General features: G+C 61.7%; 60 protein-coding genes (2 of these 60 only partly in view). 31 read left to right on the forward strand and 29 right to left on the reverse strand.

The window, feature by feature from the left end; translation table 11 throughout:
- On the forward strand, nt 1–668 hold the 3' portion of the coding sequence (locus K3555_RS03495) for a 4-(cytidine 5'-diphospho)-2-C-methyl-D-erythritol kinase (protein WP_260007406.1). 154 nt of this gene lie to the left of the window's left edge; only the last 668 of its 822 coding nucleotides appear in the window; the start codon falls outside the window, past its left edge; its stop codon occupies nt 666–668.
- 183 nt (nt 669–851) lie between these two features.
- Here the strand turns inward: K3555_RS03495 and K3555_RS03500 are convergent, their stop codons facing one another.
- On the reverse strand, nt 852–1,850 hold the full coding sequence (locus K3555_RS03500) for a polyprenyl synthetase family protein (RefSeq protein ID WP_260007407.1): 999 nt from the start codon (nt 1,848–1,850) through the stop codon (nt 852–854).
- 57 nt (nt 1,851–1,907) lie between these two features.
- On the opposite strand from K3555_RS03500, the gene K3555_RS03505 reads away from it, so the two are divergent.
- The 3 genes from K3555_RS03505 to K3555_RS03515 all read left to right on the forward strand — a co-directional run bounded on the left by K3555_RS03505 (nt 1,908) and on the right by K3555_RS03515 (nt 3,296).
- Nucleotides 1,908–2,123 carry a DUF2007 domain-containing protein gene (locus K3555_RS03505; protein WP_134830625.1) on the forward strand — a complete coding sequence of 72 codons (216 nt, stop codon included), beginning with the start codon at nt 1,908–1,910 and terminating at the stop codon, nt 2,121–2,123.
- Nucleotides 2,120–2,887, forward strand: coding sequence for a tRNA1(Val) (adenine(37)-N6)-methyltransferase (locus tag K3555_RS03510; RefSeq protein ID WP_260007408.1), 768 nt, complete (start codon nt 2,120–2,122; stop codon nt 2,885–2,887). The genes K3555_RS03505 and K3555_RS03510 overlap by 4 nt, the downstream gene beginning before the upstream one ends.
- Nucleotides 2,888–3,122: 235 nt before the next feature.
- The gene (locus tag K3555_RS03515) at nt 3,123–3,296 is read left to right on the forward strand and encodes a YdcH family protein (protein ID WP_259990128.1); all 174 of its coding nucleotides are present in this window, start codon (nt 3,123–3,125) and stop codon (nt 3,294–3,296) included.
- A 94-nt stretch (nt 3,297–3,390) separates the two neighbouring features.
- Here K3555_RS03515 and K3555_RS03520 read toward each other — a convergent pair whose 3' ends face one another.
- Both K3555_RS03520 and K3555_RS03525 read right to left on the reverse strand, forming a co-directional pair.
- Complete coding sequence (locus tag K3555_RS03520) at nt 3,391–4,254, reverse strand: DMT family transporter (protein ID WP_260007409.1); 864 nt, start codon at nt 4,252–4,254, stop codon at nt 3,391–3,393.
- Complete coding sequence (locus tag K3555_RS03525; protein ID WP_259994693.1) at nt 4,251–5,198, reverse strand: transcriptional regulator GcvA; 948 nt, start codon at nt 5,196–5,198, stop codon at nt 4,251–4,253. Before K3555_RS03525 ends, K3555_RS03520 begins: the two co-directional genes overlap by 4 nt.
- A gap of 112 nt (nt 5,199–5,310) precedes the next feature.
- Here K3555_RS03525 and K3555_RS03530 point away from each other — a divergent pair, with 112 nt between their 5' ends.
- Nucleotides 5,311–5,472: a hypothetical protein gene (locus K3555_RS03530; protein WP_259990134.1), complete on the forward strand. Its 162-nt coding sequence runs from the start codon at nt 5,311–5,313 to the stop codon at nt 5,470–5,472.
- Nucleotides 5,473–5,563: 91 nt separating this feature from the next.
- On the opposite strand, the gene phbB is transcribed toward K3555_RS03530, so the two are convergent.
- The 8 genes from phbB to K3555_RS03570 all read right to left on the reverse strand — a co-directional run bounded on the left by phbB (nt 5,564) and on the right by K3555_RS03570 (nt 12,276).
- The gene (gene phbB, locus K3555_RS03535; protein ID WP_259990136.1) at nt 5,564–6,286 is read right to left on the reverse strand and encodes an acetoacetyl-CoA reductase; all 723 of its coding nucleotides are present in this window, start codon (nt 6,284–6,286) and stop codon (nt 5,564–5,566) included.
- A gap of 188 nt (nt 6,287–6,474) precedes the next feature.
- A complete protein-coding gene (locus K3555_RS03540; RefSeq protein WP_129369853.1) occupies nt 6,475–7,650 on the reverse strand; it encodes an acetyl-CoA C-acetyltransferase in 1,176 nt (391 codons plus the stop codon).
- A 525-nt stretch (nt 7,651–8,175) separates the two neighbouring features.
- A complete protein-coding gene (locus tag K3555_RS03545; protein ID WP_260007410.1) occupies nt 8,176–9,015 on the reverse strand; it encodes an EAL domain-containing protein in 840 nt (279 codons plus the stop codon).
- Between the two features lie 128 nt (nt 9,016–9,143).
- Nucleotides 9,144–10,076: a sterol desaturase family protein gene (locus K3555_RS03550; RefSeq protein WP_260007411.1), complete on the reverse strand. Its 933-nt coding sequence runs from the start codon at nt 10,074–10,076 to the stop codon at nt 9,144–9,146.
- Nucleotides 10,073–10,471, reverse strand: a complete 399-nt coding sequence (locus K3555_RS03555) for a hypothetical protein (RefSeq protein WP_260007412.1) — start codon at nt 10,469–10,471, stop codon at nt 10,073–10,075. The genes K3555_RS03550 and K3555_RS03555 overlap by 4 nt, the downstream gene beginning before the upstream one ends.
- A 120-nt stretch (nt 10,472–10,591) precedes the next feature.
- Nucleotides 10,592–10,933, reverse strand: a complete 342-nt coding sequence (locus tag K3555_RS03560) for a hypothetical protein (protein WP_259994690.1) — start codon at nt 10,931–10,933, stop codon at nt 10,592–10,594.
- Nucleotides 10,934–11,022: 89 nt separating this feature from the next.
- Nucleotides 11,023–11,652 (reverse strand): hypothetical protein, encoded by a 630-nt coding sequence (locus K3555_RS03565; RefSeq protein ID WP_259994689.1) that lies wholly within the window; start codon nt 11,650–11,652, stop codon nt 11,023–11,025.
- Between the two features lie 60 nt (nt 11,653–11,712).
- Complete coding sequence (locus K3555_RS03570) at nt 11,713–12,276, reverse strand: TlpA disulfide reductase family protein (protein WP_259990149.1); 564 nt, start codon at nt 12,274–12,276, stop codon at nt 11,713–11,715.
- Between the two features lie 22 nt (nt 12,277–12,298).
- Between K3555_RS03570 and argH the strand changes: the two genes are divergently transcribed.
- The 4 genes from argH (at nt 12,299) to K3555_RS03590 (ending at nt 18,640) form a co-directional block, all read left to right on the forward strand.
- Nucleotides 12,299–13,693 carry an argininosuccinate lyase gene (argH, locus tag K3555_RS03575; RefSeq protein ID WP_260007413.1) on the forward strand — a complete coding sequence of 465 codons (1,395 nt, stop codon included), beginning with the start codon at nt 12,299–12,301 and terminating at the stop codon, nt 13,691–13,693.
- A gap of 36 nt (nt 13,694–13,729) precedes the next feature.
- A complete protein-coding gene (locus K3555_RS03580) occupies nt 13,730–13,906 on the forward strand; it encodes a hypothetical protein (protein WP_259990152.1) in 177 nt (58 codons plus the stop codon).
- Between the two features lie 812 nt (nt 13,907–14,718).
- Nucleotides 14,719–15,984, forward strand: a complete 1,266-nt coding sequence (lysA, locus tag K3555_RS03585; protein ID WP_260007414.1) for a diaminopimelate decarboxylase — start codon at nt 14,719–14,721, stop codon at nt 15,982–15,984.
- A gap of 37 nt (nt 15,985–16,021) precedes the next feature.
- Nucleotides 16,022–18,640 (forward strand): TIGR02302 family protein, encoded by a 2,619-nt coding sequence (locus tag K3555_RS03590; RefSeq protein ID WP_260007415.1) that lies wholly within the window; start codon nt 16,022–16,024, stop codon nt 18,638–18,640.
- Nucleotides 18,641–18,718: 78 nt separating this feature from the next.
- On the opposite strand, the gene K3555_RS03595 is transcribed toward K3555_RS03590, so the two are convergent.
- Nucleotides 18,719–19,684, reverse strand: coding sequence for a zinc-ribbon domain-containing protein (locus K3555_RS03595; protein ID WP_260007416.1), 966 nt, complete (start codon nt 19,682–19,684; stop codon nt 18,719–18,721).
- 217 nt (nt 19,685–19,901) lie between these two features.
- Here K3555_RS03595 and K3555_RS03600 point away from each other — a divergent pair, with 217 nt between their 5' ends.
- From K3555_RS03600 to K3555_RS03610, 3 genes are read left to right on the forward strand one after another with little or no spacing between them, the layout of a single operon-like run.
- Entirely contained in the window at nt 19,902–20,579 is a 678-nt protein-coding gene (locus K3555_RS03600; RefSeq protein ID WP_259990158.1) for a cell division ATP-binding protein FtsE, read from the forward strand.
- On the forward strand, nt 20,576–21,475 hold the full coding sequence (locus tag K3555_RS03605; RefSeq protein WP_259994683.1) for an ABC transporter permease: 900 nt from the start codon (nt 20,576–20,578) through the stop codon (nt 21,473–21,475). Before K3555_RS03600 ends, K3555_RS03605 begins: the two co-directional genes overlap by 4 nt.
- On the forward strand, nt 21,472–22,221 hold the full coding sequence (locus K3555_RS03610) for a 1-acyl-sn-glycerol-3-phosphate acyltransferase (protein WP_260007417.1): 750 nt from the start codon (nt 21,472–21,474) through the stop codon (nt 22,219–22,221). Before K3555_RS03605 ends, K3555_RS03610 begins: the two co-directional genes overlap by 4 nt.
- Nucleotides 22,222–22,321: 100 nt before the next feature.
- Here K3555_RS03610 and K3555_RS03615 read toward each other — a convergent pair whose 3' ends face one another.
- From K3555_RS03615 to mdh, 13 genes are all read right to left on the reverse strand, one after another.
- Nucleotides 22,322–22,630, reverse strand: a complete 309-nt coding sequence (locus tag K3555_RS03615) for an EthD family reductase (RefSeq protein ID WP_259990163.1) — start codon at nt 22,628–22,630, stop codon at nt 22,322–22,324.
- A gap of 119 nt (nt 22,631–22,749) precedes the next feature.
- Nucleotides 22,750–24,141 carry a dihydrolipoyl dehydrogenase gene (gene lpdA / locus K3555_RS03620; RefSeq protein ID WP_260007419.1) on the reverse strand — a complete coding sequence of 464 codons (1,392 nt, stop codon included), beginning with the start codon at nt 24,139–24,141 and terminating at the stop codon, nt 22,750–22,752.
- A gap of 70 nt (nt 24,142–24,211) precedes the next feature.
- Nucleotides 24,212–24,481 (reverse strand): hypothetical protein, encoded by a 270-nt coding sequence (locus tag K3555_RS03625; RefSeq protein WP_260007420.1) that lies wholly within the window; start codon nt 24,479–24,481, stop codon nt 24,212–24,214.
- Nucleotides 24,482–24,647: 166 nt separating this feature from the next.
- Nucleotides 24,648–25,040, reverse strand: coding sequence for an MAPEG family protein (locus K3555_RS03630; protein ID WP_260007421.1), 393 nt, complete (start codon nt 25,038–25,040; stop codon nt 24,648–24,650).
- The gene (locus tag K3555_RS03635; RefSeq protein WP_260007422.1) at nt 25,037–25,336 is read right to left on the reverse strand and encodes a hypothetical protein; all 300 of its coding nucleotides are present in this window, start codon (nt 25,334–25,336) and stop codon (nt 25,037–25,039) included. Before K3555_RS03635 ends, K3555_RS03630 begins: the two co-directional genes overlap by 4 nt.
- A gap of 157 nt (nt 25,337–25,493) precedes the next feature.
- Complete coding sequence (gene odhB / locus K3555_RS03640) at nt 25,494–27,017, reverse strand: 2-oxoglutarate dehydrogenase complex dihydrolipoyllysine-residue succinyltransferase (protein ID WP_260007423.1); 1,524 nt, start codon at nt 27,015–27,017, stop codon at nt 25,494–25,496.
- A gap of 12 nt (nt 27,018–27,029) precedes the next feature.
- Nucleotides 27,030–29,981, reverse strand: a complete 2,952-nt coding sequence (locus K3555_RS03645) for a 2-oxoglutarate dehydrogenase E1 component (RefSeq protein ID WP_260007424.1) — start codon at nt 29,979–29,981, stop codon at nt 27,030–27,032.
- 7 nt (nt 29,982–29,988) lie between these two features.
- On the reverse strand, nt 29,989–30,744 hold the full coding sequence (locus K3555_RS03650) for a hypothetical protein (RefSeq protein ID WP_260007425.1): 756 nt from the start codon (nt 30,742–30,744) through the stop codon (nt 29,989–29,991).
- 119 nt (nt 30,745–30,863) lie between these two features.
- The gene (gene sucD / locus K3555_RS03655) at nt 30,864–31,748 is read right to left on the reverse strand and encodes a succinate--CoA ligase subunit alpha (RefSeq protein WP_129369873.1); all 885 of its coding nucleotides are present in this window, start codon (nt 31,746–31,748) and stop codon (nt 30,864–30,866) included.
- A gap of 13 nt (nt 31,749–31,761) precedes the next feature.
- Complete coding sequence (locus K3555_RS03660) at nt 31,762–32,589, reverse strand: glycosyltransferase family 25 protein (RefSeq protein WP_260007426.1); 828 nt, start codon at nt 32,587–32,589, stop codon at nt 31,762–31,764.
- 76 nt (nt 32,590–32,665) lie between these two features.
- A complete protein-coding gene (locus tag K3555_RS03665; protein ID WP_260007427.1) occupies nt 32,666–33,217 on the reverse strand; it encodes a hypothetical protein in 552 nt (183 codons plus the stop codon).
- Between the two features lie 4 nt (nt 33,218–33,221).
- Nucleotides 33,222–34,415: an ADP-forming succinate--CoA ligase subunit beta gene (gene sucC / locus K3555_RS03670; RefSeq protein ID WP_259990182.1), complete on the reverse strand. Its 1,194-nt coding sequence runs from the start codon at nt 34,413–34,415 to the stop codon at nt 33,222–33,224.
- Between the two features lie 302 nt (nt 34,416–34,717).
- Nucleotides 34,718–35,680, reverse strand: coding sequence for a malate dehydrogenase (gene mdh / locus K3555_RS03675; RefSeq protein WP_129369877.1), 963 nt, complete (start codon nt 35,678–35,680; stop codon nt 34,718–34,720).
- Between the two features lie 157 nt (nt 35,681–35,837).
- On the opposite strand from mdh, the gene K3555_RS03680 reads away from it, so the two are divergent.
- On the forward strand, nt 35,838–36,593 hold the full coding sequence (locus tag K3555_RS03680) for a sulfite exporter TauE/SafE family protein (protein WP_260007428.1): 756 nt from the start codon (nt 35,838–35,840) through the stop codon (nt 36,591–36,593).
- Nucleotides 36,594–36,670: 77 nt separating this feature from the next.
- On the opposite strand, the gene K3555_RS03685 is transcribed toward K3555_RS03680, so the two are convergent.
- Nucleotides 36,671–36,985 (reverse strand): hypothetical protein, encoded by a 315-nt coding sequence (locus K3555_RS03685; protein WP_259994671.1) that lies wholly within the window; start codon nt 36,983–36,985, stop codon nt 36,671–36,673.
- 350 nt (nt 36,986–37,335) lie between these two features.
- Between K3555_RS03685 and K3555_RS03690 the strand changes: the two genes are divergently transcribed.
- Genes K3555_RS03690 through K3555_RS03705 form a run of 4 tightly spaced genes read left to right on the forward strand, consistent with a single transcriptional unit; the run spans nt 37,336 to nt 40,045 of the window.
- Nucleotides 37,336–38,190: a CoA ester lyase gene (locus K3555_RS03690; RefSeq protein ID WP_260007429.1), complete on the forward strand. Its 855-nt coding sequence runs from the start codon at nt 37,336–37,338 to the stop codon at nt 38,188–38,190.
- 34 nt (nt 38,191–38,224) lie between these two features.
- Nucleotides 38,225–38,773, forward strand: coding sequence for an NnrU family protein (locus tag K3555_RS03695; protein WP_259990192.1), 549 nt, complete (start codon nt 38,225–38,227; stop codon nt 38,771–38,773).
- Nucleotides 38,774–38,795: 22 nt separating this feature from the next.
- On the forward strand, nt 38,796–38,999 hold the full coding sequence (locus tag K3555_RS03700) for a DUF1737 domain-containing protein (RefSeq protein WP_129369882.1): 204 nt from the start codon (nt 38,796–38,798) through the stop codon (nt 38,997–38,999).
- Entirely contained in the window at nt 38,999–40,045 is a 1,047-nt protein-coding gene (locus tag K3555_RS03705; protein WP_259990195.1) for a MaoC family dehydratase, read from the forward strand. The genes K3555_RS03700 and K3555_RS03705 overlap by 1 nt, the downstream gene beginning before the upstream one ends.
- Before the next feature lie 761 nt (nt 40,046–40,806).
- Here K3555_RS03705 and K3555_RS03710 read toward each other — a convergent pair.
- Genes K3555_RS03710 through K3555_RS03720 form a run of 3 tightly spaced genes read right to left on the reverse strand, consistent with a single transcriptional unit; the run spans nt 40,807 to nt 43,818 of the window.
- Entirely contained in the window at nt 40,807–41,814 is a 1,008-nt protein-coding gene (locus K3555_RS03710; protein ID WP_260007430.1) for an ABC transporter substrate-binding protein, read from the reverse strand.
- The gene (locus K3555_RS03715; protein ID WP_260007431.1) at nt 41,793–43,160 is read right to left on the reverse strand and encodes a sensor histidine kinase; all 1,368 of its coding nucleotides are present in this window, start codon (nt 43,158–43,160) and stop codon (nt 41,793–41,795) included. Before K3555_RS03715 ends, K3555_RS03710 begins: the two co-directional genes overlap by 22 nt.
- On the reverse strand, nt 43,153–43,818 hold the full coding sequence (locus K3555_RS03720; RefSeq protein WP_260007432.1) for a response regulator transcription factor: 666 nt from the start codon (nt 43,816–43,818) through the stop codon (nt 43,153–43,155). Before K3555_RS03720 ends, K3555_RS03715 begins: the two co-directional genes overlap by 8 nt.
- A 106-nt stretch (nt 43,819–43,924) precedes the next feature.
- On the opposite strand from K3555_RS03720, the gene K3555_RS03725 reads away from it, so the two are divergent.
- From K3555_RS03725 to K3555_RS03790, 14 genes are all read left to right on the forward strand, one after another.
- Nucleotides 43,925–44,911, forward strand: coding sequence for a tripartite tricarboxylate transporter substrate binding protein (locus K3555_RS03725; RefSeq protein WP_259994665.1), 987 nt, complete (start codon nt 43,925–43,927; stop codon nt 44,909–44,911).
- 54 nt (nt 44,912–44,965) lie between these two features.
- Nucleotides 44,966–45,448: a tripartite tricarboxylate transporter TctB family protein gene (locus K3555_RS03730; RefSeq protein ID WP_260007433.1), complete on the forward strand. Its 483-nt coding sequence runs from the start codon at nt 44,966–44,968 to the stop codon at nt 45,446–45,448.
- Nucleotide 45,449: 1 nt separating this feature from the next.
- On the forward strand, nt 45,450–46,964 hold the full coding sequence (locus K3555_RS03735; RefSeq protein ID WP_259990206.1) for a tripartite tricarboxylate transporter permease: 1,515 nt from the start codon (nt 45,450–45,452) through the stop codon (nt 46,962–46,964).
- A gap of 304 nt (nt 46,965–47,268) precedes the next feature.
- On the forward strand, nt 47,269–47,970 hold the full coding sequence (locus tag K3555_RS03740) for a DUF1194 domain-containing protein (RefSeq protein WP_260007434.1): 702 nt from the start codon (nt 47,269–47,271) through the stop codon (nt 47,968–47,970).
- A gap of 194 nt (nt 47,971–48,164) precedes the next feature.
- Nucleotides 48,165–48,548, forward strand: a complete 384-nt coding sequence (gene sdhC / locus K3555_RS03745; RefSeq protein WP_259990210.1) for a succinate dehydrogenase, cytochrome b556 subunit — start codon at nt 48,165–48,167, stop codon at nt 48,546–48,548.
- A 17-nt stretch (nt 48,549–48,565) separates the two neighbouring features.
- A complete protein-coding gene (sdhD, locus tag K3555_RS03750; RefSeq protein WP_259994659.1) occupies nt 48,566–48,937 on the forward strand; it encodes a succinate dehydrogenase, hydrophobic membrane anchor protein in 372 nt (123 codons plus the stop codon).
- 18 nt (nt 48,938–48,955) lie between these two features.
- Nucleotides 48,956–50,761 carry a succinate dehydrogenase flavoprotein subunit gene (gene sdhA, locus K3555_RS03755; RefSeq protein ID WP_260007435.1) on the forward strand — a complete coding sequence of 602 codons (1,806 nt, stop codon included), beginning with the start codon at nt 48,956–48,958 and terminating at the stop codon, nt 50,759–50,761.
- 11 nt (nt 50,762–50,772) lie between these two features.
- The gene (locus tag K3555_RS03760; RefSeq protein ID WP_260007436.1) at nt 50,773–51,552 is read left to right on the forward strand and encodes a succinate dehydrogenase iron-sulfur subunit; all 780 of its coding nucleotides are present in this window, start codon (nt 50,773–50,775) and stop codon (nt 51,550–51,552) included.
- A gap of 119 nt (nt 51,553–51,671) precedes the next feature.
- On the forward strand, nt 51,672–51,941 hold the full coding sequence (locus K3555_RS03765) for a hypothetical protein (protein ID WP_260007437.1): 270 nt from the start codon (nt 51,672–51,674) through the stop codon (nt 51,939–51,941).
- Nucleotides 51,942–51,986: 45 nt separating this feature from the next.
- Entirely contained in the window at nt 51,987–52,697 is a 711-nt protein-coding gene (locus K3555_RS03770) for a ZIP family metal transporter (RefSeq protein WP_260007438.1), read from the forward strand.
- A gap of 129 nt (nt 52,698–52,826) precedes the next feature.
- Nucleotides 52,827–52,997, forward strand: a complete 171-nt coding sequence (locus tag K3555_RS03775; RefSeq protein ID WP_260007439.1) for a hypothetical protein — start codon at nt 52,827–52,829, stop codon at nt 52,995–52,997.
- Between the two features lie 47 nt (nt 52,998–53,044).
- A complete protein-coding gene (locus tag K3555_RS03780) occupies nt 53,045–53,242 on the forward strand; it encodes a hypothetical protein (RefSeq protein WP_259990223.1) in 198 nt (65 codons plus the stop codon).
- Between the two features lie 337 nt (nt 53,243–53,579).
- Nucleotides 53,580–54,749 carry a type III PLP-dependent enzyme gene (locus K3555_RS03785; protein ID WP_409201673.1) on the forward strand — a complete coding sequence of 390 codons (1,170 nt, stop codon included), beginning with the start codon at nt 53,580–53,582 and terminating at the stop codon, nt 54,747–54,749.
- 99 nt (nt 54,750–54,848) lie between these two features.
- Nucleotides 54,849–55,100, forward strand: the start of a protein-coding gene (locus K3555_RS03790; protein ID WP_260007441.1) for a DUF1989 domain-containing protein. Its footprint extends 603 nt past the window's final position; only the first 252 of its 855 coding nucleotides appear in the window; it begins with the start codon at nt 54,849–54,851; its stop codon lies beyond the right edge, outside the window.

Raw genomic sequence — 55,100 nt, forward strand, 5'->3', positions numbered from 1 at the left:
AGGTCTCCGGCCTGTTTGCGGAAGGCGTGCCGGCGGATGAGCGCAACCTGGTTTGGAAAGCCGCCGCGGGAGCAGGCTGGACCGGCCGGATCAGCCTCAATAAGCATTTGCCCCATGGTGCGGGCATCGGAGGCGGTTCGTCAGACGCCGCTGCCGTTCTGCGGGCACTTACTAGGCAGGGCTGCGGTATTTCCGATGAATTGCCGCTGTCGCTTGGTGCTGATGTGCCGGTCTGCATGGCGGCCCGCGCGGCCCGGATGCAAGGGATCGGCGAACAAGTCGCGCCGGTGGACCTGCCAGAGCTGCACGCGCTTCTGGTCAATTCCGGCGCACATGTCCCGACCGGGCCGGTGTTTTCCGAACTTGCCTCCCGCAACAATCCGCCGATGCCGCAGGACATTCCGGCTTTCGCCTCTGTCGAAGATTGCGCCGCGTGGCTTGGCGAACAGCGCAACGACCTGGAGGCCCCGGCCATCAGTGTTGCGCCGGAAATTGAACGGGTGCTCGCGGACCTGCGCTGCTCCCGCAACGCGCTGCTGGCCCGTATGTCCGGTTCCGGCGCCACCTGTTTTGGGCTCTACCCATCAAGGAAAGCCGCTCATTTTGCGGCCTATGAGATCGGGGCGGAGCATCCCGATTGGTGGTGCAGTGCAGTCACTTTGACCTGAAGCACTGCGCGCGGCGGAACACGGGCACTCCCGCCCGCGGCCCGGCGCATCAAAGATGCTTGTCCGCCGTTGGGCCGGGCGCCGCGCTCACGCACGGCGCTGCAGCGCTGAACAGCTTCTTTCTGGTCAAAATACCCCGGGGGTGAGGCCGTAAGGCCGAGGGGGCAGCGCCCCTTTGCCCCGTCAGTTCAACCGCGAAACCACGTAACCGGCCAGATCGCGCAGCATGCTGCGGATCTCGTGATCGGGCAGGGCGTCAAGTGCCGCTTTCGCTTTTGCCGCCCAGGCATTGGCATCTTCACGGGTGGCCTCCAGCGTGCCGTACTTTGCCATCAGTGCCAGTGCTTGCTCCAGGTCGCCGTCTTCCTGCTTGCCCTTCTCGATGGTGCGGGTCCAGAACGCGCGTTCTTCGTCTGTCGCCTGCGCCACCGCTTTGATCACCGGCAGTGTCAGCTTGCGTTCGCGGAAGTCGTCGCCGACATTCTTGCCAGTGGCCTTGCTGTCGCCCTGATAGTCCAAAAGGTCATCCGCGATCTGGAAGGCAATCCCCAGGGCGTCGCCATAGTCAAACAGCGCCTTTACCTGCGCCTCGGATGCCCCGGCGATCACGCCGCCCACTTCCGTCGCCGCCGAGAACAGCGCAGCGGTCTTGCCGCGCACCACCTGCAGATAGATGTCTTCACCGGTTTTCAGGTTCGAGGCTGCGGTCATCTGCAGCACTTCGCCCTCGGCAATGGTGGCCGAAGCATTGGCCAGGATATCCAGAACCCGCAAGGAGCCGGTCTCAACCATCAGCTGGAAGCTGCGGGCAAACAGGTAGTCGCCGACCAGAACCGAGCTTTTGTTGTCCCAGAGCAGGTTCGCTGTAGGCCGCCCGCGCCGTTGGGCGCTTTCATCAACCACGTCGTCGTGCAGCAGAGTGGCGGTGTGGATGAATTCCACCGTGGCGGCCAGTTTCAGATGGTGATCGCCCTGATAGCCGCACATCTTTGCCGCCGCCAGTGTCAGCATCGGCCGCAGGCGCTTGCCGCCGGCCTCAACCAGATGCGCGGTCACCTCGGGGATGCGTGGCGCATGTTGCGAGGCCATCCGCTTGCGGATCAGCACATTCACTGCGTCCAGTTCCTGGCTTAGCGTGGCGGCCAGCATTTCATGCGGCTTCCTGGTCATCACTTGGTCCATCACTTTCCCGCTCGCAAGGCTCGACAAGGGTGGGGCCTTGCCCTTAGATCCAATCCTATGAAAGAGCTTCTGCGCAGCACCGATCCGACGATCATGGCCTTTGCCTCCGCCCTTCTTGAGGGTGAGGATATAGACTGCTTTCAAATGGACGTAAATATGAGCATCCTGGAAGGCGGGATCGGAATTTTCCCGCGCCGCCTGATGGTGCGCGCGGATGATTACGACGATGCGCTGGTGGTGATGCGCGACAATGAAATCCCGCTGGGCCGATGACCGCGTTTGCGGAAGACGCGCTGAGCTGCAACGGCTTTCTTGGCGGCAGGGTGCGGCTGTGGCAGCCCGTCAAGGGATACCGTGCGGGGGTGGATCCTGTGCTGTTGGCAGCGGCAGTCCCGGCAAGGCCAGGCGAGGCGGTTCTGGAACTGGGCTGCGGTGCCGGTCAGGCTTTGCTGTGTCTTGCAGCGCGGGTGCCGGATCTGCAGCTGGCGGGGGTTGAGCTGCAGCCGCCTTACGCGGAACTGGCCCGGTGCAATGCTGCGGAAAACGGTCAGGAGATCGAGGTATTCGAGGCTGATTTATCAGCGTTGCCGGAGGTTCTGAAACAGCGCCAGTTCCATCACGTCTTTGCTAATCCGCCTTATTACAAACCGGGTGCCCATAGTCTGGCGCGCGATGCCGGCAGGCAGGTCGCGCTGGGAGAGGGCACGCCGCTGGCAGACTGGATCACAACCGCCGCCCGCCGTTTGGCGCCGAAGGGATACCTGCACATGATCCAGCGCGCCGACCGGCTGCCGGATATGCTGGCGGCCTGCAGCGGCGGCCTTGGCTCGGTCGAGGTGCTGCCGCTGGCGCCGCGCCAGGGGCGGGGGGCCGAGCTGGTGATCCTGCGCGCGCGCAAGGGCGGCCGGGCGGAGTTCCGGCTGCATGCGCCGCTGATTCTGCATGAAGGCACCCGGCATGAGCGGGACGGAGACAGTTATCAGCCGCAAATCCGGGCCGTTCTGCGCGAGGCAGCGGCCTTGCCCTGGCCGGTTTAACGGGGGTTTTCGAGCGCTGCGAATATAGGGGCCGGGCGGCTCGCATTCAACTTATGCGACTTTTTGACAGGCGGGTTTCTGCCATAGTGCGCCTTTACCTGCGGCAAAATGCGCGGCGCATGGCCGATATGAAAATTTCATGACAAAAATACTGCGGCTGCGGCGTGACAGACGTAAAAACTTATGGTCCACTCCTGGGTGTCAAACACATCTAGCTCAATGAAGGAGGGTTGCCATGAGCCTTAGCTCGCATCTGACCGAACTTAAGAAGAAGCACGAGCATCTGAGCATGGAAGTGGAACAGGCCCAACGATCGCCCAGTACCGATGGTCTGGAAATCGCATCAATGAAAAAGCAAAAGCTCAAGCTGAAGGAAGAGATTGAGCGGTTGGCTGCTGAAGTAGCCTGAAGAGTTCCCGCCGGGACAGATCCCGGCAACACGGTTCGGAGGGCCTGCCCGGAGCGGCGGCCCTCTTTTCATTTTGGGCGTCAGTCCCCTGCGGTCAGCTTGCCGAACCGGCCCTGGCCGCAATCAGCGCCCCGCCTGTGATCAGCGCAGCCGCCAGCGCCAGCCCCCAGGAGGCGGCGGCAATGCCCGCCAGCACCAGGATCAGCGTCGACAAGAGCGGCGCAGCATAGCTGCTGGTGCCAAGCATCTGAATGTCGCTCTGTTTGACGCCGATGTCCCAGACATAAAACGCCAGCCCAACTGGACCAAGGCCCAGCAGCAGGGTTGAGACCCAGCCCAGCGTGCCCGCAGGCCAAACCGTCTCCTCCAGCGCGAAATGCAGCCCCCAGGAGGCGGCCGCGGTGGCCAGACAGAACACCGCAACCGAACTGGTCGGCGCCTTGCCCAACAGCCGCGACAGCACCGAATACCCGGACCAGGTCAGCGCACAAAGCAGCGCCAGCCCATAGCCGGGCAGATACTGCGCCTGAAACCCCTCGCCACCGCCTGAGATGATGGTGGCAGCCCCGGCAAAGCCCAAGCCGGCCCCGGCCAGATGCCCTGCCTTCAGATGTTCGCCGGGCAGCAGGCCGGAAAACAGCACAATCAGAAGCGGCCATAAATAGGCGATCAGCCCGGCCTCCGCCGCAGGGGCCAGCCGCAGCGCCGAAAAGTAAAGCAAGTGATAGCCAAAGAGACCGAGGGTGCCAAAGGCATAGACTTTGAACGGCACCTGCCGCAGCTGACCCAGTTTGCCGGTGGCCGCGGTCCAGATCATCCCCAGCGTACCGCCGATGGTGAAGCACAGCGCATTCAGCAGCAAGGGCGGGACGGGCTCGGTTCCGACGGTCAGCAACGCCAGAAGCGACCACAGCAAAACAGCGATAAAGCCGATGGCAGTCGCGCGGGGTCTGGTCATGGCGGCGGGATGTCCTCGACAGGAATGATCTCAAAAGCCTCTGAGACGTAGGCGGTTTTTTCAATCTCGGCAACAAACCAGTCCCGGAACGCCGCGATCTGCGGCCGCGTCTCGGTGCCGGGTGCACAAAGAAAGCGGAAATGCGCTTTGGTTTCAATTGCGGTCTTGAAAGGCGCCACCAGCCGGCCGGCATGCAGATCGGTGACCGCCATGCCGCGCCGGCCCAGGGCCACGCCGGCCCCCGCGGCAGCGGCGTCGATTGCATGGTCGGCTTGCGAGAAATGCGATCCATGGGTCGGTTTAAAGTCGATGCCTTGGGTGCGGAACCAGGCCGGCCAATCGCAGGGTGGGTCCAGAAAATCGATGGATTCGTCAAAGATCAGCGGCGCCTCCATCAGGCTTTCCGGTGTGGTATAGCGTTCCGCCAGCTCCGGCGACATAACCGGCGTCACCCATTCCGGCGGCACCCGCAGTACGTAGTACCCCTCATCCGGGCCATAGCCGAACCGGATTGCCACATCGACGTCATCGCGGACAAAATCCAGCATCCGCAACGTGGCCGAAAACCGCAGGTCGATCTCGGGATGAGCACGGGCAAATTCATACAGCCGCGGTGCCAGCCATTTTGCCGTCAGTCCCGGCCCGGCGGTCACCGTCAGCGTGGTGTTGTCCTGCAGGCGGCGCACGGTGCGCCAGGCGGCGGTCAGCGCCTCGAACCCTTCCGCCGCTCCGGGGGCCAGTGTCTTTCCCGCCTCAGTCAGCTCTACAGCGCGGTTCAGGCGGCGGAACAGCGGCTGGCCCAGATGCTCTTCCAGTGATTTGATCTGAAACGACAGTGCTGCGGGGGTCACGTTCAGCTCCTCCGCCGCCTTGGCAAAGGACATGTGGCGGGCAGCGGCATCAAAGGCGCGCAGGGCGGTGAGGGGCGGCAGGCGGTCAGACATCTCACACAAGTAAAACTTAATTGAACCTCTGCAAAGTCTCGTTTGTGTGTTTGACGGAACGTCTTCATATTGGGTGCAGGTAAAGGATACTGATCCGAAAAGGAGGCCGAAGATGCTGGAATACTCTGCTGATGCCGCCGTGAAGTCTGCCATGGCCCGTGCCCATACCGAGCGCGGTCAGGTGCTGAAAAATGGGCTGAAACTGGCCTGGACCCGGCTGTTTGGCGCACGGTCTGTACCAGCCCTCCGCCCTAAGATTTCCCGCTGGGCCTGAGCGCGCTCTGTTTCGAGATAAGGCACTTACGGGATAGGAAAAGGGCCGGTCCATCAGGACCGGCCCTTGCCGTTTCAACTGCCGGAACAGTTTAGACGAAGAACTGCGCGCCGTTGGCGGAGATAGTCGAGCCATTGATGAAGCCCGATTCGTCAGACGCCAGGAAGGCGACACAGCGGGCGATCTCTTCCGGCTCACCCAGACGGCCGGCCGGAATTTGGCCGATGATCGACTCGCGTACCTTTTCCGGGACCGCCATCACCATCTCAGTCGCGATATAGCCGGGGCAGATCGCATTGGCGGTGATGCCTGCGCGCGCGCCTTCCTGCGCCAGCGATTTCACGATGCCCAGATCGCCCGCTTTGGTCGCGGCATAGTTCACCTGGGCGAACTGGCCCTTCTGGCCGTTGATCGAGGAGATCACGACAACGCGGCCGAACTTGCGCTCGCGCATGCCGGGCCAGATCGGGTGAACGGTGTTGAACACGCCGGTCAGGTTGGTGTCGATCACTTCCTGCCATTGCTGCGGCGTCATCTTGTGGAACGGCGCGTCGCGGGTGATGCCGGCATTGGCGACCACGATGTCGATCGGACCCAAATCCGCTTCGACCTTGGCAATGCCGGCGGCGCTGTCTTCGTAGTTGCCAACATTCCACTTATAGGTCTTGATGCCGGTTTCGTCGGTGAATTTTGCCGCGGCTTCGTCATTGCCGGCATAAGTGGCGGCGACATTGCAGCCCTGCGCCTTCAGCGCTTGGGAAATTGCTGCGCCGATGCCGCGGGAGCCGCCGGTGACGAGTGCAGTACGTGCCATTCAAGAATCCTCCAGTATTAGTCTCTTGGTAATCTTGCTACAGTTTTCATTTTGCGGGCGCAACAATATTGCGTGATGATTTTTCTGCGGTGCCGCAAGAAAATTGTCGCACCCACAGTATATACTTGTTTTGTAAAAGAAAAAGGACGCCGCAGGGGCGTCCTTCACTTTTTGCGGTTTTGTGCCGGTTACGGGCGTTCAACGCACAAGGCAACGCCCATGCCGCCGCCGATGCACAGGGTGGCCAGGCCTTTTTTTGCGCCGCGGCGTTTCATTTCGAACAGCAGGGTGTTCAGCACCCGGCAGCCCGAGGCGCCGATCGGGTGGCCGATGGCAATGGCGCCGCCGTTCACGTTCACAATCGACGGATCCCAGCCCATGTCCTTGTTCACGGCACAGGCCTGGGCTGCAAAGGCTTCGTTGGCTTCGACCAGATCCAGGTCGCCGACCGACCAGCCGGCCTTTTCCAGCGCCTTGCGCGACGCATAGATCGGGCCGACGCCCATGATCGACGGATCCAGGCCGGCCGTGGCATAAGATGCAATACGGGCCAGCGGTTCGATGCCGCGCTTTTCGGCTTCATCGGCGCTCATCAGCAGGGTGGCGGCAGCACCGTCGTTCAGGCCCGAGGCATTGGCAGCGGTGACAGACCCGTCCTTGGCAAAGGCCGGACGCAGTTTCTGCATCGCTTCCATGGTGGCGCCGTGACGGATGTATTCGTCCTGGTCCACCACAATGTCGCCCTTGCGGTGCTTGACGGTAAAGGCGGCGATCTCATCGGCGAACTTGCCGGCTTTCTGCGCCGCTTCCGCCTTGTTTTGCGAGGCCACGGCGAACTCATCCTGCATCTCGCGGGAGATCTGCCACTGCTCGGCCACGTTTTCGGCGGTCTGGCCCATGTGGTAGCCGTTGAAGGCGTCCCACAGACCATCACGGATCATGGTGTCGATATATTTCATATCGCCCATCTTCTGGCCGGCCCGCAGATGTGCTGCATGGGGGCTGAGGGTCATGTTCTCCTGGCCGCCGGCAGCCACGATCGAGGCATCGCCCAGCATGATGTGCTGTGCGCCCAGTGCCACGGCGCGCAGGCCCGAGCCGCACACCTGGTTAAGGCCCCAGGCGGCGCTTTCCTGCGGCAGACCGGCGTTGATGTGGGCTTGACGGGCCGGGTTCTGGCCCTGTGCGGCGGTCAGAACCTGGCCAAGGATGGTCTCCGAGACTTCGGATTTGTCCACGCCGGCCCGCTCCACCACGGCTTCCAGCACGGCTGCGCCCAGATCGTGGGCAGGGGTGTTGGCGAACGAGCCGCCAAAGGAGCCGACGGCGGTGCGCGCGGCGGATGCAATTACAACATTGGTCATTGATTTCTGGTCCTCTGCCATCAATTCAGGTCTTCCGGGGGATCTTTGCGCGCGGGATGTGAAATCGGACGCGCAATAATCTTTCCCGTACCCTCCGGGTGCCGACATAATCTATTGCTGCATGTGCAGCAATTGACAGGGTGTCTCAGGGGGGGCAGCAGAGTCAACCGCCAGAAACGCCTCGCGGCACAGGATTCCCGTCAGCCGGAGGAGAACCTTCCGCAAAGCCGCGAAACAACACGCAAACTGCGTCAGCAGCCTGGTCTTTGAATGCGCTGGAATTGCAGGGCTGGCAGGACAGGGGCACTGATGTGAATAGGATAGAGGCAGCGCATGGAAACCCTTGCCCTTCGCAGGGCGCTTTTGCGGCGCCTTGATCGGAGCAGGGCCGGAGCAGGGCCGGGCCGGCAGGTGTCCTGTCCTCAACTGCGTCCTGAACGTCCTCACCCCGTGAATGGGGCCATGTGAACCTTTTTACCAGGGAGGTTTCCGCGACCGTCCGCGGTGTCAGCTCCCCTGGCGTGCTCAGCTTGCCTCCCGGCGCTGCTTCATGTCTTCGATCCAGGGCGGCGAGACGGAAGGCGCGCCAAACAGGTAGCCCTGCAGGCAATCAACGCCGTTTTCGACCAGGAATTCCGCATCCTCCTGGCTTTCCACCGATTCCGCGACGGTGAACATGTCAAATTGCTTGGCAATGCCGACCAGGGCACGCACAACGGACTGGTCGTCATGACTGGTGTGAATACCGCGCACGAATTGGCCGTCGATCTTGACCGCATCAAAGAAGAACTGGCGGAAATGGCCGATCGCGGTGGTGCTGGCGCCGAAATTGTCCAGCGCAAAGGCGATCCCGTGCTGTTGCATCCGCCCCATGAAATCTGTCACCAGTTCCGGTGCCGCCATCGCCGAAGCCTCGGATATCTCCAGCAACAGCCGCTCACCCAGCGTTGCGTCGCGCTTCAGGAACCGGTTCAACACGTTTACCCAGCGCTGATAGCCGATGGAGCGGGCCGACATGTTCACGGACAGGCGGATCTGCGGGTATTTATCCAGCGCCCGCAATCCATGCTGCAGGGCCAGGCAGTCCATCTCGCGACCGATTTCCTTGTCTTCGACTACATGCATGAATTCACGGGCGGGAATCACCCGGCCTGTCGGATCAAGAACCCGGATGTAGCCCTCGTAAAACGCCACCCCATGCGGCGCCATCGCCTGCATGACGGGCTGATAGGCCAGCACGGTCTGATTGTGGCGCACCGCATCTGCAACCATGTCCAGGGTGGAGCGGTCGCGCCCGGTCACCGCTGCGTTCAGCGGATTTTCAGAGCCTTCGGGTAAATCTGCATTGGCTTTGAGTATGGTCATGTGCGGCTGGGGCCCTGTTCCGGCAAAGGTGTGTCACAGTATGGTGCTCCCGGCAGTTTCACGCAAAAGGGTTGAAGCGGAATTAAAGTTCGAATTTGAATGATCTGCCTGTTGCCGCCGCGGTAAACTTAACCGTCAAAGCCGGGGGTGCCTGCATCTTCAGGGTGGCGGGCGAGGTGGTCTGCTTTGATCCCGGCTGAGGTGCTGCGGCTGCCGTCGTGGCTGTAACCCGGTGGTGCAAAAGCATAGAGAAACCGCTGTTTCCAGCTGAGGCCGGGTTGGGCCATGTCCTTGAAAATGCCTGCCCATTCATGAAAGGCGACGCGCAGCGGATTGAAAGTGGCGATGTTGTGGACCAGGCCGAAATCGGGGCGGTCGTGATCCTGCTCGGGCACAAAGGTGCCGAAAATCCTGTCCCAGATGATGAAAACGCCGGCATAGTTGCAATCCAGATACCGCGCATTGCGGCCGTGATGGGCGCGGTGGTGGCTGGGGGTGTTCATCACCGCCTCGAACCAGCGCGGCAGGCGGTTTATCGTCTCGGTATGAATCCAGAACTGGTAGATCAGGTTCAGCCCGCCGCAAAACAGCACCAGCGCCGGATGGAACCCCAGCAGAACCATCGGCGCCTTCACCACCATCATGAATGTGAAGGTCCCGGTCCAGGTCTGCCGCAGCGCGGTTGTCAGGTTGTAGTGCTGGCTGGAGTGGTGATTCACGTGGGACGCCCAGACCCAGCGGACCCGGTGACCGAAGCGGTGCACCCAGTAATAGCGCAGATCGTCCAGCACAAAACATAGCAGCACCGCCCACAGGGACGTGCCCATGTCCAGCGGCGTGATCTGCCATAGCAGCATCAGCAAGCCCCAGGCGGCAAAGCCCAGCAGCAGCCCTTCGGCGACGCTGCCCGCGCCCATGGTCAGCGAGGTGACGGCATCGCGCGTCTCGTACCGGCCGCCGCGTTTCTTCAGCGCGATCCACAGCAGTTCTGCGAGGATGGCAGCGATGAAGAACGGCACTGCAAGTTGAGTCACATTGGGGTAATGGATGGGGGTGGTCATGCGGTCTCCGCTGCGGTTGCGACCTGCGCCAGCCATTCCCGGCGCTCGTACTCTGACAGGGAAAGGGAAACGCCGGGAGCCGCGAAGTCGTTGAAATCAAAGCGCAGCCCGGTCCCGGTCTCGCGGACTTGAGTTATGGTCAGGTGACGGCCAACCGTGTCAGCACCGAAGGCCCAAAGGAGCCCGGGGCCAGCCTTGGTTATCACCAGCGCGGCTTGCCCGCTGGAGGCAGGCGTCACCTGTGTGATGGAATCGGCGGGAAACTGGCGGAACCAGGCGGCGCGGCTGTTTTCGTGCGTCAACACGGCCTGCCGGGACCGTCCTGTCAGGTGCAGCAGCACCGCAATGGCAAATATCCCGCCCGCAACCAGGGCCAGCAGCAGTTCCAGCGGCATTACGTCCTCCCGCGGGCAGATTGCCGGCCCGCCGAGAAGCTGTCAAAGGTGGCGTGGGGTCAAGCAAGTCCGCCCTACCGGCAGGGACGGGTAGGCAAACCGCGCGCCGGCGTTTCTGGCTTAAACCGTGGCAGCGGCGCGCTGCGGCTTTGCCAGAACCTGCATCTGCACCACTTGTTCAACAAAGGGCACCAGCCCTTCGGATCCTGAAGACCGGTCCTTCAGATGGATGCAGACGTCCGGGCGCAGCGCTGCAATGATACCAATGAGATCGCCGCGGATCTGGTCGTCCAGGCCCGCGCCCATGATTACGCATTCTATACGCGGCTCACTTTCCAGCTGGCGCACCACCTCGGGCTGGTCATGCGCGCCGAGCCAATGGATCGGCAGATGGTCCAGCTCCTCTGCGACATTGCCAATCACATGCGGCAGCTTGCCGATCAGTAACACAACAGGTTTCATTTCACTCTCCACCCTATACACGGGCGTCCTGCTGGGACGTCCCTCATGACTAAAGTAGTGTGAAGTTCCGCCGGGTCAGGTGACGGCCGCTAGGGCTTTGTTACATGAATGACATGGCATTCTTGTCCTTTTCCCGCCATAACATTTTGAACTAGGTGAGCCGACGTGTTTGCATTGATTCCATTCACACTTTTTTCACAATATCGGAGAGCGGTGGCTCTTGCCTCAACTTCGGAGCTTAAATTTCTGCTATATCCAGGGTGCCCGTATTTAGTCGTCGCGAACGCACCAAATTTTCCGTCTTTCTGCCTTCTTTGGTATTCCTTGAAGAGGCGGTTTCCGGTTTGGCTTAGTCTGATGCCTTCGCCTGAGGACGGTTTTTTGGGGCCGACTGTAGCATAAAGTGCGCAATGTGACGGGTTCTCAGATTTGAGGCGGCAAGATTCTAGGGCGCTTTGCTTTGCTAGCGCGAGGTTTCTTGTGTCCCAGAACTCGCCAGAGATGTCCTCCTGGCTATTGACGTAGAGAGCGCCATAGTAATCTGCGTTCTTCCTAAAGTAGGCGAACCGTTTTTTTACATCGCCCCGCAACCTCAGATCTGAATGAAGAGCGAGTTTGGGTCTATGTCCTTCGAGTAAAATCTCATCAGCCTGGACATCGGTGCTATTAGAAAAAAGCGCTGTTGCGGCCACTGCCGCGCTGAAAAGGTATGTTTTCAATGTGGTCTCCTGGGGCCAGTATTCCGGCCCCAAGCTACTCAATTGAATTTCACGCGCAAGCTACTTTGAGGCGATCATCGCCTTCACGATCTCCTTGGCGCTGTCCGAGTTCCATTCGGCGTCACCCAATAGCCGGGCCACTTCCTTGCCTTCGCGGTCCAGCAGCACTGTGATCGGCAGCCCGATCACCGCCATCTCGCGGGCCAGCGCCTGTTTCGGGTCCTGGTGGCGCGGCAGGTTGCTGATGCCGTTCTCGTCAAAGAACTTCTGGATGCCGGCGGGAGAGTTGCGCCCGGTGGCGATGGTCAGCACCTCGAAATCCGCTCCGCCCAGTTCCTCCTGCAGCTCAGCCAGCTGCGGCATTTCCTTGCGGCAGGGGGCGCACCAGGTGGCCCAGAAGTTCAGCAGCACCACCTTGCCCTGGTAATCCTCCAAGCTGGCGGTACCGGCGCCGTCGGCCAGCTCAAACGCGGTGGCGGACACATCCCGCGGTTCGGAATGCACGACCAGGCGGCGGAGGCTGTCTTCACGCAAGCCCTCCAGCTGCGCCTGATCCGCCGCACCAGCGGCATTTGCACCCAAGGTCAGGGCCATATAAAGGGAAAGCTGACGAAACAGACGCATATTATCTCCGGGGTTCCACACCATGACAGATCAATCCTCGAACCAGATGTGGGGCGGCCGCTTTGCCGCAGGTCCCGACGCGATCATGGAGGCGATCAACGCCTCGATCGGGTTCGACAAGCGGATGGCAGCACAGGACATCGCAGGCTCCAGAGCCCATGCGGCAATGTTGGCCGCAGCAGGCGTTATTACGGATAATGATGCGGAGGCCATTCGGGAAGGGCTGCTCACCGTTTTGTCAGAGATTGAGGGCGGAACCTTCCAGTTTTCCACCGCTCTGGAAGACATCCACATGAATGTGGAGGCCCGGCTGAAAGACATCATCGGCGAGCCCGCAGGCCGTCTGCACACGGGCCGGTCGCGCAATGACCAGGTGGCGACGGATTTCAAACTCTGGGTGCGGGACCAGCTGGACGCGGCGGAATCCGGCCTCTTGGCGCTGATCCGCGCGCTTCTGTCGCAGGCCGAGGCGGGCGCCGATTGGGTGATGCCGGGCTTTACCCACCTGCAGACCGCGCAGCCGGTGACCTGGGGCCATCACATGATGGCCTATGTGGAAATGTTCGGCCGCGATCTGTCCCGTGTGCGGGACGCGCGCGTGCGGATGAACGAATCGCCCCTGGGTGCGGCGGCGCTTGCCGGCACCTCTTTCCCGATCGACCGGGAGATGACGGCGAAGGCTCTGGGCTTTGACCGTCCCGCCGCCAACTCGCTGGATGCGGTCAGCGACCGTGACTTTGCGCTGGAGTTCCTGTCTGTGGCCTCGATCAGCGCGGTGCACCTCTCCCGCTTTGCCGAAGAGCTGGTGATCTGGTCCTCGGCCCAGTTCCGGTTTGTGACCCTTAGCGACCGGTTCTCCACCGGCTCGTCGATCATGCCGCAGAAAAAGAACCCGGACGCAGCCGAGCTGATCCGCGCCAAGGTGGGCCGCATTTTCGGTGCCAATACCGCGCTGATGATGGTGATGAAGGGGTTGCCCTTGGCCTATTCCAAGGACATGCAGGAAGACAAGGAACAGGTCTTTGATGCCGCTGACAACTGGATGCTGGCGCTGGCGGCGATGGAAGGCATGGTCAAGGACATGACCGGCAACCGCGTTGAGCTGGCGGCGGCAGCAGGGTCCGGATTTTCCACCGCCACCGATCTGGCCGACTGGATGGTCAGGGTGCTGAAGGTGCCGTTCCGCGACGCCCACCATGTGACCGGCACCCTGGTGGCGATGGCCGAAAGCCGCGGCTGCGACCTGCCGGATCTGTCGTTGGCGGACATGCAGGGTGTGCATGCAGAGATCACCAAAGATATCTTCACTGTGCTTGGCGTTGAGAATTCGGTAAACTCGCGTATGTCTTATGGTGGCACTGCGCCGGCGCAAGTGCGCGCGCAGATCGCCCGCTGGACAGAGATTCTGGCAAGCTGAGGCTGAGAGTCGCAGCCCGCGGCAAGGAGGCAGAAAATGCGCAACATGATCTTTGCATTGCTTGGTCTGGCGGTTCTGGCCGCCTGCGGCGTCGATGGCGAACCGGTGCAGCCGACACTGAACGCCGGTGTCGGCGTCGGGGACAGTGGTGTCCACGTGGGCGGCGCGGTCGGGCTGCACAAGGGGCCAGTCAGTGTTTTCCTGGGGTTCTAGCGGCCCGCGCACTTGACGCGGTGCCGTTGACACACCACCTCTGAACCGTCCCTGCCGACCGCTGGGACGGTTTTCATTTGGGGATTTTGTGATGAAAGCTGCAGTTGTATTTCTGTGCCTGATTGGGCTCGCAGCCTGCGATACCGGATCGCAGGCATCCAAACCACCGCAAAAGCAAGAACCCGCAGCAACCGGGGTGTCGGTTTCTGGATATGGCCGGGTCGGGGTTTCTCATACGTTTTAAGCGCAAGCTTTTTTGCCTTTCGGTCCGACCGGTTGCTGTCTTCTGCTGTCCGTTCTGCAATTAAGTACTGAGCTTCAGCAGTAAGGAATGGCGGCGGCGCCATGGAGGCGGGACGGGAGGTTTCTCCCGCACGCTGAACGTTGTCTCTGCGTGCCCTTGCCAAAGGGCCCTGTTCCAATGTGCCGGGGATGTCAGACCCAGCGGTGACCGCGATCAAAGCGAGAATGGCCTATTGGGTTTAAGATGCAGTGACAGGGGCGCGCACCGGGGACGCAACGCTCGGATGACGCGTCCTGGTGCGGCCGTTGTGCAGTGAGTATTTCTGAAAAGATGAAGCACCAGCCCGTGCCTTTTCACCTTTTTCCAAATACTCAAAATTCAAAGACGGCCAAATGCGAGGCGCTTGCCGCAATACTCCCGCCCTTTGCAAAGGGTATTCAAAGTTTGCACGTCACGGCGGGCGCATGTTCGATACATCTGCGGCGGGCGGGAGAGCGCCTTGTCTCCTGCAGAGGGCAGAGGCGGAATCATTTGATCCATCTGCCCCTTTTGCCCTAAACGCGGGGCCATGGATCATTTTCTCTACCGCGACGGCGCGCTTTTCGCCGAAGACGTTCCCATCTCCGAGATCGCCGCGGCGGTGGGCACTCCGTTCTACGTCTATTCCACCGCAACTCTGCTGCGCCACTTCCGCCTGTTTGACGAGGCGCTGGAGGGCACTGAGCACCTGGTCTGCTATGCGATGAAGGCCGCCAGCAATCAGGCGATCCTAAAAACTCTGGCCGAGGCCGGGGCGGGCATGGATGTGGTCAGCCAGGGCGAATACCTGCGGGCCAAGGCCGCGGGGGTTCCGGGGGACAGGATTGTTTTTTCCGGCGTCGGCAAGACGGCAGAGGAAATCCGGGTGGCCCTGACCGGCGGCATCCGCCAGTTCAACGTCGAATCCGAGCCGGAAATGGAAGTGATCAGCGCCGTGGCGCTGGAGCTGGGCGCCGTGGCCCCCGTCACCATCCGGGTCAATCCGGATGTGGACGCCAAGACCCATGCCAAGATTGCCACCGGTAAATCCGAGAATAAGTTTGGTATCCCGATTGCCCGCGCGCGTGAGGTTTATGCCCGCGCTGCTGCGCTGCCGGGGCTTGAGGTGGTCGGGATCGACGTCCACATCGGCTCGCAACTGACCGATCTGGAACCGTTCCGGCTTGCCTATCAAAAGGTGGCGGAGCTGACGGAAACCCTGCGCGGCGAAGGCCACGATATCCGCCGCCTTGACCTGGGCGGCGGTCTGGGCATTCCTTACGAGCGTTCCAACACCGCGCCGCCCCTGCCGGTGGAATACGGCAAGATGGTCAAGGAGTCGCTGGGCCATCTGGGCTGCGAAATCGAGATTGAGCCGGGGCGGCTGATTGCCGGCAACGCGGGCCAGCTGGTGTCCAAGGTGATCTATGTGAAGTCGGGCGAGGGCCGTGATTTCCTGATCCTGGATGCAGCGATGAACGACCTGATCCGCCCGGCGATGTATGAGGCGCATCACGATATTGTGCCAGTGCAGGAGCCTGCGCCAGGTGCCGAGAGCCAGCCTTATGACATTGTCGGCCCTGTTTGCGAAACCGGCGATACCTTTGCCAAGCAGCGCGATCTGCCGCCTCTGGCGGCGGGCGATCTGGTGTCTTTCCGCAGTGCCGGTGCTTACGGCGCGGTGATGGCGAGCGAGTACAATTCGCGGCCTTTGATCCCCGAAGTGCTTGTGCATGGGGATCAATTTGCGGTTATTCGCCGGCGGCCGGACTATGAAGAGATGATAAACCGCGATACCATCCCGGAGTGGCTCTGACGCGATCCGGCGCGGGCCATCAGAACGTGAGGCCCGTATGTCCTTGTTCCGCCGAGATGACCGGCAGGCCGATCCGGTCCTGAAACGCCTGCGCTGGCCTGTGCTGCTGACGCAGGCCGGACTTGTGGCCGAACGGGCGATGCGGGGCTTCTGGCCGCTGGCCTCGGTGCTGATGACGGCGCTGGCGGCGCTGATGCTGGGCCTGCATCTGCTGCTGCCGGAAACAGCGGTTTGGGCCGCTTCAATTGCTATTGTTGTGAGTGCCGCAGCTGCCGCGGGCTGGGGTGCCTGGAGGTTCCGCTGGCCTGCCCGGGGCGAGGCTTTGGCGCGTCTGGACGAAACCCTGCCGGAGCGGCCGGTTGCAGCGATGCTGGACACCCAGGCGATCGGGGCAGAGGACGCCGCCTCGATCGCCTTGTGGAACGCGCATCAGCGCCGGATGGCTGAGGCCGCGGCACAGGCGCGGGCGCCTGCACCGGATCTGAACGTTGCCGCAGCGGACCCTTATGCGTTGCGATACGTTGCGGGGCTGTTTCTGGCGGTGGCGCTGCTGTTCGGGTCGATCTGGCAAGCAGTGTCGATCAAGGAGCTGGGAGCGGAGGGTACAGCCGTCCTCAGCGGACCGGCCTGGGAAGGCTGGGCAGAGCCGCCCGCCTATACCCGCCTGCCGGTTCTGTATTTGAACGATCAAGCCGGGGGTATCTTGAAGCTGCCGGAAGGCAGCCGCGTCACCCTGCGGTTCTATGGCGAGGCGGGGGTGCTCAACCTGTCGCAGAGCGTCACAGGCCAAAGCGCAGAACAGCCGCCGGACTTGGACGGTGCGATCGAATTCGACGTCAACCGCAGCGGCTCAGTTTCAATCGATGGCTCCGGCGGGCGCAGCTGGCAGGTGGAGGTGATCCCGGATCATCCGCCCAAAGTCGCGGTTGCGGGCCAGCCGGAGCTGGAAAATGACGGCTACACAACGCTGGCCTTTGCGGCCCGCGATGACTATGGCGTCGCCGCGGGTCAGGTCCGGATAGCATTGGATCTGGCTGCGGTGGAGCGGCGCCACGGGCTGGCGGCAGACCCCGACCCGCGCGAGGCGCTTGTGCTGGATCTGCCGCTGCCGCTGTCAGGCTCGCGCAAGGAATTCACCGAAAAGCTGATCGAAGATTTCGCCCGGCATGCTTGGGCCAACCTGCCGGTGGTCTTTACCTTTTCGGCGGTGGATGAGGCTGAGCAATCGGCCGCCGCTGCGGGCTTTGGCTCCGAGTTTGTCACGCGCCGTTTCTTTGACCCGCTGGCGGCTGCGGTGATCGAGCAGCGCCGGGATTTGTTGTGGGCGCGTGCAAATGCGCCGCGGGTGGCGCAGATCCTGCGCACCTTGTCGCACCGCCCCGAAGGCCTGTTCCGCGACTATGGCGGTTACCTGCGGCTGCGCACCATCCTGCGGCGGCTGGAAAGCTATACTGTGCAGGGCAGCATTCCCGAGCCGCAACAGGCGGAAATCACCGCAGCGCTGTGGGATCTTGCGATCCAGCTGGAAGAGGGTGACGTGGGCGACGCGCTGGAACGGATGCAGCGGGCGCAGGAACGGCTGAGCCAGGCCATGCGCGATGGCGCCAGCGATCAGGAGATCGCCCAATTGATGCAGGAGCTGCGCGAGGCGACCCAGGACTATATGCGCCAGCTGAGCCGGCAGGCAGAGGCGAACGGCGAGGTAATGGAGCCGGGCGAGATGCCCGAGGACATGATGACCCTCAGCCAGGATGACCTGCAAGCGATGATGGACCGCATCCAGGAGCTGATGGAGCAGGGCCGCATGGCCGAAGCTGAGCAGGCGCTGCGCGAGTTTCAGGAAATGATGGAAAACATGCGGATGACCCGCGCGCAGCAGGGGCAGGGCCAGGGCGACGAGGGCCGCCAGGCGATGGAGGGGTTGGGCGAAACCCTGCGGGAGCAGCAGGGGCTGTCTGATCAGGCCTTCCGCGACCTGCAGGAGCAGTTCAACCCCGGCGCCCGCAGCGGCGAGAGCCAGGGTAACGAAGGCCGTGACGGCGGTCTGGGCCGCGGCCAGAGCCATCAGGGCGGGCAGGGCGGTGACAGCGGCCAGGACGGACAAGGCAGTGATGGTGCGGACAGCCGCAATCCCGAAGGCTCCGGCCCTGATGGCCGCGAGCAGCTGGGCGCGGGCGGCTCGCTTGCAGACCGCCAGCAGTCCCTGCGCCGGCAATTGCAGCGCCAGCAAGAGGGATTGCCCTATCTGGACGGTGAGGCCGGCGATGCCGCCCGCGAAGCCCTGGACCGGGCGGGCCGTGCGATGGAGGGCGCAGAAGATGCACTGCGCGGCGGTGATATGGCCGAGGCGATTGACCAGCAGTCCGAGGCGATGGAAGCGCTGCGCGAAGGCATGCGCAACCTGGGCGAAGCGCTGGCGCAGCGCGAAGACGGCCAGCGCAATGGCCAGGGGCAACCTTCGGCCACGGCTGAGGGCGAGCGGTTGGACCCGCTGGGCCGCGGCAACGGATCGGTGGATGATGGCGGCAAGGTGGGAGAGGGCAATGCCTACCGCCGCGCCTGGAATTTGCTGGAGGACATCCGCCGCCGGGCAGGAGAGCGTGAGCGCAGCGAGCGGGAGCGTAATTACCTGCAACGGCTGCTGGACAGGTTCTGAAACCCGGCCGCCAGCGGCAACCGGATGTCTTAAATGCCAGGAAAAGGACGCTGACCGAACGGTGTTACGGGGGCGGCGTTACTGGGTGCTGGTCAGGGATCTGACCTGGCCATCCAGCCACAGCCGCATCTGATCCACCCAGCCGACATAACTGCTGAGCGCCGGATCCGCTTGCGGCAGTTTTTCCGAGATCAGCGGCGCGTTGTCATAGACCATGACCAGCATCAATGCGGCAATCACCGACAGTGAAAACCCGCGGGCAAAGCCGCTTTTGCGCCGCACCGGCAATTCTTCCGAGGCGGCCTGCGGTGCAGGGGCCGCACTGCCTGCAGAGCGCAAAGTTGAATTGATTTCTTCGATATCCGGCAGCAATTCCTTGCGCGAGCCGGTTTCAGCTGCGGCCAGCTGGCGCGGGTCTTCACCGCGGATGCGGGCCATCCGGTCGCGGGCCTGGCGGCTGCGGCGGGCGGCCTCGTCTTCCGGCGTTGCGGCTTCCTCGAGACCCAGATCAGGTTGCGTTTCCAGGCCGTGGCCCTCAGCCGCCCGCAGCGAGACTTCGCGCTCGGCCTCCTCGCGCAGGATATCGGACAAGGCAGGATCCAGAGCGCGGGTCCGCTGCGGCGCTGGCGGCGCCGGGGGGTCCTCGTCTGCGGCTTCCGTTTCATCCGCGCCCGGCTGACCGTCCGGATCATCCTCTACGCGGGTCTCCGGTGCGCCGGCTGCGGGCTCCGCCGGAACCTGCGGCTCCGGAACAGGTGCAGGGGGGGCGTCCGGGGTTTCGCCTGTGGTTTGGTCCGGGGTTTCCTCTGGGACATCCCCGGGCATGTCCGGCTCCGGGTGTTCTTCTGCTGCTTGCGAAAGTGCTTCGCCGTTTGCGCCCGTGTCCGGCGCGTCTTCCCCAGCGGTGCGTGCTGCAACAGCCCCCGCTGCCGCCTGAAACCAGGTCTGGCCGCAATTGGAACACTGCACATCCCGGCCTTCGTCGGGGATCACGTCCTCGGGAACTTCGTACTGGGCTGCACAATTCGGGCAGGTCAGGCGCATCATGCTCTCCTCGGCACCATCCTGCCGGCCAGCAGGCGGCAGGTTGTTTTTCAAGGGATTATATGCAGGCCGGCAGCCCGGTGAAAGGGTCAATTGCCGTCGCCGCCTCAGCCTGGCGGCGGCGGGGGTTTCCTGGCAACAGAGCCCCATTGAAACTGCTGGTCCCTTGGGGCAAAACACCAAAGCGCGCAATCTGCGGCGCAATCGGGGGGCAGCAGTGATCGAGCTGGAGAACGTGGGCTATAATTACGGCGGCGGCGAACTGCTGGACGGGGTGTCAGTGCAGCTGGCGCCAGGCTCTTTTCATTTCCTGACCGGCCCGTCCGGCGCGGGCAAGACGACGCTGCTGAAACTTTGCTATGGCGCGCTGATGCCGACCTCTGGCCGGGTGCGGGCCTTTAACATGGATGTAAAGGGGCTGGACCGCGATCAGATGGCCCATCTGCGCCGCCGCGTCGGGGTTGTGCACCAGGATTGCCGGTTCCTGGACCATTTGCCGGTGATCGAGAATATCGCCCTGCCGCTGCTGGTTTCCGGGCGGGAGCTGACGCATGAGGAACCCAACCTGCGCGAGCTCCTGAATTGGGTCGGCCTGTCCGAACGTGCCCATGCGCTGCCGCCGGAATTGTCGGGCGGTGAGCGGCAGCGGGCTGCGCTGGCCCGATCAGTCATCCTGTCGCCGGATGTGATTATCGCGGATGAACCGACGGGTAACGTGGACTGGGAAATGTCGCAGCGGCTGCTGCAGCTGCTGGTCGAGCTGAACCGGATGGGCAAGACCATTCTTGTGGCGACCCATGATCTGTCGCTGATCCGGGCGGCCAAGAACCAGGTGCAGGCCCGGGTGCTGCGGATCTCCAACCGTCAATTGCAGCTGGCGGGGGCGGACCTATGACCGAGGGCAAACTGCGCAGGCTGATCCTGGGTGATACCCAGGCCAACCGGGTGGTGCCGCCAAGCGGCTTTACCGCCCATTTGACATTGTTTGTTTCCGGCGCGATGGCCTTTCTTGCTGTCTTTGCGCTGGCGTTGTCGATGGCCTCCGGGCGGCTGGCAGACCAATGGGCCTCAGAGCTGGCGCGGGCTGCAACCCTGCGCATCAACGCGCCGGCAGAGCAACGCGCAGCACAGACCGAGGCGGCACTGGAGATTCTGCGCCAGACACCGGGTGTGGCCACCGCACGCGCGCTGTCGGGAGAGGAACAGGCGGCGCTGCTGGCGCCCTGGTTCGGCTCCAGCCTGCCGGTTGGCAGCCTGCCGCTGCCGCAGCTGATCGAAGTCACCGGCGAGGACCCCGGATATGACGCTGCCGGGCTGCGCCTGCGGCTGCAGGCCGAAGTGCCGGGCGCGGTTCTGGATGACCATACCCGCTGGCGTGCCCCGCTGGTCGATGCCGCCCGGTCGCTTCGCAGGCTGGCCTGGGTGTCGATCCTGCTGATCGGCAGCGCAACGGCGGCAATGATCACCCTGGCCGCCAATGCGGCCCTTGCCGCCAATGCGCAGGTGATCGAGGTTCTGCGGCTGGTCGGGGCGCTGGACAGCTATATCGCCCAGGCTTTTATACGCCGCTTTACTCTGCGCGCCTTAAGCGGCGCTGCAGCGGGGGTGGCCCTTGGCATGATTGGCGTCTGGCTGATGCCGGAAGCCTCGGATGAAGGCGGCTTCCTGACCGGTCTCGGCTTTCAGGGCTGGGGCTGGCTGGTACCGCTGGTGATCCCGGTACTGGGCGCGCTGGTGGCCTTTGCCGCCACCACCCGAGCCGCCACCAAACGTTTGGGAGCACTGTCGTGAAAAACCCGGTTCAATGGCTGCGTTCAGCTGTCTTTCTGCTGCAGATGTATCTGGCAATGCTGGTGCTGGGGCTATTGTTTGCTCCCTGGGCCGCGGTATCCCCCAAGGGTGCGCGCACGGCCTGTAAGTCTTATGCGCGCTGGGTCCTGTGGACCGCGCGCTGGATGGTTGGCATTCAGACCGAAGTCCGTGGCCAAGTGCCCTCTGATGAAGTGATTGTCGCCGCCAAGCATCAAAGTTTCCTGGATATCCTGATCATCTTCAACGCTGTACCCTCGGCCCGCTTCATCATGAAGCGCGAATTGATGTGGACCCCGGTGATCGGTGTTTATGCCAAACGTCTGGGCTGCGTGCCTGTCAACCGCGGCCGGCGCGGGTCGGCCATTGCCAAGATGGTCAAGGATGTCGCCGCGCAAAGCCGCGAGCCGGGCCAGCTGATCATCTATTCCCAAGGCACCCGCGTGGCCCCGGGCGACCGCAAGCCCTATAAGATAGGTACTGCAGTGCTGTATGAGGGGCTGAACCAGCCCTGCGTTCCGGCCGCCACCAATGTCGGCGTGTTCTGGCCGCGCAGCGGTATTTACCGCAAGCCGGGCCTTGCAGTGGTGGAGTTCCTGGAACCGATGCAACCGGGGAGCAGCCGGGACGAATTTATGGCGCAGTTGGAGATGCGGGTAGAAAGCCGGTCGGATGAACTGATGCGGGAAGCCGGGTTTGACCCGGGCGCGGCTGAGCAACGGGCCTGACCCGCCGGAGCGGTATGCTAGCCGGGGCCAAGAAAATTCGAATTTTCTTGGCAAAATTCTTTGAAGAATTTTTTGCCCGGCGGGTGCCGGGCGGGCTGTATCAGCGGAGGACTTCGCCTATCAGAACCTGCGGCTGGACGTCCGTAAAGTTCGGAATGTCGTCCAGAGCCGGCCCTGCTGCCTGCATCGCGGTATCCATGGCCGCCTGATCGGCAAAGGTCATCGTGGCGATGGCAAAAAACGGCGCCGGGACATCCGGCCCGCCCGCCAGCCCCTTGGTCACCACAATTGACTGCAGATGCGGCCCGATGTGCTGGTCGACAACCTTCATGTGGGTGTCCGCGTAATAGGCGTAGTCGAATTTTCTTCCGTCACTGACGGGGTAGATGACTTGTAAAGAAACGGCCATGGCGGTGCCTCCTGCGGGGTGAAATCGAGGCTCAGTAAAGAGCGGATCGCCAGCCGTGCCAATCGAAAAAGGGCAGCTGCGGCGAGCTGCCCTTTGATATGTTCGGTGACTTGCCAGGTTCAGCTGTGAATCGGCCCGTCGCCGCAGGCCAGGGCGGCCTCGCGCACCGCCTCGGAATAAGTCGGATGCGCGTGGCAGGTCAGCGCCACATCCTCGGCCGAGGCGCCGAATTCCATCGCCACGCACAGCTCGTGGATCATGTCGCCCGCGGCCGGACCGATGATCGCAGCGCCCAGGATGCGATCGGTTTCCTTGTCGGCGATGATCTTGACAAAACCGCCCTCGGCCTGGCCGACGGCCTTGGCCCGCGCATTACCCATGAACATGAATTTACCGGTCTTGATCTTGTGCCCTGCGGCCTTCAGCGCGTCCTCGGTGGCGCCCACGGTGGCCACTTCCGGCGTGGTGTAGACGACGCCCGGAATGACGCCGTAATTCACATGGCCATGCTTGCCCGCAATCACACTGGCAACTGCCATGCCCTCGTCCTCGGCCTTATGCGCCAGCATCGGGCCTTCGATCACGTCGCCGATGGCATAGACGCCGGGCACATTGGTGCGCCAGTGATCGTCTGTGGCGATCTGGCCGCGTTCAGTCAGTTTGACACCCAGCGCGTCCAGCCCCAAGCCTTCGCTGTAGGGCTTGCGCCCGGTGGCAACCAGCACCACATCGGCATCCAGTGTCACCTCATCGCCGCCTTTCTTGGACTGGTATTTGACCTTGGCCTTGGTCTTGGTGGTCTCCACTCCCTGCACCGCAGCGCCCAGGATGATGTTCAGCCCCTGCTTTTCCAGGATCCGCTTGAAGCTGCGCTGCACGTCCTTGTCCATCCCCGGACAGACCGCATCCATGTACTCCACCACGGTCACTTCCGAACCCAGACGGGCATAGACCGAGCCCAGCTCCAGCCCGATCACACCTGCGCCGATGACGGCCAGCTTCTTGGGGATCTTCGGCAGCTCCAGCGCGCCGGTGGAGGAGACCACGATCTTCTCGTCGATTTCGACTCCCGGAATGGAGGACGGCACCGAGCCGGTGGCGATCACGATATTCTTGGCCTCATGCACCGCGTCGCCGACCTGCACCTTGCCCGCCGCGGGGACCGAGGCCCAGCCCTTGATCCAGTCGATCTTGTTCTTCTTGAACAGGAATTCGATGCCGCCGGTATTCTGGGTGATGACCTCATCCTTGTAGGTCTTCATCTGGTCCCAATCGACCGACGGCGATTTGCCCTTGAGGCCCATATGGGCAAAGTTGTGCTCTGCCTCATGCAGCAGATGGGTCGAATGCAGCAATGCCTTGGACGGAATGCAGCCTACATTGAGACAGGTGCCGCCAAGGGTTTCGCGACCCTCGACCACAGCTGTCTTCAGTCCCAGCTGGGCGCAGCGGATGGCGCAGACATAGCCGCCGGGGCCGGCGCCGATTACGATGACGTCATATTGGGACATGGGTTGGTTTTCCTCTGTTCTCCCTGGTTCCGTTTGGCGGAACACGCATGAGGGGATAGTGGTCTTAGGATCAGACGGGGGTCAACATCTTGATCGAGATATTGGTGACCCCGTCGCGTTCAAGGTGCATAGCGAGCTCTTCCGAGCCGAAGAAGGCGCGCGCCTTCTCCAGATCAGTGATCGCGAACAGCGCCACGGCGTGGTTTGTGCGGTCCGGATCGCTCCAGACGTTCATGTCGGTGATGCCTGCGGCCTGGCGGTTGGCCTTGTCTTGCCGGAAAACGGTCAGCCAAGCGGTGAAATCGGCCACATCAGCCTGCCAGAGAACATGGGTTGCCATTGGAGTTACTCCTTTGTGTTTTCTGCAGGCAGAGTGCACTGCATTGGCAAGGGAGCGCTTTGATTCCACTCAATTAAGGCATGTTCTGTGGTCAGGTGTGCAGAAAGGGGGCGCTGCCCCCGGCCCTGACAGGCCTCCCCCGGAGTATTTCGGCAAAGGTGAATAATCATGCCGTAAGCACTCCCGCAAGCATCGCGGCAAGGCCGCTGGTGGCGATGAGCCAGATGGCGGTGCGCAGGTAGGGCACGCCGATGAGGTAGGCAGGCAGGTAGAGGACGCGGCCGCTGAGGTAGGTATAAATCCCGCCGGTGATCAGAGCGCTTTTGAGGCCACCCAGTTCCGCGACCAGCGCGAGGCTGATGAAGACAGGGGCGGTTTCCAGGAAGTTGGTGAAGGCCCGCCGTGCCCGGCCTGCGAGTGCGCTGCGGCTGACGGAGCTGTCGCGCGGGCCTGCGGTCCAGGCGTTGCCGACCGAGAGCTTCAAGAGGAAGCTGTCGCAGCTCACGTGGATCAGGGCGAGGATCGAGAGGCAGACAAGGCCCCAGAGCGGGAGGGTCATTGGGTTGAACTGCATTCAAGTTTGACACTTTTGACTTCTTCCCGGCGTCCATTGACGGCACTTATGATGCTGAAAACAGCTTTCCCAATCAAAAGTCCGGCACCAAATGTTGGTTCGCCTTTGTCCGGCCCCTCAGCTGTCACCCAACCCAACCAGTTAAATGCGATTGAGGTGAGCACCATCACAAAGAAAAAAAAGGGCACGACTACTAGGAAGAAACGCCTGTTGCGGAACTTGCCGGTCAGAAAGAGATGTGTTCCGCAGGTTCCGCAAAGGTGAAAATCGGTCCTATTCACACCCCTCCAAGGGTTTGTCCGCATCATAGCCAGCGTTGACTGAATGCGCCCGCAATCGGGGCACTTTATCCCGCACCAGCGCGCCCAATAGCTGGGACTTTCACCAATCTTGGGCGCGCTGATATTGTAGGGCTGGCAAGGCCTTCCCCTCAAAGGTTTAAAGATCCATCAGCAGACGCCGCGGATCCTCCAGCGCCTCCTTGACGCGGACCAGGAAGGTCACAGCGCCTTTGCCGTCGACAATCCGGTGGTCATAGCTCAGCGCCAGATACATCATCGGGCGGATTTCCACCTTGCCGCCCACGGCCATCGGACGGTCCTGGATCTTGTGCATGCCCAGGATGCCGGACTGCGGCGGGTTCAGGATCGGCGAGGACATCAGCGAGCCGTAGACGCCGCCGTTGGAGATGGTGAAGGTGCCGCCCTGCATTTCCGCCATCGACAGCTTGCCATCGCGGGCGCGGGCGCCTTTCTCGGCAATCGCCTTTTCGATCGCGGCAAAGGACATCGCATCGGCATCGCGGATCACTGGCACAACCAGGCCGGTCGGGGTGCCGGCGGCAACACCCATGTGCACGAAGTTCTTATAGACGATGTCGGTGCCGTCGATCTCGGCGTTGACTTCCGGAACCTCTTTCAGCGCATGGCAGCAGGCCTTGGTGAAGAAGGACATGAAGCCCAGTTTCACGCCGTGCTTCTTGAGGAACAGGTCCTTGTACTCGTTGCGCAGGGCCATCACCTCGGTCATGTCGACCTCGTTGTAGGTGGTCAGCATGGCGGCGGTGTTCTGGCTGTCCTTCAGGCGCTTGGCGATGGTCTGGCGCAGGCGGGTCATCTTTACCCGTTCCTCGCGCGCCGCATCATCTGCAGTGACCGGGCCGCGCACCTGGGCCGGTGCCGGCGCTGCCGGAGCGGCAGGCGGTGCGGCCTTGGCGGCGGCCACGGCAGCAGCAACGTCTTCCTTCATGATGCGCCCGTCACGGCCGCTGCCGCTGACTTGCGCCGCATTGAGGCCTGCCTCGGCCATCGCCTTTTCCGCGGAGGGGGCGTTGGCAATATCCTTGGACGCCGACGTGGTGGCGGCAGCCGGGTTCTGGGCGGCGGCAGGTGCGGAAGGGGCCGCGGAAGACCCGGCTGCGCCGCCAGCGATCACGCCCAGCTGCGCGGCAGCCTGGACGGTGGCACCCTCTGCGGCGATGATCTCGGTCAGCACGCCGGCAGCCGGGGCGGGCACCTCTACCGACACTTTGTCGGTTTCCAGTTCGCACAGCATTTCGTCCTGCGCGACGCTGTCGCCCACTTTTTTGAACCACGAAGAAACGGTGGCCTCGGAAACTGACTCGCCAAGCGCGGGAACCATGACCGGCACCGGTGCGCTATCGCCGCCGGAGGGCGCAGCAGCAGGAGCCGGTGCTGCGGCGGCAGGGGCAGCGGCAGCACCATTGGCCTCGGACAGGGTGGCCAGCAGTGCGTCGACGCCGACAGTCTGGCCTTCACCGGCGACGATCTCGCCCAGGGTGCCTGCGGCAGGCGAGGGCACTTCGACCGTCACCTTGTCAGTCTCCAGCTCGCAGAGCATTTCATCGGCATTGACGGAGTCGCCGGGTTTCTTGAACCAGGTGGCCACGGTGGCCTCGGTCACGGATTCGCCCAGGGTGGGTACGCGGACTTCGGTTGTCATGTCTCTTTATCCTCAGATGCTCAGCGCTTCGTTCACGAGGGCTGCTTGTTGGGCTTTGTGCTGGCTGGCCAGACCGGTTGCGGGCGAGGCCGAGGTGGCGCGGCCTGTATAGACGGGCCGGGTGTGCTTGGCCTTGATGCGGGTCAGCACCCATTCGATGTTGGGCTCAATGAAGCTCCAGGCGCCCTGATTCTTGGGCTCTTCCTGGCACCAGACCATTTCCGCCTGTTTAAAGCGTTCCAGCTCCTTGACCATGGAAATGGCCGGGAACGGATAGAACTGCTCCACCCGCATCAGATAAACATCGTCGATGCCGCGGGCATCGCGTTCTTCCAAGAGATCGTAATAGACCTTGCCCGAGCACATGACGACACGCTTGATCTTGTCATCCGCCACCAGTTGGGTGTCGGAGTTTCCGTGCTGGGCATCATCCCATAGCACCCGGTGGAAGCTGGAGCCGGTGGTGAACTCTTCCGCCTTGCTGACCGCCAGCTTGTGGCGCAGCAGCGACTTCGGAGTCATCATGATCAGCGGCTTGCGGAAGGTGCGGTGCAGCTGGCGGCGCAGGATGTGGAAATAGTTTGCAGGCGTGGTGCAGTTGGCCACAATCCAGTTGTCCTGGCCGCACATCTGCAGGAAGCGTTCCAGCCGGGCTGAGGAGTGCTCAGGACCCTGTCCCTCGAACCCGTGCGGCAGCAGGCAGACGAGGCCGGACATCCGCAGCCATTTGCTCTCGCCCGAGGAAATGAACTGGTCGAACATGATCTGGGCGCCGTTGGCAAAATCGCCGAACTGGGCTTCCCACAGGGTCAGCGCGTTGGGTTCCGCCAGCGAGTAGCCGTATTCAAAGCCCAGCACCGCATATTCCGACAGGGCGGAGTCGATCACGTCGTATTGCGACTGGCCCGCGCGGATGTTGTTGAGCGGGTAGTAGCGCTCCTCGGTCTCCTGATTGACGATGCCGGAATGGCGCTGCGAGAAGGTGCCGCGGGTGGCGTCCTGGCCGGCAAGGCGCACCGGGTAGCCTTCCAGCAGCAGCGAGCCAAAGGCCAGCGCTTCGCCCGTCGCCCAGTCAAAGCCCTGGCCGGTTTCAAACATCTTGCCGCGGGCATCCAGGAACCGGCCCACGGTGCGGTGCATCGGGAAACCATCGGGCACCCGGCTGAGCGAGGCGCCGATCTCAGACAGGGTTTCCGGCGCGATCGCGGTGCGGCCGCGCTGGTAATCGGCGTCTTTCTTGTCCAGATGCGACCAGCGCCCGTCCAGCCAGTCGGCCTTGTTGGGCTTGTAATTCTTGCCGGTCTCAAACTCTTCGTTCAGATGCGCCTGGAAGGCGGCCTTCATGTCCTCGATCTCGCCCTCGGGGATCAGACCATCCTTGACCAGCCGGTCAGTGTAGAGCGTCAGCGTGGTTTTGTGGCCCTTGATCTTTTTGTACATCAAGGGGTTCGTGAACATCGGCTCGTCGCCTTCGTTGTGACCGAACCGGCGGTAGCAGAAGATGTCGAGCACCACATCCTTGTGGAACTTCTGGCGGAACTCGGTGGCGACGCGGGCGGCATGCACAACCGCCTCGGGGTCGTCGCCGTTGACGTGGAAAATCGGCGCCTCAACCACCAGCGCATTGTCGGTGGGGTAGGGGGAGGAACGTGAAAAATGCGGCGCGGTGGTGAAGCCGATCTGGTTGTTCACCACGATATGCATGGTGCCGCCCGCCTTGTGGCCTTTGAGGCCCGACAGCGCAAAGCACTCCGCCACCACGCCCTGGCCGGCAAAAGCCGCGTCGCCATGCAGCAGGATCGGCAGCACCTTGCTGCGGTCGGTGTCGCCAAGCTGGTCCTGCTTGGCACGGACCTTGCCGATCACCACCGGGTTCACCGCCTCAAGGTGCGAGGGGTTGGCCGTCAGGCTGAGATGCACATTGTTGCCATCGAACGCGCGGTCGGACGACGCGCCAAGGTGGTATTTCACATCGCCGGAGCCATCCACGTCTTCGGGCTTAAAGCTGCCGCCCTGGAATTCGTTGAAGATGGCGCGGTAAGGTTTCTGCATCACATTGGCCAGAACCGACAGACGGCCGCGGTGCGGCATGCCGATCACGATGTCGCACACCCCCAGCGCACCGCCGCGTTTGATGATCTGTTCCATCGCCGGAATGAGGCTCTCGCCACCGTCCAGGCCGAACCGCTTGGTGCCGGTGTATTTGACGTGCAGGAATTTCTCGAATCCTTCGGCCTCGACCATCTTGTTGAGGATCGCCTTGCGGCCTTCGCGGGTAAAGGTGATTTCCTTGTTGTAACCCTCGATCCGCTCTTTCAGCCAGGCGGATTGCTCGGGATCGGAGATGTGCATGTACTGCAGCGCAAAGGTGCCGCAGTAGGTGCGCTTCACAATATCGACAATTTGCCGCATGGTGGCAACCTGCAGCCCCAGTACATTGTCGATGAAGATCGGCCGGTCCAAGTCGCCGTCGGTAAAGCCGTAGGTCTTGGGGTCCAGCTCCGGATGCGCCGCGGCGGCGCGCATGCCCAGCGGGTCAAGGTCGGCTGCCAGATGGCCCCGGATCCGGTAGGCACGGATCAGCATCAGGGCGCGGATCGAGTCCAGAACGGCACGTTGCACCTGATCATCGGTGACCTCAACGCCCTTGGCGGAAGCCTTGTCCCTGATCTTCTTGCCGGCACCCTTGGCCTCGGCCGGGGCCGGCCATTCGCCGGTCAGCGCGCCGGTGAGATCATCATCCAGCGCCGGCGGCCAGTCGTTGCGCGCCCAGGAGGGGCCCGCGGCCTCGGCCTTCACGTCCAGTTCGGCATCGCCCATCTGGCGGAAAAACTCGGCCCAGGCGGCATCCACCGCATTCGGGTCATTGGCGTATTGGGCATAAAGCTGCTCCAGATACTCCGCATTGTGCCCCTGCATGAAAGAGGAGGCGTGGAAGAGGTCGTTGGGGCTTTGTTCGGTCATCTTAGCCTCACAGGGTCGGGATTGTCTTGACGGTGAGCACCCAAGGGGAAGAGTTACTTCCCTCGGGTAAGAAGTCGGGAAACTGCATCAGGTTAATCTCAGCATGCAGCATGTCGTGTTCGGGTTTACGCCCGGTTGCCGAGTGGAACAGAGAGTTCAAAATGCTTGGGGATGTATCAATCTTGGCGGTGAAGTGCTCATAGTTTTTGGCCTTGGATGCGCCAAATCGCAGTTCTTGGTCTGACAAAAGAGCGGTTGCCCAGTTCTTCGGGATGTTTGCGACAGTACAGACGGGGAATGCACTTCTGCTCAAACTTGACAGGCCAAATTTAACGGGCATCCTTTGCCCGCCGTTAAACCACCAAAACGAACGCTCACGTTCTTCACTGTCCAACATTGCGAATTCACGAAACAACAAAGGTGGCTCTGTAGAGATCAGTTCCCCTTCGTTTCGTTCGTGAATCCTATCGTACCAACGTTTGGACACTGCATCGTCGGAGAAGAACTTGCCGAGGGCTTCCGAAGTCAGATTTTCAGGAGAAGAAAACGGTCCGGTCAACCCAGCATGCAATGATGCGGCTGCGAATTCGGTTTCGTCGTTTTGACGAAGCGGTTGTAGCGAAAGCTCATTCTGAAGACGTGCAACTGCCCCACGCTTCTCAAAGTCATAACTGGTCTCAAGAGCGCAGGCTGATACGAGGTTGACAAAGTCCTGATATTGAAGCGCTTCAGCTTTAACAGGTGAACTTAGTCCAAGAGCCAATAGGCACAGTCCCGCCCGGCGGCACCGCCGGGCAGCGCCCGTCCGCCCCCATGGGCGGGTGCTACGCACCCACCCGCGGACGGGCGCTGCCCTCAGTATGTCTGCCAGGCGGGGCATGCTTACTTGCCGATCGCTTTCAGAACCGCTTCGCCGAGGCCCGCCGGGCTTTCGGCGACCACGATGCCTGCGGATTTCATTGCTTCGATCTTATCGTCAGCACCGCCTTTGCCGCCGGCGACAATCGCGCCTGCGTGGCCCATACGGCGGCCCGGAGGCGCGGTGCGGCCTGCGATGAAGCCGGCAACCGGCTTGGAGCGGCCCTTCTTGGCTTCATCGGCCAGGAACTGCGCGGCTTCTTCCTCGGCGGAGCCGCCGATTTCGCCGATCATGATGATGCTTTCGGTCTCGTCATCGGCCAGGAACCATTCCAGCACGTCGATATGCTCGGTGCCTTTGATCGGGTCGCCGCCGATGCCGACGCAGGTCGACTGGCCGAGGCCCACATCGGTGGTCTGCTTCACCGCCTCATAGGTCAGGGTGCCGGAGCGGGAGACAACGCCAACCGAGCCGCGGCGGTGGATGTGGCCGGGCATGATGCCGATCTTGCAGGCGTCCGGGGTGATCACGCCGGGGCAGTTGGGGCCGATCAGGCGCGATTTGGAGGTTTCCAGCGCCCGCTTCACCCGCATCATGTCCAGCACCGGAATGCCTTCGGTGATGCAGACGATGACTTCCATTTCGGCGTCGATCGCCTCGAGGATGGAATCCGCGGCAAACGGCGGCGGCACGTAGATCACCGAGGCATTGGCTTCGGTCACATGCTTGGCTTCATGCACGGAATTGAAGACCGGCAGGTTCAGATGCGTCTGGCCGCCTTTGCCGGGGGTGACGCCGCCGACCATTTTGGTGCCATAGGCGATGGCCTGTTCAGAGTGGAAAGTACCCTGCGAGCCGGTGAAGCCCTGACAGATAACTTTGGTGTTTTCGTCGATGAGGACTGCCATGATGTCGGTTCCTTCAAGCGGTATGTGTCTGTTGGTTCTGCGGGGTGGCCAGGGAGCGGCCGTCGAAGCGGATTTTTTCGAGGGTGGCCCGCCCCAGGACCACACTGGGAAATACTCTGAAGCCGCCGCGGAATTCATAGATCCCGCGCCGGAGTTTCTGGCGGATCAGCGGCCAGCCCTTGGGGCGGTGGCGCGCCGGGCCGATGGCATGTTCGCCGGGGGCCTCGTTGCCCTGTTCGGCCAATGCGGGCTGGACCTGATAGACCTTGATGCTGCGCGCAGGCTTTGAGGCGTCAAAGTTAAACAGAAGATTGTCGAGCGTGATTTCAAACGGACGGCTGTCCAAGAGATGCTGCGCCGCCCGGCGGGAGACCGCATAGGCTGCACCGCCCGCGTGGCGCGACAGCATCTGGCGCACCTCGCGGCCCATGTGGGTAAAGCCATCCTTGCAAAGCGCCACCTGCAGCTTTTTGGCCCGCCAGCGTTCGAATTTGACGATACCGGCATCCTGCGGCCACCAGGACAGGTCGTTCAGCCAGGCGCCGGTGTCGGGCGACAGGAAGACGTCATCCTCCAGGATCAGCGCCACATCGGCGTCTGATGCCAAAAACGCCTCCCAGGCCTTGGCATGGCTGAGGGTGCAGGCCATGTCCTTGGTCTGGAAATAGCCCCAGTTGCCTTCTGGTGCGCATTGGTTCAGCATTTCCTCTCGGCTGACCTGGGTACTGTCCACCGCATCGATGCGCACAGCAGACAGCCCGGCCTGATCCAGCTCCCGCTGCATCAGCTCCGCCCGGCCTGTGGCCTGCTGCAAGCCTATGAGGTAGACGGCGGCTTTCACGAGGTGGCCCTTTCCGGCATGGATGGCTGGATGAGGCTGAGCCGTTGCCTGTTGATCTTCTTGGCGGGTGACACGTTTAGTACCTCACGGGGCCGTTGGTCCGGTAAAGCACCAGGGCGTAGTTGCTGTGATTGCCGCTTTCCACCGTACGCCGGGTTGCAACAATGCCATGCTGGTCGCCGGAGAGGACCCAAGCTTCCTCAAACCTGTGTTGCTTGAGCCGGTCTGCCGGAACCCGGACGGCTGACGGGAAGGCGGCCGCCACATAGCGGCGGACCCGCTCGGTCTGCCCGGTCCTGGAGTGCGCCTGAACCATGCATCCACGGCTGGACACAGCCACTGCCGGCCGCCGGTCATCAACAACATAAACGCGCCCGCCATTCCGCGCTCTGCGCCGCAGGGGCACATAGCTGGACGCGCGCAACAGCCGTTCTGCGGCCTGCGAGTCACGCGGTCCTTTGGTGCAGAATTTGTCAAAGGTTTTGACAAAGGCTGTTGGGCTGCTTTTCGGCACGATGTTACTGTCCTTGATGTTGGCAAGCTCGTAGGCATCCGGTCCCAGGTTCAGGCTGGCACAACCGGCGGTCAAAACCACCGCAAGCGCCGCAAGAATCTGGGCCGGCTTCACGGCCTTAGCCCTTCACGGCCTTTACGATTTTCTCGGCGCCGTCTTTCAGGTTGTCGGCGGCGATCACGTCGAGGCCGGAGGTGTTGATGATCTCCTTGCCTTTCTCGACGTTGGTGCCTTCCAGGCGGACCACCAGCGGCACTTTCAGGCCGACTTCCTTGACTGCGGCAACCACGCCCTCGGCGATGACGTCGCAGCGCATGATGCCGCCGAAGATGTTGACCAGGATGCCTTTGACCTGCGGGTCCGAGGTGATGATCTTGAACGCCTCGGTCACCTTCTCCTTGGTTGCACCGCCGCCCACATCAAGGAAGTTGGCAGGCTCGGCACCATAGAGCTTGATGATGTCCATGGTGGCCATCGCCAGACCGGCGCCGTTCACCATGCAGCCGATCTCGCCATCCAGCGCGATGTAGTTCAGGTCGTACTTCGAGGCTTCCAGCTCTTTCGGATCTTCCTCGGTGGTGTCGCGCAGCTCGGCCACGTCGGCGTGGCGGTAGACCGCGTTGCCGTCAAAGCCGACCTTGGCGTCCAGTACCTTGAGGCTGCCATCGTCCGCCACGATCAGCGGGTTGATCTCCAGCATCTCCATGTCTTTGTCGACGAAAGCTTTGTAGAGCTGGCCCATCAGTTTGACGCATTGCTTGACTTGCGCGCCTTCCAGGCCGAGCGAGAAGGCGATGCGGCGGCCGTGGTAGGCCTGATAGCCGGTGGCCGGGTCGACGGAGAAGGACAGGATCTTTTCCGGGGTGGCGGCGGCCACTTCCTCGATGTCCATGCCGCCCTCGGTGGAGCAGACAAAGGAGATGCGCGAGGTCTGGCGGTCAACCAGCAGCGCCAGGTACAGCTCGGTCTGGATACCGGAGCCGGCCTCAATATAGATACGGTTCACCTGCTTGCCCGCCGGGCCGGTCTGATGGGTCACCAGGGTGCGGCCCAGCATCTTCTTGGCTTCCTCGGCGGCTTCCTCAACCGATTTGGTCAGGCGCACGCCGCCCTTTTCACCGGCGTCGGCCTCCTTGAAGGAGCCCTTGCCGCGGCCGCCTGCGTGGATCTGCGCCTTCACCACCCAGAGCGGGCCGTCAAGTTCACCTGCGGCGGTTTTGGCGTCTTCGGCTTTCAGCACCACTTTGCCGTCTGACACCGGAGCACCGTAGCTGCGAAGGAGGGCTTTGGCCTGATATTCGTGGATGTTCATCTGAAACTGTCCCGTCTGGCTGCAATTGTCTGGCTTCAATAGGCCGTCTTAAAGCCAAGTGTTAAAGGCTTTTTTGACAGGGTGCGGGGAAATGATGAAGATTTTCGAGTTTTGTGATCACGGTTTTTGGGGGTGTGATCACAAATTATCGGAAGCTTAACGGCGGTGATTCGAAGCCGGCCCCCATGCGCTGCCACCGCCGCATCGTAGGCCAAAAGCGTCAGTCGCCGGTCCGGTTGTGCCGAAGCAAAAGAAAAGGGCCCGCCAAAGCGGACCCTCTGATCTGTGTAAGGCTAAAAGGCTCAGGCCAGCGAACCGTCGATGCCTTTGCAAGCCTCGACCAGGCCCTTTACGGCATTGACCGAGTTGTCGAACATGACTTGCTCTTCCTCGTTCAGCTGGATGTTCACGACCTTCTCGATGCCGCCGGCGCCGATCACGGTGGGTACGCCCACATACATGCCTTTTACGCCCAGCTCGCCGTCGCAATAGGCCGCGCAGGGGAGCACGCGTTTCTGGTCTTTCAGGAAAGCTTCGGCCATTTCGATGGCGCTGGTGGCCGGCGCATAGAAAGCAGAGCCGGTTTTCAAGAGGCCCACGATTTCTGCGCCGCCGTCACGGGTGCGCTGCAGGATTGCGTCCAGGCGCTCCTGGGTGGTCCAGCCCATCTTGACCAGATCGGGCAGCGGAATGCCTGCGACGGTGGAATAGCGCACGGAGGGCACCATGGTGTCGCCATGGCCGCCCAGCACAAATGCAGTGACGTCTTTCATGGAGACGTTGAATTCTTCCGCCAGGAAGTGGCGGAAGCGGGCGGAGTCCAGAACGCCGGCCATGCCGCAGACCTTGTTCGCGGGCAGGCCCGAGAATTGCTGCAGCGCCCAGACCATCGCGTCCAGCGGGTTGGTGATGCAGATCACAAATGCGTCCGGCGCGTGGTCGCGGATGCCTTCGCCAACGGATTTCATCACCTTCAGGTTGATGCCCAGAAGGTCGTCGCGGCTCATGCCCGGCTTGCGCGGCACGCCGGCAGTCACGATGCAGACGTCGGCGCCTGCGATGTCCTCGTAAGACTGGGTGCCTTTGAGGCTGGCGTCAAAGCCTTCGGAAGGACCGGATTGTGCGATGTCCAGCGCCTTGCCTTCGGGGGTGCCTTCAGCGATGTCAAAGAGCACGACGTCGCCGAGTTCCTTGAGGGCTGCGAGATGTGCAAGGGTGCCGCCGATCTGACCTGCGCCGATGAGGGCGATTTTGGGTCGTGCCATTGGGAATGTCTCCGGTCCGGTTGAAATTTCCTGATGCCTACGGCGTAACGGCCCGCCGTGCAAGGGTTCCGCACTGCGGCAAAGGGTTCGGTATACTTATGTATGCTGCGCTGATATCGCTAAAGGGCGTGTAATTCAGGGCTTTCGGAGGCGGGCAATGGCGGCATTTGACGCTATGTTTTTCGTTTTTGCCATCCCCGCGGTCGTTTTTGCGGGCGTGTCCAAGGGCGGTTTCGGTTCCGGCGCGGCCTTTGCATCCGCGGCGATTCTGGCGCTGGTGATTGAGCCGGGCGCGGCCTTGGCGCTGATGCTGCCGTTGTTGATGCTGATCGATCTGGCAGCGCTGAAGCCCTATTGGGGGCGCTGGAACCTGCGCGCCTCGCTGCTGCTGATTGCCGGGGGTTTGCCCGGAGTGGCGCTGGGGGCCTGGCTGTATGCGGCAGTGAATGACGAAGCGATGCGGGTGCTGATCGGTGCCGTTTCAGTCGGATTTGTACTGTGGCAGCTGCGCGGCCGTTTTGGAGTAAACGTGTTTGCCGGAGCGCCGCTTTCTTCCGGGGCAGGGGCGCTGGCCGGGCTGGCTGTGGGCTTCACCAGTTTTGTCAGCCATGCGGGCGGGCCTCCGGCTGCGGTTTACCTCCTCAGCCTGAAGTTGCGGAAGACCGAGTATCAGGCCAGCACCGTGCTGATCTTCTGGGTTATCAATCTTGCTAAGGCGGTGCCCTATGCCGGGCTGGGGCTGTTTACACGTGAAACGCTGCTGCTGGATCTGATCCTGGCGCCCTTTGCGCTGCTGGGGGCGTGGCTGGGGGTGAGGCTGCATCACAGTATCCCGGAGCGCGGGTTCTTTGCGCTGACCTATGTGCTGCTGACCGTCACCGGAGCCAAGCTGATTTGGGACGGGCTGACCTGATACCTGTGTCAGGAGCAGCCCGCCGCGTCTTTTGCGGCCATTGTAACCGCAGCCTGGAAACCTGCCTCAATACCTGCTCAGGCGTCGCTGTCGGTGTCCGGCAGTGCTTCTGCGAGCACTTCGTAAGACTGGCCTGATGCCACCAGGCAGGTCATGCCGTTGGGGGTCGTGACTGTGATGGTCCAGCTGCCGGTCTTGCCGGAGGCAAAGGTTTCCATCACCATGCCCTTCTGGCCCACGCCGATGCTTTGACGGCTTTCGCCGTATTTTTCGGCCAGCCGTTTGATCACCGTATCGCGCGGGGCGCAGTTGCGGCTTTGCGCGGTGGCAGGTACCGCTGCCAGGGTCAGTGCGGCAAAGGCTGCCGGCAGTGCGAAGATTGATATTTTCATCTCGTTTTACCCTTTCCGGAACGGCCGGACAGAGCCGGGTGCCTGACGGCAGCCCCCGGTATCCCTGTGCGGGCCGGTGTGTAACGCAATTCGAAATGCAGGCCTCATGCCTGCGGGCATCAGGTGCGGCCTGGGGCGGCGGCAGGGGTCCTGTGCCTTGGTATCTATCAGTTTGGCAATCAGGTGCTGATAAGTGGTTAACCCTGCGGGCGCTTAAAAATCACCAAATATATCAGCATCTTGCTGCATGCGCGGGGAAGGTTACGCTGCGCTGCGGCGGAATTGTACTTGAAAGTATACAATCGAATCTGTACCGCTTTACGCAACAAAATAACTTTTGGAGAGCCTTGATGGACCCGCGCACGCGCCCGTACCGTTCGGTTTTGTACATTCCCGGCTCCAAGCCGCGTGCACTGGAGAAGGCCAGAACCCTGCCGGTGGATGCGGTGATCTTTGATCTGGAAGACGCGGTGTCGGTGGATGAAAAACCCAATGCCCGCGCGACCTTGACCCAGGCGCTGGAGACGGGCGGCTTTGGCGCCCGGATGAAGATCGTGCGGATCAACGGGCTGGATACGCCGTGGGGGCGTGAGGATGCGAAAGCGGCGGCACAGATGGATTGCGACGCGATTCTGCTGCCCAAGGTAAATACGCCTGCGGATCTGGATGCGCTGGCGGAGATCACCGGGGACATTCCGCTGTGGGCGATGATGGAAACCCCGCGCGGCATGCTGAATGCCGCCGCCATCGCGGCGCACCCCAAGCTGCAGGGCATGGTGATGGGCACCAATGATCTGGCCAAGGAATTGCAGACCCGTTTCCGCCCCGACCGGATGCCGATGATGGCGGGGCTGGGGCTGTGCCTGCTGGCCGCCAAGGCCGAGGGGCTGGTGATCGTCGATGGTGTTTATAACGCTTTTAAGGATGTTGAGGGACTGTCGGCGGAATGTGCCCAGGGCCGCGACATGGGATTTGACGGCAAGACCCTGATCCATCCGGCGCAGGTGGAGGTTGCCAATGCTGCCTTTGCCCCGACCGAGCGCGAGGCCGAGACCGCCCGCCGCCAGATCGCCGCATTTGATGAGGCGCAAGCCGCAGGCCAGGGTGTTGCCGTGGTCGATGGCAGGATAGTCGAGAACCTGCATGTGGTTACGGCGCGTGAAATCCTGGCAAAAGCGGATGCAATCGCCGCGCTTTCGGCCTAGCTGTTGTCCCGGCTGACAGCATTTGGAGACTGATATGGCGTTACTGATCCTTGGCATCCTGTTGTGGTGGGGCGGCCACCTGTTCAAACGGCTGGCACCGGAGGCGCGCGCGTCCATGGGCAACGGCGGCCGCGGTGTGGTTGCGCTGGTGCTGGTTGCCGGCGTGGTGCTGATGGTGCTGGGCTACCGCAGCATGGAGTTCATCCCCGTCTGGGCGCCGCCGTCCTTCATGGTGCATATCAACAACCTGCTGGTCTTGATCGCCATCTGGATGATGAGTCCGGCGCCAAAGAAAGGCGCGCTGCTGAACGGCATGCGCCACCCGATGCTGGCGGGCTTCAAGCTTTGGGCTGCAGCGCATCTGCTGGTCAATGGCGACCTGGCGTCGATCATCCTGTTCGGCGGTCTGCTGGCCTGGGCAGTGGCTGAGGTGATCGTGATCAACCGTTCCGAACCGGACTGGCAGCCGGGCCCCAAGGGCTCCATCGCCAAGGACGGGATGTTCTTTGCCGCTTCGATTGTTCTGATGGGGGTGATCGGCTACGTCCACGCAATGGTCGGGCCTTCGCCCTTTCCGGGATAGGGGCTTTGCTGGGTAGGATGCTATGAAACTTTACCGTTTTTTGTCCGAGGACGACACTTCTGCCTTTTGCCACAAGGTCACGCAAGCGCTGAACAAGGGCTGGGAGCTGCACGGCAGCCCGACCCAGGCTTTTGATCCCGTGAAGGGGATCATGCGCTGCGGCCAGGCGGTGGTGAAAGAGGCGGACGGGACCTACACCCCTGAGACCAAACTGGGAGAACACTGATGGCCAAGACCAGTCCGGCCAAAACCAATCCGGGACGCTTTTTCGAAGACTATACCGTTGGCGAGGTGATCCGCCATGCGGTGCCGCGCACGGTGTCGGGCGGCGAGCGGGCGCTGTATCACGCGCTTTATCCGGCGCGCCATGCGCTGTATTCTTCGGATGAATTTGCCCGGGCCTCTGGTCTGCCGTCGGCGCCGCTGGATGATCTGGCGGCCTTCCATGTGGTGTTCGGCAAGACGGTGCCGGACATTTCGCTGAATGCGCTGGCGAACCTTGGTTATGCCGAGGGGCGCTGGCTGCTGCCGGTCTATCCTGGCGACACCTTGCGCTCGGAATCCGAAGTGATCGGCCTCAAGCAGAACTCCAATGGCAAATCCGGTGTGGTCTATGTGCGCACCCGCGGGTTGAACCAGCGCGATGACTGCGTGATGGAGTATGTGCGGTGGGTAATGGTTCGCAAGGGCGATCCGGATGCGCCGGCGCCGGAGACGGTGATCCCGGAATTGAACAAGGTGATCCCGGCGGACCAGCTGGTGATCCCGGCCGGGCTGGACTTCAGCAACTACGATTTCACCCTGGCGGGCGAGCCGCACCGCTGGGGCGACTATGCGGTGGGCGAGACCATTGACCATGTGGATGGCGTCACCATCGAGGAAGCCGAACATATGATGGCGACCCGCCTGTGGCAGAACACCGCCAAGGTGCATTTTGACAATACTGCCCGTCCCGATGGCACCCGGCTGATCTATGGCGGTCATGTGATTTCAATGGCGCGCGCGCTGTCGTTCAACGGGCTTGCCAATGCGCAGATGATTGCGGGTCTGAACGGCGGCGCGCATGCCAATCCGTGCCTGTCGGGTCTGACCGTGCGGGCTTGGTCCGAGGTGCTGGACAAGGCGGACACAAGCGCGCCTGGCGTTGGTGCAATCCGGCTGCGGCTGGTGGCGACCAAGGGCGGCGCGCCGTTTGAGCTGAAGGGCGAGGATGGCAAATACCTGCCGGACGTGCTGCTGGATCTCGATTACTGGGCCTTGATGCCGAAGTGACGCAAGGGGGCTTTGCCCCCTCGTGCCTTGGGCGCTCATCCTCAGGATTATGTGTTTGTCATTGCCGTTGATGCGGCCTGTGCCAGATTGAGGGCGGCCGGTTTTCCGGGTGGCCACCCGGGGGACTGGCGGCGGGCGGACAACCCCTGGAAAAACCTGAATCTGGTGGCATTGCGGTCGGAAAATATCCCGCCATCCGCCGGCCCACATGGGCGGCGGTCCCCTTCCAACTTGCTGACCAGGGCATGTGCCAAATTGCCAGGACCGTGACGCCGCGTCCGATGGGGCGTGACGGCAGCGCGGATTGAACGATCCGGCCGCTATCGGCGCAGGCCATGTGTTACCCGGCAGGCGATTTGCATGGCAAATCTGCCGAGAGGGCGCGGGCGGGCAATACGGTTCTCCAGTGAGCCTTGTGGAGAGACCCAAGGCGAACGCGACCGTCCAGCAGGCTTTCTGCTGCGTTGCAGCCCACGTCACCGATGCCGCCATTGAACCCCGTAATGAGATTCCGAAGCCATCCCGTCCTTTTGCTGCGCGGTGTTTGAACCCTAAAGGTGCCGGACAGAGCCACCATTCGCTGCGGACGGGCCAATGGCAGCTATCTGAGCGAAGCGCCATGGGGAGCCAGCGCTATGACATTGATCTATCGCACTACCAATATGGTTCTGCCCAATACTGCCCAAATAGCCGAATGAGCTAGGGAGATGCGCGCAGGCGGCACCAAAGCGTCCAAGTCGCCGGCAAGACTGCTGGCAAGACTACTGGAAAACGGCGCTTTCCCACTCTTCGAGAAATGTCCGCCGCTTCAGTTTGTCCAAATAGGTAAGCAGCGCGGGTTCCAGAGCAATAGCCGACTGGCGAACACTGTCTTGCGCTGAGACAAGAGGCGGCAGCTTGATGTGTTTTTCACCAGCTTTGCTGGATTGCAGGAAAATCAGATGGCGGATGAAGGCGGCTGCAATTTGGGGGTTTGGTGCGTCTTTTGAAACGAAGACGGTCCGCATTATTGTTGTCGGAAAATCGGACGGCAGGATGATCTGCAGACCATCATCCGGATTGGGGCGCGCCGCGGCATAGCTGCCAAGCACATTATAGGCAACTGCTATGGTACCGTTGGCGAGGTCATCAATCATCTCGCCCGAACAGCAATAGAGACGCACGCCCAAACTTCCCATTACCTCCGTCAACCTCCAGTAGGTCTCGGAGGCGCGAGCATCCTGGGTGGCAAACAGATATCCGACGCCGGACTTACGAACATCATAGGTGCCGATCCGGTTGCGGAAGAAATCCGGTCGATCGCGCATGGCCTGGATCAATGCCTGCCTGGTTTTTGGAATTTCATGTCCGGAAAAAGCCGCGCGGTTTATCACAATGGCAGCAGGTTCGGTGGTGAAGGCAAAAAGACTGTGCCGCCATTGCGCCCAATCAGGGACCTCCAGCGCCGGAACGGCACGGGCGTAGCCATCATTGGCAAGTTTGAGCTGGAGATCCATCGCGCTGGAGATCGCCAGATCGAACGCCTGCGGCGCCTGCCGGATCAACCTGTCTACTTCAATGGTTCCGGTGACCAGATATTCCACCGAGAAATTCGGGTTCACCGCTAGAAAACTGGTAATGATCGGGGCGATGAACGAGGTGTCGGTGCTTGAGAGCACCCGCAGGGTCCGGGTCGCGGATTGCCCTTCAAAGACTTGCCGGTCTTCCCAGTCTTGCGCGGCCGCCAGCAACGGCCAAAGACAGATGATCACAGCGAAAAGATAACGCATGCGCCGCCTTCCGGTTCATTTGAAAGTTCCAATGTCCCGCCATGCGCAACCGCAACATCCCGTGCGATCGTCAAGCCAAGCCCGGAACCGATGATGTTTTTGGCGTTTGCACCCCGGGTAAAACGTGACGCCAGGGTGCCGATCTCGTCCGCAGGGAAACCTTGCCCCTGGTCGCGGACTTCAACCTGCGCCCGGGGCCTCGACCTGATGCGGATATGGATGGCAGTTTCGCTTGGCGCATATTTGAGCGCATTGTCGATGATGTTGCGGAGGGCGTTCTGAAGCAGGATCGGGTCGCCTGAAATCGGCACCGTAGCTTCGGTATCCAACCGCAGCTCTACATCCTTCATCTCAGCCACCGGTGACAGGCGCTGCACAAGTTCTTTCGTCAGATCAACCAGATCAAGGTTCTGGCGTTCCAGATGATCGGCGCGAAAAGTAATCATCGCATGATCCAGAAGCTGCCCGGCAGCGCGCGAACTTTCGTCGATTGCGCGCACCATGGCCCTTAATGCCTGGCGGTTTTCCTCCTTGCTGACGCGCTGCAAAGTTGCCTCGGCATGGGACCGGACCGTGGCCAGTGGCGTGCGCACCCGATGGGCGGCTTCGGCGATGAAATCTTCGGATTGCTGCAGGGAGTAATCGAGGCGTGTCATAAACCTGTTCAGAGATGACACCAGCGGGGCCATTTCCGACGGCACCGGTTGCGAGACCGGCCGCAGGTCCTGCGGCCCGCGGCGGGTCACTGACAGGGCAAGCCGCCTGAGCTGTCCAATGGTTGTGGAGGTTGCCCAGAACGACAGCAGTGTGGCCAGCAGAAAGAACCCCAAGCCAAAAATGGCGACGTTGCGGGAAATCAGGTTCAGCGTTCCGGCCAGAGCATCCTGGGTCTGCGCAATTGAGACCGTAATCCGGGTTTTGGCATCTGCCCCGATCAAGACACGCGATGCCGTAGCCAGGCGCATTTCGGCCCCGCGGAAAGCAACTGTCTGAAAGCCGGCCTTCTTTCCGGGCGGCATTTGCAAGCGCGGCAGGTCTTCATATCCCGATAACACGGTGTCATCCTGATAGATCGCATAAAAAATCCGGTCATCGGATGCCGTCGCCAGCATGGCGAAAGACGCATAGGGAAAGTCGATTTCAACGGCACCGTCACGCAGGATGGCCGCGTCCAGTATTGATGTCACCGAGGCGTTTATGATGTTGTCCTGGCCTCGCTGTGCAATTTGCGCCGCATAGCTCCGCGCCACAAAGTATAAGAGAATGGCTAGCAGAGCTGCGCCGCCGATCAGGGTGATCGCCAAGCGGTTCCGCAGCGATCCTGAAACACGAAACGCATCACTCATGGTCCAACCGGTATCCAAGACCGCGATGGGTGGTGATCTTGAGGCTGGAGTTTTCAAGATGCTTGCGAAGCCTGCCTATATACACTTCAATCGCGTTTTCCGACACATCCTCATCGTAGGAAAAGAGGCTGTCGGCCAGCTTCTGTTTCGGGAAAATCCGGCCAGGAGCATTGATCAGAAGCTCAAGCAGCCGCAGTTCACGATTTCGCAGGTTGACGGTCTCGCCGCCAACCGCGAGGCGGCCTGCCACCGGATCAAAGGTCACGCCGCCGATGCGCAATACGGTTTGCGCAGTACCGGTCTTGCGGCGCAGGACGGCGCGGCAACGCGCCTGAAGCTCGGCGTGATCAAACGGTTTGGTGAGATAATCATCCGCTCCGAGATCCAACAGGCTGATTCTGTCGGAAACCTGGGAACGCGCGGTCAGAACGATAACAGGCGTGTCCTTCTCCCGGGCCCGGTGCTGCTTGAGAAACGTCCGGCCATCCCCATCCGGCAGCATGATATCCAGCAGAATCAGATCATAATCGCCAACTTCGGAATAAGTGATGGCATCCCGGATTTTACACGCATTATCAACCACATGACCATCAAATTTCAACCGTGAACAAATCGCATTTGCCAGGTCGGCATTATCTTCGATCAAGAGAAACTTCATCAGGATTTACCCCGCTTTTTGCGGCGTGACAGGTCTGTGTCAGGTTGGCGTGTTTGAATGTCTCAACTGAGCCGTCTTGCGGACAGTTGTCAAATGGGAGGAAAAAATGACGACATTCAAAATCGGCCGTCGCGTCCTTATGGCGGCCGCTGTTGCGGCGCTTGGTCTTGGAGCGCCCGCATTTGCCGCCGAAGAACCAGTCCTCGACAGTATTCACTTTCTGATTCCAGGCGGTGCCGGCGGCGGGTGGGACGGCACAGCCCGTGGCACTGGCGAGGCCCTGACCAAGGCTGGGCTTGTCGGCAACGCATCCTACGAAAACATGTCCGGGGGAGGCGGTGGCAAGGCCATCGGCTATCTCATCGAAAACTCTGAAAGCAACCACGGCACCTTAATGGTCAACTCGACACCGATCGTGATCCGGTCACTGACAGGTGTGTTTCCGCATAACTTCCGCGATCTGACCTTGGTTGCCGGTACAATCGGTGATTATGCCGCGCTGGTTGTTGGCAAGGACAGCCCTATCGACTCGATGGAAGACCTTTTGGCCGCCTTCGACGCCGATCCGCGCGCAACTGCGATTGGCGGTGGTTCGGTTCCCGGCGGCATGGACCATCTGGTCGCCGCGATGGTGATGGAAGCAGCGGGCAAGGATCCGCTGGACGTCAAATACATTCCGTACGATGCGGGCGGCAAAGCCATGGCCGCGCTTTTGTCGGGTGAAATTGCAGCCCTGTCGACCGGTTTTTCGGAAGCCGTGGACCTGGCGGCTGCGGGCGAGATCAAAATCATTGGGGTGACATCCGAGGAGCGCGTTGCGGCAGCACCGGATGCGATGACGATGAAAGAACAGGGCATCGGTACGACATTTGTGAATTGGCGCGGTTTCTTCGGCGCGCCGGGGCTGCCGGCGGACAAAGTCGCCATGTACCAGGCTGCACTTTCAAAGATGTATGACACGCCGGAGTGGGAGGATGTCCGAGGCCGCAACGGCTGGGTCAACATCCACAACTCGGGCGATGCGTTCAAAACCTTCCTGGAAGAGCAGGAACAAGTCATCGGCGATTTGATGAAAAAGCTGGGCTTCCTGTGAAGCCCGGACTGGCAGAGCGGGTGATCGCTCTGCTCGTTGCAACGGGAGGGAAAAATGGCACTTGATCGTTGGATTGCACTGATATTGCTAGGTATTTGCCTGACTTATGGCTTTACCGCCTGGTTCACGATGGATACGGGGCTTGCACCGTTCATGCAGCGCAACCCGATCTGGCCAAGCACCTTTCCCAAAGTGCTTTCAATCCTGGGCGTGCTCGCCTCGCTGATTGTTCTTCTGGGGCTCGAAAAGGGCGACGTGACGATTGGTGAAATCGATTACCGGCGGCTGGGCGAATACAAGCTAGGGCAGGCCATCCTGCTGCTGGCGCTGATGGTTGCCTATGCGCTGTGCTTGCGCCCGCTGGGCTTCATCGTTTCAACCGCTGCCTTTCTGATCCTCGGCTCGTTCGTTCTGGGAGAGCGCAAGTGGCATATCATGATCATCGTTGCGCTGATCGCCACATTGGTTGTCTGGTACCTGGTGCAACAGGTCCTTGGCATTTACATGCGCCCGCTGCCGGGCTTTTTCGGAGGCTGATATGCTTGAAGGACTTCTCATCGGTCTGCAAACGGCGTTCTCAATCCAAAATCTTCTGATGGTGATCGGCGGTTGCCTGATCGGTACTTTTATCGGCATGCTTCCCGGTCTTGGGCCAATGTCGATCATCGCCATCATGATTCCGGTGGCGATTTCAATGGGCGATCCATCGGCGGCACTGATTTTGCTGGCCGGTGTCTACTACGGGGCCATTTTTGGCGGCTCAACCTCGTCGATCCTGCTGAACGCTCCAGGCGTCGCAGGAACGGTAGCTTCGAGTTTTGACGGATATCCGATGGCCAAGCAGGGCAAGGCCGGCAAGGCCCTGACCATTGCCGCCATTGCCAGCTTTTGCGGCGGCACCGTGGGGGCGCTGCTGTTGATGGTTTTTGCCCCCGCCCTGTCCTCGGTCGCGCTTCTCTTTCACTCGGCTGAGTATTTTGCACTGATGGTCGTCGGCCTGTCGGCGATTGCGGCCTTCGCTGGCACCGGGCAGGTTGCCAAGGCTCTGCTGATGACTGTGCTTGGCCTGATCATGGCGACAGTTGGGGAGGGCGCATTGTTCAACCTGCCGCGCTTCACGATGGGGATCATGGATCTGCAATCCGGCTTCGGTTTCATCACTCTTGCCATGGCGATGTTCGCCCTGCCCGAAGCGCTCTTTCTGGTGTTGAAGCCAAAGGAGACACATGACGGCAGCGGTGACGAGATCAAGGATTTGCGGATCAACCGTGCCGAGGCCAAGGCCATCGCACCAGTGATTGGCAGGCAGTCGCTACAAGGTTTCTTCATCGGAGTTCTGCCAGGCGCAGGCGCCACGATTGCCAGCTTTCTAGGGTATGCGGTCGAACGTAACATCGCAACCAAGGACGAGCAGGCTGAATTTGGCAAAGGCTCGATCAAAGGTCTTGCCGCCCCGGAAACAGCCAATAACGCCGCCTGCACCGGTTCATTTGTGCCCTTGCTGACCCTGGGTATTCCCGGTTCGGGCACGACCGCGATTCTGCTCGGCGCGCTCATCGCACTGAACGTAACACCCGGCCCGCGTTTGATGATTGACGAACCGCAGGTGTTCTGGGCAGTCATTATGTCGATGTTTATTGGCAATCTGGTGTTGCTCGTACTGAACCTGCCGTTGATCCCCTACATCGCCAAGGTGCTTTTGGTTCCGCGCAACTACCTGATCCCCTTCATTCTCTTTTTCACGCTGATGGGGGCGTATATTGGTCAAAACAACGCGACCGAATTGCTGATCCTGGTGGGGTTCGGCATCTGCGCCACGGCACTGAGGTTTGCCGACTATCCACTTGCCCCCCTGCTTATCGGGTTCATTCTTGGCGGCATGCTCGAAGATAATTTCGCCCGTTCGATGCAGCTCTACGATGGTGTTTCGTTCATTTGGGAACGCCCGATAACAGTCGGCCTTCTCGTGGTCGCGGGACTGCTTGTCGTTCTTCCCGGTTATCGGGCAAGGCGGGCCGCACTGCGTGCCTCAGGCACAGCTGATGGTGATTAGGCGGCGAAATTTGGAACATGGTCTGCGTCCGCCGTTCAGCGCCTTGTACCAGTTCGAGTATGCCGCAGAAAACGTAGCTTGAGCTCTTGCCGGTTTTCTCTGCGCAGAAGACGAGCGGCTGCTCTACTGAAATCGCATGGGCAAAGAGCGTTCCGGTATGTGGCGTCAACACGCTCTTTACCCATGCTTACAGCGCGAACAGGTGTAAATCAAAGCAACGCGGCAGATGTTCTCAGCCGGATGAACATAGGAGGCTGGCAGAAATGTGATGACCCTTGGCGCGATTGCCGCTTAAGCTGGCTGCATGCGGGTTTTGCAGCTTCTGGTTATCTCGACGCTCTCCCTCTGGCCGTTGCGGGCAGCGGCCTGCGATCTGGCATTGGTGCTGGCGGTGGATGTCTCCGGGTCGGTGGATGCCGAGGAATACCGCATTCAGATGGACGGGCTGGCGGCGGGGCTGCGCGACGGGGTGGTGTCAGAGGCGCTGGTCAAGGCGCGTGCGCAGGTGCTGTTGGTGCAATGGTCCGGCGAGTCACGGCAGGAGGTGACGTTGCCTTGGGTTCCGGTGCGCAGTTTTGCCGATGTCGAGGCATTGGCCCGGCAGATCGAACAGGCGCCGCGGCCCTGGCGCAATTACTCCACTGCAGTGGGGGAGGCGCTGTTTCTGGCGCTGGATCAGTTTTCCGCAGTGCCGGATTGCAGGCGCAGGGTGATCGACATTTCCGGCGACGGGTTTTCCAACGAAGGTGTTGAGCCGCGCGAGGCGCATGGGGCGCTGTCTGCCCTTGGGGTGACAGTGAACGCCATCGCCATCGAGCAGAGCGAACCGGATCTGACAGCCTATTTTTTTGAAAATGTGATCCGCGGCGACGGGGCTTTTGTGGTCACCGCCTCCAGCTTTGACGACTACCCTGCGCGGATCCGCAAGAAGCTGGTGCGGGAGGTTGCAAAGCAGACAGCTGCGCTGCCGCCCGAGGCAGACAGGAGGGCGCTGGCTTTGCAGTGATTTGCAGATTGTCTTGTGATTCTGCAAAAATTTTCCAATTTGTAAATTTGTGATCACTAATTATTTGCTGTGATCACAAGACGTGGCCTTTTAGCGCCAACAGAGCAATTTCCCGTGTTTTTTAACACTTCCTTCGGGTGACACGCCGTAAAAATCGGCTAAAACGTCGTCAGCCAACCTGAAAAGGAGCCAACATGGCCGATGTCAATCGGGGCAACCGCCCGCTTTCGCCGCATTTGCAGGTCTACCGGCCGCAGCTGACCTCCCTGACGTCGATCCTGACCCGGATCACCGGCAATGCGCTGATCGTCTCGGCGCTGCTGATTGCCTGGTGGTTCCTGGCCGCCGCAACCTCGCCTGAATACTTCACCATTGCCAATGGCGTGCTGACCAGCTGGTTCGGCGATCTGGTGATGACCTTGTCGGCGCTGGGCCTTTGGTATCACACACTGGCGGGTATCCGGCACCTGATCTGGGACAACGGCTATATGCTGGACCTGGACCAGGCCGAGAAGCTGGGCTGGTTTGTGATCACAGGATCAGTGATCCTGACCGTTCTGACCATTATTATCGTCTAAGCTGAAGGACACACGCGATGCGATTTCTGACTGACCGCAAGCGCGCCGTTGGCATGGGCGCTGCAAAATCCGGAACCAGCCATCATTGGGCGATGCAGGTGAGCTCTGTTGCTCTCTTGATCCTGGTGCCGCTGTTTGTCTTCACCTTCGGCTCCGCGCTGGGCGGATCTTACGAGGAGATCACCGCCTATTATTCGCGCCCGTTCCCGGCGCTTGTGGCGGCGCTGACCATCTGGGTCGGCATGATGCACTTCAAGTCCGGCGCCCAGATCATGATCGAAGACTATGTTCACGGTGTCAAAGGCCGCCTGACGATCATTCTGGTCAACTGCCTGTCTTATGCCGTCGCCGCGACCAGCGCCTATGCGCTGATCCGCCTGGCCCTGTAATCTCCGAGGTTTCCATCAATGGCTGCTTACGAATACGAAACACATGAATATGACGTGGTCGTGGTTGGCGCCGGCGGGGCCGGCCTCCGCGCGACGCTGGGCATGGCGGAACAGGGGCTGCGCACTGCATGCGTGACCAAGGTGTTCCCGACCCGCTCCCACACCGTGGCGGCGCAGGGCGGTATTGCCGCCAGCCTGGGCAACATGGGCCCCGACAGCTGGCAGTGGCATATGTATGACACCGTCAAGGGCTCCGACTGGCTGGGCGATACCGATGCGATGGAATACCTGGCGCGCGAAGCCCCCAAGGCTGTTTACGAGCTGGAACATTATGGCGTGCCGTTCTCGCGTACTGAAGAAGGCAAGATCTATCAGCGCCCGTTCGGCGGCCACACCACTGAATTCGGCGAAGGCCCCGCCGTGCAGCGCACCTGTGCCGCCGCTGACCGGACCGGCCACGCGATCCTGCACACGCTGTACGGCCAGTCGCTCAAGAACAACGCCGAATTCTATATCGAGTATTTCGCCATCGACCTGATCATGTCCGACGACGGGCAGTGCCAGGGCGTGGTGTGCTGGAAGCTTGATGATGGCACCATGCATATCTTCAACGCCAAGATGGTGGTGCTGGCGACCGGTGGTTATGGCCGCGCCTATTTCTCTGCCACTTCGGCGCATACCTGCACCGGCGACGGCGGCGGTATGGTGGCGCGTGCTGGTCTGGCGCTGCAGGACATGGAATTCGTGCAATTCCACCCGACCGGCATCTACGGCTCCGGCTGCCTGATCACCGAGGGCGCGCGGGGCGAGGGCGGCTATCTGACCAACTCCGAAGGCGAACGGTTCATGGAGCGCTATGCGCCCCAGTACAAGGATCTGGCGCCGCGCGACTATGTCAGCCGCTCGATGACCATGGAAATCCGTGAAGGCCGCGGTGTGGGCGCCGAGGGCGACCATATCCACCTGAACCTCTCCCACCTTCCGGCCGAAGCGCTGGCGGAGCGGCTGCCGGGCATTTCTGAAAGCGCCAAGATCTTTGCCGGTGTGGATGTCACCAAGGAGCCGATCCCGGTTCTGCCCACCGTGCATTACAACATGGGCGGCATCCCGACCAACTATTGGGGTGAGGTGCTGAACCCGACGGCTGACGACCCGACCGGTGTGGTGCCAGGCCTGATGGCCGTGGGCGAGGCGGGCTGCGCCTCGGTGCATGGCGCCAACCGGCTTGGCTCCAACTCGCTCATTGACCTAGTGGTCTTTGGCCGCGCGTCCGCCATCCGTGCGGGCAAGGTTGTGGACCCTGAGGCGGCAAATCCGGTGCTGAACACGGCTTCCGTTGATAAGGCATTCGACCGTTTCGATGCTCTGCGCAATGCCAAGGGCGGCATCCCGACCGCGGATCTGCGGCTGGAGATGCAGAAATGCATGCAGGCCGACGCCGCTGTGTTCCGCACTGCGGAAACCATGGCCGAAGGCGTCGAGAAGATGACCGCGATCGCCGCCAAGCTGGACGACCTGCAGGTGACCGACCGCTCGCTGGTCTGGAACTCCGACCTGATGGAAACGCTGGAGCTGACAAACCTGATGCCCAGTGCATTGGCCACCATCGTCGGCGCCGAAGCCCGCAAGGAAAGCCGCGGCGCGCATGCGCATGAGGATTTCTCGACCCGCGACGATGAAAACTGGCGTGTCCACACCGTCTCCCGCGTGGCGGGCAACAAGGTAGAACTCAGCTACCGTCCGGTGATCACCGACCCGCTGTCCACCGAAGAAGAAGGCGGCATCAGCCTTGCCAAAATCGCGCCCAAGGCGCGGACGTTCTAAGGAGACAGACCATGGTACAATTCAGCCTCCCGAAGAACTCCAGGATCACCACTGGTAAAACCTGGCCCAAGCCGGACGGCGCCAGCAATGTGCGCAAGTTCAAGATCTACCGCTGGAACCCGGATGACGGCCAGAACCCGCGTGTCGATACCTATTTCCTGGACATGGACAGCTGCGGCCCGATGGTGCTGGACGCGCTGATCAAGATCAAGAACGAGATCGACCCGACGCTGACTTTCCGGCGCTCCTGCCGCGAGGGGATTTGCGGGTCGTGCGCGATGAACATCGACGGCATCAACACGCTGGCCTGCATTTATGGTATGGATGAGATCAAGGGCGATGTGGCGATCTATCCGCTGCCGCATATGCCGGTGGTCAAGGACCTGATCCCGGACTTGACGCATTTCTATGCCCAGCATGCTTCAATCATGCCTTGGCTGGAAACCAAGACCAACCGCCCCGCCAAAGAGTGGAAGCAGTCGATTGAGGACCGCAAGAAGCTGGATGGGCTTTATGAATGCGTAATGTGCGCCAGCTGCTCAACGTCCTGCCCAAGCTACTGGTGGAACGGCGACCGTTACCTTGGACCCGCAGCCCTGCTGCATGCCTACCGCTGGATCATCGACAGCCGGGATGAGGCGACGCCCGAGCGTCTGGATCAGCTGGAAGACCCGTTCAAGCTCTACCGCTGCCATACCATCATGAACTGTGCCAAGACCTGCCCCAAGGGTCTGAACCCGGCCAAGGCGATTTCACATATCAAGCAGATGATGGTCGAACGCAGCGTTTGATATGCAATAAGACTGATCCGCAAGGATCCGCTGCCCAGCAGCGATGAAAATTGCACCACCCCCGGTTTCCTGCGAAACCGGGGGTATTGTTTTTCCCCAGGCAGACGGCAGGCACAGAAATGAAATCCATCTTTCCGGCCATGGCGGCCTTGAGCATTCTTTCAGGCTGTTTGTCGGCGGCAGACAATGACCGCTTGGGCGCGCAGCTTGCTGCCACTGACGCCCGCATCCCCGGTTGTATCGACGCGGCAGGCATCACCGGCCAGTACCGGGTGCGGACCGAGTTCCTGGGCCATGGGGCCGGGGCAATTGTCTTGCGGACCGTGCAGTCTGGGCAAAATGTGACGGACGGGCAGGCGGCGCAGGCAACCTCCTGCATTAACGCCTGACGCATGCGGGTTGAGGTTCGGTTGAGCAGCCCCTAGGCTGCTGGCATGCAACCACATGTTTTTGCCATCCTTTTAGCCGGGCTTGCCGGTCTCGCCATGCCGTTGGGCGGCTTCCTTGCCTGGTGCGAGCATATCCGCAACCCGATGCTCCGGGACGAGGTGTTGCACACCATCGGGGCCTTTGGCGGCGGGGCGCTGGCCTCGGCGGTGGCGCTGGTGCTGGTGCCGGAAGCGGCCGAGGTGCTGCCGCCCGTTTGGGCGGTTGGCCTGTTTGCCGCTGGCGGAGCGGTGTTTTATGCGGTCGATACGCTGTTGCAACGCCACGGCGGCAGCGGCGCCTTGCTGCTGGCGATGCTGCTGGACTACATGCCGGAAGCGATGGCGCTGGGGGCTATGCTGGTGGCGGATGCGGCCACCGCCAAGCTGCTGGCGCTGATGATCTTCCTGCAGAACCTGCCCGAAGGCTTTGCCGCCTTCCGCGAAGTCTGGAATGGCAGCAGCCCGGCCTGGCATGTGTTGCTGGCCTTTCTTGGGCTGGCCGCGCTCGGGCCTGCCTGTGCGCTGGTTGGGCTTTTATGGCTGGCGGACGCCCGTGCTGCGCTGGGGGCGATCATGATCTTTGCGGCTGGCGGCATTCTCTATCTGCTGTTCCAGGATATTGCGCCCAAGGCCCATTCCAGCCGCAGCAGCGTGCCGGCACTGGGTGCGGTTGCCGGTTTTGCGCTGGGGCTGGCCGGGGAGCTTCTGACCGGCTGAGACTTGCCTGCCGGGTTTGCAATGCGGTGCTTGCATGACGCCTTTGCACAATCATCTGCTGCAGCGGGTTTGGCCTGCGCCTATCCTCCTGCGTAAGGGAGGACCGTGCCAGACTATGGAGGCAACCCGATGGACCCCGTGAATCCGCAAAAGAAGCAGGCTGCACAAGACGCGCTGAACGCGCTGGAGGCGCTGGACGCGCTGGAGCAAGCCTTCGCCTATTACACCCCGGAACCGCTGCCGGCGGTTGAGCAGGCTGACCCCGGCGAATGGGTGATCGAATACTATCAGGCGGCCTGAGTGCCATAGTGGTTGAGCTTGCTGCTGCCGCCGCATAGGTAAGGGCCATGCCCCTATTGCTGCTGCTTCTCCTCGCCGGTGTGTTCGGCTATTTCCTGTGGCGCCGCAGCGCTTCCGGCCTGACCCGCGATTGCCGCTGGCGCCAGCAGCGTGCCAAAAGTCAGTGGCGCTGCAGCTATTGCGGCGCGGTTGCGCCGGGCGGGGAAGCCCCGCGGATCTGCGGCAATCCGCAGCGCAAGCCTTAAGGGAAGCTCTCCCGCGCCCGCAGGCGCACCGGCTGCGCCGGAGCGCCTTCCGTGCGGCCTTGGGCCCGGCACCGCGCCAAGGCGCGGTGCCGGGCCCAACTGCGGCGGGGCTTTGCAATGCCCCTGAAGCAGGCGGGAGCGCACCGGTCTGCCGGTCTGCTGCAGGGATGGCAAAGAAAACACTTGAACGACTCAGGCACATGCCCGATATGGACGCCCAAGACGCCAACGCACGCGCCTCTGGCGAAAGGGGTTACGCCCCTACGGTTACGTAGCGACGGTAACGTCTCTGACAGAACTGAGCGGTCATATATGGCCGGGTCTTTTGGAGATGACCATGAACGCAAACGTAGCCGGGCTGACCGCCCGTAATTGCGAAACTGTATCCCGCACTCTGAGCTTCATCGCCGCAAACCGGTTTGAGCGGCCGACATTGGTGGTGGACGCCGAAGCGGTTGCCGCCAAATACCAGGCGCTGGCCCGCGGGCTGGGCCGGGCCCGCATTCACTATGCGGTCAAGGCCAACCCGGCAGCGGGCATTCTTGAGCGGCTGGTGCAGGAGGGATCCAATTTCGACGCGGCCAGCCGGGCGGAGATCGAAATGTGCCTTGCGGCAGGCGCTGCAGCCAGCCGGATCACCTTTGGCAATACCATTAAACGCCCTGCCGACATTGCCTTTGCCCACAGTATCGGCATCACCCATTTCGCCGCTGATGCGCGTGAGGAACTGGACAAGCTGGCCGCCCATGCGCCGGGCGCCAGGATTTGCCTGCGGCTGATCGTTGAGGCCAGCGAGGCCGATTGGCCGCTCAGCCGCAAATTCGGCTGCACGCCGGACAAGGCGCTGAAGCTGATGGATTATGCTGCCGCCCGCGGCTTGCTGGTCGAAGGCCTGTCTTTCCATGTCGGCTCGCAAACCCGCGAGCCGCAGATGTGGCAGGGCACGTTGGAGCAGGTGGCGCGGGTCTGGCGCCAGGCGCATGAGGCAGGCCATAAGCTGAACCTGCTGAACATCGGCGGCGGTTTTCCGGCCTCTTATGGCTCGGACATGATGCCGGCCGAAGATTACGCCCGCGCAGTGATGGAACTGGTCGGCGCGCATTTCGGCGATGTGCCGGAGATCATGGCTGAACCGGGCCGCGGCCTGGTGGCCGAGGCGGGCGCCATTGCCGCCGAGGTGCTGCTGGTCTCGCGTAAGCATGACGATGATCTGCACCGTTGGGCCTACCTCGATATCGGCATGTTCTCGGGCCTTGCCGAAACCATGGGTGAGGCAATCCGCTACCGGATCACCACGGACCGCGACCACGAGACCACCGGCCCCTGCATTCTGGCCGGACCTTCCTGCGACAGCGCGGATGTGCTGTACGAGCGCAAGCCCTACCAGCTGCCGCTGGGGTTGAGGGGCGGCGACCGCGTGGTGATCCATTCTTGCGGGGCTTATACCTCGACCTATGCGTCGGTCGGCTTCAACGGCTTCCCGCCGCTGGACGTGGTAGTGATCTGATCGTTGTGATCCGATGGTGCAGCCCAGCCGAGGCTGCGGGGCTTGCAAACCTGCGGCGATGCGGTCTTGATGGGGCAAACAGACAGGAAAGTTTGCCCTATGACCGACATTCCCGCAGCCCCCGCCGATGCGGAGGCCCGCCGCGCTGTCCAGCCAGTGGTCTGCTATCCTAACGAGACCCTGCCGGCGCCCGATCTGGCGCTGTATCAGCAGGCCCGGCTGGGTGCAGTGAAGACCGGCGAGGTGCTGGCACAGCCCCGCGAAGCCGCCTGTTTTGAGGTGCCGGCCGGGCATTTCTTCCGGATCAGCTCAGTGCAGGGGCCGCAGGTCGGCGACCTTAACCTGTGGAGC

The organism is Leisingera sp. M527 (genome assembly GCF_025141525.1).
Classification (GTDB): domain Bacteria; phylum Pseudomonadota; class Alphaproteobacteria; order Rhodobacterales; family Rhodobacteraceae; genus Leisingera.

Bases quoted from the DNA above. Each gene is read 5' to 3' on its own strand.
- K3555_RS03710 (WP_260007430.1), bottom strand. From the start codon at position 41,814: ATGCGTTATCTTTTCGCTGTGATCATCTGTCTTTGGCCGTTGCTGGCG.
- lpdA (WP_260007419.1), bottom strand. From the start codon at position 24,141: ATGTCCCAATATGACGTCATCGTAATCGGCGCCGGCCCCGGCGGCTAT.
- sucD (WP_129369873.1), bottom strand. From the start codon at position 31,748: ATGGCAGTCCTCATCGACGAAAACACCAAAGTTATCTGTCAGGGCTTC.
- K3555_RS03730 (WP_260007433.1), top strand. From the start codon at position 44,966: ATGGCACTTGATCGTTGGATTGCACTGATATTGCTAGGTATTTGCCTG.
- K3555_RS03555 (WP_260007412.1), bottom strand. From the start codon at position 10,471: ATGCCGCTGGAACTGCTGCTGGCCCTGGTTGCGGGCGGGATATTTGCC.
- K3555_RS03525 (WP_259994693.1), bottom strand. From the start codon at position 5,198: ATGTCTGACCGCCTGCCGCCCCTCACCGCCCTGCGCGCCTTTGATGCC.
- K3555_RS03725 (WP_259994665.1), top strand. From the start codon at position 43,925: ATGACGACATTCAAAATCGGCCGTCGCGTCCTTATGGCGGCCGCTGTT.
- sdhC (WP_259990210.1), top strand. From the start codon at position 48,165: ATGGCCGATGTCAATCGGGGCAACCGCCCGCTTTCGCCGCATTTGCAG.
- mdh (WP_129369877.1), bottom strand. From the start codon at position 35,680: ATGGCACGACCCAAAATCGCCCTCATCGGCGCAGGTCAGATCGGCGGC.
- K3555_RS03740 (WP_260007434.1), top strand. From the start codon at position 47,269: ATGCGGGTTTTGCAGCTTCTGGTTATCTCGACGCTCTCCCTCTGGCCG.
- K3555_RS03695 (WP_259990192.1), top strand. From the start codon at position 38,225: ATGGCGTTACTGATCCTTGGCATCCTGTTGTGGTGGGGCGGCCACCTG.
- K3555_RS03700 (WP_129369882.1), top strand. From the start codon at position 38,796: ATGAAACTTTACCGTTTTTTGTCCGAGGACGACACTTCTGCCTTTTGC.
- K3555_RS03515 (WP_259990128.1), top strand. From the start codon at position 3,123: ATGAGCCTTAGCTCGCATCTGACCGAACTTAAGAAGAAGCACGAGCAT.
- sdhA (WP_260007435.1), top strand. From the start codon at position 48,956: ATGGCTGCTTACGAATACGAAACACATGAATATGACGTGGTCGTGGTT.
- K3555_RS03615 (WP_259990163.1), bottom strand. From the start codon at position 22,630: ATGGCCGTTTCTTTACAAGTCATCTACCCCGTCAGTGACGGAAGAAAA.
- K3555_RS03775 (WP_260007439.1), top strand. From the start codon at position 52,827: ATGGACCCCGTGAATCCGCAAAAGAAGCAGGCTGCACAAGACGCGCTG.
- K3555_RS03595 (WP_260007416.1), bottom strand. From the start codon at position 19,684: ATGCGCCTGACCTGCCCGAATTGTGCAGCCCAGTACGAAGTTCCCGAG.
- K3555_RS03500 (WP_260007407.1), bottom strand. From the start codon at position 1,850: ATGGACCAAGTGATGACCAGGAAGCCGCATGAAATGCTGGCCGCCACG.
- K3555_RS03510 (WP_260007408.1), top strand. From the start codon at position 2,120: ATGACCGCGTTTGCGGAAGACGCGCTGAGCTGCAACGGCTTTCTTGGC.
- K3555_RS03520 (WP_260007409.1), bottom strand. From the start codon at position 4,254: ATGACCAGACCCCGCGCGACTGCCATCGGCTTTATCGCTGTTTTGCTG.
- K3555_RS03720 (WP_260007432.1), bottom strand. From the start codon at position 43,818: ATGAAGTTTCTCTTGATCGAAGATAATGCCGACCTGGCAAATGCGATT.
- K3555_RS03770 (WP_260007438.1), top strand. From the start codon at position 51,987: ATGCAACCACATGTTTTTGCCATCCTTTTAGCCGGGCTTGCCGGTCTC.
- K3555_RS03625 (WP_260007420.1), bottom strand. From the start codon at position 24,481: ATGGCAACCCATGTTCTCTGGCAGGCTGATGTGGCCGATTTCACCGCT.
- K3555_RS03630 (WP_260007421.1), bottom strand. From the start codon at position 25,040: ATGACCCTCCCGCTCTGGGGCCTTGTCTGCCTCTCGATCCTCGCCCTG.
- lysA (WP_260007414.1), top strand. From the start codon at position 14,719: ATGGATCATTTTCTCTACCGCGACGGCGCGCTTTTCGCCGAAGACGTT.
- K3555_RS03685 (WP_259994671.1), bottom strand. From the start codon at position 36,985: ATGAAAATATCAATCTTCGCACTGCCGGCAGCCTTTGCCGCACTGACC.
- K3555_RS03645 (WP_260007424.1), bottom strand. From the start codon at position 29,981: ATGACCGAACAAAGCCCCAACGACCTCTTCCACGCCTCCTCTTTCATG.
- K3555_RS03590 (WP_260007415.1), top strand. From the start codon at position 16,022: ATGTCCTTGTTCCGCCGAGATGACCGGCAGGCCGATCCGGTCCTGAAA.
- K3555_RS03765 (WP_260007437.1), top strand. From the start codon at position 51,672: ATGAAATCCATCTTTCCGGCCATGGCGGCCTTGAGCATTCTTTCAGGC.
- odhB (WP_260007423.1), bottom strand. From the start codon at position 27,017: ATGACAACCGAAGTCCGCGTACCCACCCTGGGCGAATCCGTGACCGAG.
- K3555_RS03530 (WP_259990134.1), top strand. From the start codon at position 5,311: ATGCTGGAATACTCTGCTGATGCCGCCGTGAAGTCTGCCATGGCCCGT.
- K3555_RS03605 (WP_259994683.1), top strand. From the start codon at position 20,576: ATGACCGAGGGCAAACTGCGCAGGCTGATCCTGGGTGATACCCAGGCC.
- K3555_RS03715 (WP_260007431.1), bottom strand. From the start codon at position 43,160: ATGAGTGATGCGTTTCGTGTTTCAGGATCGCTGCGGAACCGCTTGGCG.
- K3555_RS03580 (WP_259990152.1), top strand. From the start codon at position 13,730: ATGCGCAACATGATCTTTGCATTGCTTGGTCTGGCGGTTCTGGCCGCC.
- K3555_RS03785 (WP_409201673.1), top strand. From the start codon at position 53,580: ATGAACGCAAACGTAGCCGGGCTGACCGCCCGTAATTGCGAAACTGTA.
- K3555_RS03760 (WP_260007436.1), top strand. From the start codon at position 50,773: ATGGTACAATTCAGCCTCCCGAAGAACTCCAGGATCACCACTGGTAAA.
- K3555_RS03570 (WP_259990149.1), bottom strand. From the start codon at position 12,276: ATGCGTCTGTTTCGTCAGCTTTCCCTTTATATGGCCCTGACCTTGGGT.
- K3555_RS03550 (WP_260007411.1), bottom strand. From the start codon at position 10,076: ATGACCACCCCCATCCATTACCCCAATGTGACTCAACTTGCAGTGCCG.
- K3555_RS03540 (WP_129369853.1), bottom strand. From the start codon at position 7,650: ATGACCAATGTTGTAATTGCATCCGCCGCGCGCACCGCCGTCGGCTCC.
- K3555_RS03705 (WP_259990195.1), top strand. From the start codon at position 38,999: ATGGCCAAGACCAGTCCGGCCAAAACCAATCCGGGACGCTTTTTCGAA.
- phbB (WP_259990136.1), bottom strand. From the start codon at position 6,286: ATGGCACGTACTGCACTCGTCACCGGCGGCTCCCGCGGCATCGGCGCA.
- sucC (WP_259990182.1), bottom strand. From the start codon at position 34,415: ATGAACATCCACGAATATCAGGCCAAAGCCCTCCTTCGCAGCTACGGT.
- K3555_RS03680 (WP_260007428.1), top strand. From the start codon at position 35,838: ATGGCGGCATTTGACGCTATGTTTTTCGTTTTTGCCATCCCCGCGGTC.
- argH (WP_260007413.1), top strand. From the start codon at position 12,299: ATGACAGATCAATCCTCGAACCAGATGTGGGGCGGCCGCTTTGCCGCA.
- K3555_RS03690 (WP_260007429.1), top strand. From the start codon at position 37,336: ATGGACCCGCGCACGCGCCCGTACCGTTCGGTTTTGTACATTCCCGGC.
- K3555_RS03735 (WP_259990206.1), top strand. From the start codon at position 45,450: ATGCTTGAAGGACTTCTCATCGGTCTGCAAACGGCGTTCTCAATCCAA.
- K3555_RS03780 (WP_259990223.1), top strand. From the start codon at position 53,045: ATGCCCCTATTGCTGCTGCTTCTCCTCGCCGGTGTGTTCGGCTATTTC.
- sdhD (WP_259994659.1), top strand. From the start codon at position 48,566: ATGCGATTTCTGACTGACCGCAAGCGCGCCGTTGGCATGGGCGCTGCA.
- K3555_RS03560 (WP_259994690.1), bottom strand. From the start codon at position 10,933: ATGAAACCTGTTGTGTTACTGATCGGCAAGCTGCCGCATGTGATTGGC.
- K3555_RS03545 (WP_260007410.1), bottom strand. From the start codon at position 9,015: ATGACCATACTCAAAGCCAATGCAGATTTACCCGAAGGCTCTGAAAAT.
- K3555_RS03505 (WP_134830625.1), top strand. From the start codon at position 1,908: ATGAAAGAGCTTCTGCGCAGCACCGATCCGACGATCATGGCCTTTGCC.